This window comes from Pseudomonas sp. SST3 (assembly GCF_003325755.1).
Window position 1 is genome coordinate 1 of record NZ_QORI02000016.1, and the last position, 56,811, is coordinate 56,811.

Below are 56,811 nucleotides of genomic sequence, written 5' to 3' on the forward strand. Positions count from 1 at the left end.
AGAACTCCTCTGAACAGCATGCTTACGCAAATGGAAGTCGCCCTCCTGCGCGACCGCGAGAACGCCGACTATAAGGACATCATATATTCAGCCCTCGAAGAGCTCAGGCGCATGTCTAAGATGGTCGATGACATGCTGTTCCTTGCCAAGGCAGATAACGGAAAAATCATACCTAGCACCGAAGATGCCAGCATGGCTGAGATTACTGCCAGTGTTGTCGAATACTACGATCTCGCCGCCGAGGACAGGAATGTAAGGATCGAGCTAACAGGCGATGGCCAGGTGAAAGGCGACAAATCAATGCTAAGGCGGGCCATCTCTAATATCGTCTCAAACGCAGTGCGGTATGCAGATGAAGGCAGCACAATCAGCGTTGAGATATGGAAAAGCGGCACATCCATTTCTACGGCAATCTCCAATTGTGGAATAACCATTCCAGAGGAGCTCCAGACTCGAGTATTCGATCGATTCTACAGAGTAGATACTGCCAGACGTGAGGGTACTACCTTGAATGCTGGCCTCGGCATGGCCATTACCCGATCGATAGTTGAAGCCCACAAAGGTCGCATCGCTTGCGTGTCAGCTGATGGGTTTACGACCTTCACGTTAACGCTCCCGGTGCGTGACGAAAGCCGTGCGTGATGATGAGGCTAGCCGGCGATTCGCCGCCCTGCGCATATGAATGCTTGGCTGAACCGAAAGGGGTCACGGCTTTCGAACTCGTATGACTGGTTCGGAGTTTCCTGTGCAAGCATCCTTATCAAAAAAATGCGGTACGACAGCCACAGCGCTTAACGAAGCGTGCTTTTGCATAAGCCTGGATCAAGCGGCGCTCGCAAACGCATTGACCGACCAGCTTGGGAATCCCGAGCTGTTGGAGTTGCTGATGTCACGCTGCCCTCATGTGTTTGCAGCGCGGCCGGTCTTCGTATCATCACAGCGACTGCAGCAGGTGGCAGAGGTTGTCCGTGCCATTGAGCAGACCGTTAGCTTACCGGCTTGGCGCGCACATGCGTTGGATTCCGCTCCGCCTATCGCGCAACACAATCCCCGAGGGGCTCGCGGCGTCTTCCTTGGCTACGATTTCCACTTGGACGAGGAAACGCTGGGTCTCATAGAAATAAACACGAACGCTGGCGGAGCAATGCTTAACGTACTGCTCGCCCGTGCACAGCGCAGTTGCTGCAGCGGCGTGGTAGGTCTGTCGCCAGGCGATGAAGTCGCTGGCGGCTTCGAGCATGCGATTCTGGATATGTTCGCTCAGGAATGGTCAGCGAGTGGCGTGCAAAGGCCGCTAAAGCGCGTAGCTATCTTGGATGAAAGCCCACAGAGCCAGTACCTCTATCCCGAGTTTCTTCTCTTCCAACGGTTATTCGAATCGGCAGGAATCGACTGCATCATTGCCGACCCAACCGAACTGACGTTCGCTGCTGGTTCGCTCCTGGTTGGCGGCGAGCCAGTCGATCTGGTCTATAACCGTCTCACCGATTTCTACCTGGAAAGCGAAAATTGCAGCGCTCTGCGGACTGCGTTCTTAGCTAATGCCGTGACGCTAACCCCACACCCTCAGGCCTACGCCCTATATGCGGACAAGCGCAGGTTGGTCGATCTGACCAATGCAGGATTGCTTGAAGAAATGGGAGTGGATCCGCAAACCCGCGCCATATTGGCGGAGTACGTCCCGCTTACGAGCCTTGTCGGGCATCGAAATGCAGAGCAGCTTTGGCAAAACCGCCGAAGCCTCTTCTTCAAGCCGGTCAGTGGCTTTGGTAGCCGTGGTGCTTACCGTGGAGAAAAACTCACCAAGCGGGTGTGGGAGGAAATTCTTAGCGGAAACTACGTGGCTCAGACCCTCGTGGCGCCTGGCGAACGCCGAATAGCTGCAGACCATCAGGTGCGCGCGATGAAGTTTGACCTACGCGCCTACGCCTATGCAGGAAAGGTGCAGTGGAATGCTGCCAGGGTCTACCAAGGTCAGACGACCAACTTTCGAACGGAAGGGGGTGGCTTTGCTCCCGTGTTCACCTTAAGCCTGGACGAGGAGCGAACCGTGTCAACAGAACAACCTCAACACGCCTCGTATATATTTCTCCTCGACGAAACCGGTGCCCTAGAGGAGCTACCACACGCGCTGTACCTCGCATTGGTTCGAGCTGAAAGCTCTATCGCAAAGCTCGCCGGTAAGCGTTACAGGTTGGCAGACTGGTATGTCGCTATGGACGATGGGAAACCCACCAAGGTCGTCCGGGAATGGTACGGCTGGGTTGCGTTCGATGCACAAGGCAGTTTTCACCCAGAGGTCGGTTCGCCGAATGGCGAGTCGGGCGGTGCTGGAAACATAGATGCCTCCGCCCTTCCTACTCCCGAAGAACATGATGGACTTAGGGGGCTGCTGTTCGAGAGCCAGTGACACACATAGTCGCGCGCGGGGGCGCCTGAGCCGCTGAGCAAGCAGCCAGAGCTTGCTGAGCCAGCGCCGAGTGGTTCCTCTTATTCCTCCACGCTTTTTCTGATGTGCGAATACTTCAGTCCTGCAACGAAAAACACACCACCCAGCGCGTTGCCAAGGACCGACCACACAAGGAATGTCAGATAACCTGAGGCTGTGCCGCCCGCTCCAGCGAACAGGCCCATCAAGATCTCAACCGTCCCCGCGATCGAATGATGCATGCCACTCAGGCCAATGAGCATCGTTGTGAGCCACACGCATATCAATTGGCTGGTGGTATCGCGTGCCGCTGTTATGAGCCACGCCAAAAGCCCCATCAACCACCCGGCTGTGACACCGCTGAGCAGCATGACCCACCAAGGCTTGGCGACCATACGGTGGGCGATTTCTCCTAAAATTCGTGGCTCGACGACGTTGAGTGCAGGTCCCAATACCGCTGCGAAAGACGAGAAAAGAGCAGCTCCTAAGATGTTGGCCGTCAGCACAATCGCCCAGAGACGAAACAGCGAACCCACGCTTGCGCGCCTGGACAGTACTGGCTGAACCGCCGAGGCCGTTTGCTCCGTGAAAAGCGCTGAATAGCCGAGCACCACGAAGACGAAGCCTATCGAATATAGATTGGCGTTGAGGAGCGTGATGATAGGGTCAGGTAGGGTTCCTTTGAATAACGTCGTGTTAACCGCCATAGCAAAGGGTCCAAAACCTACGTCAAGCCCTGCGGTCAGCCCCGACAAGAACAACGCCAGTGCTGGGCGCCTGAGCTCTTCTTCAGCCCGTGCGGTCTGTTGCTCGAGGATGGTGTGATAATTCTTTTGAGCTTCCTCTAGCGGGAAGTCACGTCTCAATGATCTGTGGCCATCCTCACTGGGCTTGGCTGTTTCACGTTGCGTTCGACTCGAATCCAGGCCCATGTTTGATCTGCCTTATTACAACAAACTTAAACTATCAGTAGGTTCTAGATGGCGGGCAGCCAGGTTAGTTCGCGTAGTAAAACAGGCACGACTTGATGTCAACTGGCCAGCAAAATATTACAATCCTGTAAGCTTGTTAAAGAGTCGAAACCTCAGCGCCCCTCATCTTGTCCGTTTTTGAGTGACAACCAAGTTGTTAAAGCCCTCAAACGAGCCAACGGGCGAGGTCCCCATGAAATCCAATAAAGAACATCTCTCTAGCGGTATAGCAATTGGCGTAGTCGGAACCCTGATCGCGAGTGCGGTTGTCGGGGTTACCATCGTTTACACCGGCGCCTATAACGTTGCAGCAACCGAAGACCACCAGCCATTGGTTCGTTGGGCTTTAGAAACGACGATGAAGACATCGGTTGCAGACAGGGCATCTTCGATTGAACCCCCTGAGTTCAATGCTCAGATGACCTCATCAGGTGGTCGCGAATATCAGGCCATGTGCCAGCACTGTCACGGTGGCCCGGGCGTTGAGAAAAGCGAGTGGGCACGGGGAATGCTGCCTCAGCCGCCGCACCTGCCTGATGTAGTGACCGAGTGGCAGGCCAGAGAGGTGTTTTGGCTCATTAAACACGGCGTTCGGATGAGTGCCATGCCAGCGTTCGGTCCAACTCATGACGATGAGCAGATTTGGGCTTTAACAGCATTCGTAATGCAGCTGCCCGGTATGACCGCACAAAGATACGCAGAGTTTGGTCAAGGTAATTCAGCTGCAGGCCATCACTAAAGAGGAGCTTTCAATGCAAATGTCTTATTGGCGTTTCGCTGCAATGGTAGCCACGGCGACGATTATCATGTACGGCGTAATGTATTTGAATACTTACGCGTTTGAACATGTTTTATGGAGCGAGACCCGTGCTTGGATGGCATTAGTAATGGGAGCCGTCATGGCCGTAGTCATGCTGGCCTTCATGCTCAATATGTACAAGAAAAAGTCTGTGAACATAGCGATATTCGTTGGGGGCGCAGCAGCTTTTGCTGTAGCGCTTTGGCTCGTTCGCAGCCAGGCAACGGTAGGCGATACAAGCTACATGAAAGCTATGATCCCCCACCACTCTATCGCGATCATGACAAGTGAACGCGCTCAGATTTCAGACCCGCGCGTTCGCAAACTCGCAGATGAAATCATCGAGGCTCAGCGCCGTGAAATCGCTGAGATGAAGTTCCTGATCAATGATCTAGAGAGGGCTAACTGATGCAAACGTATCGAGCATTTCCGCCCCGGTCCGTTTTGCCCGGGAGCGCCATGACTTTAGCCTTGCTGCTTACTGCGTGCGGAGACCCCGCCCCAGGTGAAGGTCTAAAAGAGCCGCTTATGCGCTCCCCGCTGCCAGAAGTGGTAAGCGGTCGCGAAGCTATAGACAGCCCGGACATCCCGTCTATCGACCCGCAAACACTGGATCAAGCGGAAGTAGACAAGGTGCTAGGCTCGGGGCCTTACTGTAACTTTGCTTATACAGCCGAAAGCCCACCCGTGGTCGCTATCAAACATGACGGGGAAAGCGGGCTCGCTAGGGGCGTTGTGAAAATCCACGGCAAGTTAGTACAGCTGTCGAGTGAACCCATGGCGGGTTACTCAGCACTGGGGGCAGGGGCATCGCTTGCAGCCGACAACATCAACGTCGTTGTAGCGCTGGGCAAGGACGGTGATGTCGAGCCTAACGGCGAAAAAGCTATCGCCGATCTTCATTTTGAGCTGGCCCAGGGGTTAAAAGTTGGTTACCGCGGCTGGTACACCTGCGAGCAACCGACTCGGAGCTAGAGCTATAGGTATCAAGCACATCGAAGGGCCGCGCAAGGAGGCGCACCCGCCTCTACGTAAAGTCCGTTTCCTCACCATAAACCTGACGCCATGACCAACCTTCCCTGCGCAGCAATGTCGAAAATAACCGGCGCCGCTGTGCGAGCTGCGGCTGCTCGAAATACGTTGTTCCATCCTGTTCATGAATCGCCCTGGGTTTTGTGGAGGCCGCTTCGTTTAAGTCAGGCCGCCATGGCCTGACCTGCTTGTAGCTGGTGGAAGTTTGCCTCAGCCTCCGCAGGCGGGATATACCCGATTGAGCTCAACAGCCGCTGGTGGTTGTACCAGTGCACCCATTTCAAGGTCGCCATCTCAACAGCCTCGCGGCTCTTCCACGATTGCCGGTAAATCAGCTCGGCCTTGTACAGCCCGTTAATGGTTTCGGCCAAGGCGTTGTCGTAGCTATCGCCCTTGCTGCCAACCGAAGGCTCAATGCCTGCCTCTGACAGCCGCTCGGTATAGCGAATAGAGACATACTGGCTGCCACGGTCGCTGTGATGAATCAGTCCACCGGCACGATGTGGCTGTCGGGCATACAGCGCTTGCTCCAGGGCATCCAGCACGAAGTCAGTCTTCATGCAGGTACTGACTCGCCAACCGACGATTCGTCGCGCAAACACGTCAATCACAAACGCCACATACAGCCAGCCTTGCCAGGTCGACACGTACGTGAAGTCCGACACCCACAATTGGTTCGGGCGGGCGGCATGGAACTGGCGCTGCACACGATCCAGCGGACAGAGCGACTTGTCCCCGGCCACCGTTGTTCGCACGGCCTGGCCGCGCCTGATGCCTTGCAATCCCGCCCGACGCATCAACCGCTCCACCGTACATCTGGCAGCCTCAATGCCTTCTCGCCGGAGCTGCTTCCAGACCTTCACCGCGCCATAGCACTGCATGTTGGCGTCCCATACGCGCTGGACTTCCAAGATCAACGCCTCATCGCGTCGAGCACGGTAACAGCGCAGGTCTGGGTTACGCTGCTGCGCCGCGTGCCTGCGGTAACCGGACGGGGCGATCTGCAAGACACGGCAGATCGACTCGACCCCGAGACGGTTACGATGCTGGTCTACAAATGCCCTCAGGACTTGGTGCGGCGGTCGAGCTCCGCCTGGGCAAAATACGCGCTGGCCAGGCGCAGAATCTCGTTGGCTTTGCGCAATTCGCGGTTCTCACGCTCCAGAGCCTTGATGCGCTCACGCTCTTCAGTGGTCGGCCCGGGGCGCTGGCCTGCATCGGTCTGCTGGCGGCGGATCCAGCCATGCAGGGTTTGCGCGGCACAGCCAATCTTCGGGGCAATGGCCTCAATGGCCGCCCACTCGGACGGATAGTCGTTCAGGTGCTCCAGAACCATGCGCACGGCACGTTCACGGACTTCAGGGGAGTAGGTCGTAGTCTTTCTCATGGCCTCATCTTCTCAAGAGTTGAGGCCTCCACAAAACCCGGGGCGATTCACTTCAAGAGCAATACCACGTTCTCTCAGCATGGACAGGTTTGGCGTTGGCGGTTTTTCAGCTTTCGCTGGATTGTCCTCCAACCCCCCCTTCACCATGCCGACGTATGTGTCGAGGCTAGCGCGCAACATCTTCAGAGGCAGTTGTAAATTATTAGACTTAACGGAGCCGTGAGCCAATACCCCGCTGGCCTCATCTATTCTTACTACTGCCGGGATGACAGTCTGTCCAGGGTCGCTGGCATGAAAATAATGGATGACTGGAAACGATTGATGATTGATCGAATGCTCAAAGAGCATCTCGCTAAGTGTTAAAAATTGCGGCGCCAACTGTTCAAAGTCAGGTCCGTTGTGCCCGTTAACTATGATTTCCTGTGGTGTCTTGCCCATCGCATTTACATAGAGTCCAAGCTTGCTTTGAAGGCTTACTGCGGACAAGACCTGAACAAAATAGGTAATTGCTGAAGTAATGAATACAAGACCCGTGAACGAAGCAACAGAGGTCAAGATCCGCCAAAAGTCGTTTGTTGACTTGTAGTCACCCACGCCTAAAGTCGAAAGAGTAAAGCCTGCGTAATATAGCTTCTCTAGTGGTGTAGTCGCTATTTGCGTGGTACTCGAAACTATTGAGCTTTGATCGGCCATGAGCATTAGGAACAGGCCTAGCCAGAGACCTGCAATCCAGCATATGAGGACAACGATCAAGATGCTTGGTCCCGCATATTCCAGAAGCCTTGCGTCTCCCTTTTTCCGCGAGCCGAAGAAAAACAACGCCCAAATTGCCTTGGTCAGCTTCGTGGTGATTGCGCCTCCCCCTTGCGTTGAGAAGACGGTCTTGATGATCTCTGCGGCAGTAACCATGAAGATGAGAGAGCCGGCGACGAAATAAAGGTATGTCACGTGTAATGCTCCAAACTTCTGGCAGATGGAAACTCTCTTGACCAGAGCAGCGGGTCGGCGTTTCAAGCGTCCAGATGGCAATAACTGCCCATTCGGAACTGCCAGTTGATTCAGCAGCTCCGCCGCTGTTTTAAAGTGCTTGTGTCTCAAGCACCTTCCGCCACCAAGCTCGCGGCCCCGGTTGATCTTGCGTCGCCGGGTTATTTCGATTGCTTTCGTGCTGCCTCTTCCCGCTCCATACGTTCCCGCACGTCACCTTCAACAGTGGTGCCGGATTGCATCGGCTCGTAGAGCGAGCCCGTCGTTGGCGGCGCTGGCGGTGCTTTTTCGATCTGCCAGTGATGCGCAATGTTGGCCGCGATTCGCTCGGTTAGAGACGGGAAAAGTGAATGCGAAATCACCGCGCCTCGGGCTTTCCAGCCTACCGGCAGACGTTTACGCGGGTTAACCGAGACCCAGGCGGTTGCCTCAACGACCTGCTCGGGGCCGTCCATTGTGGCCATGCGCGGGGTGCCACCGGTGTAGTTGGCTGCATGTTTCCAGAACGGCGTATCCGCAGCCCAAGGCATGACGGTGGCCACGCTAATGGTCTCGCTGCCGCTCAGGCGAATCTCCTCGGCGATTGCAGCGCCGAGGTTCATGACCCCGCCTTTCGTCGCTGCGTAGGAGGCGTGATAGGCCAGCGGTATTTCACTCTCGACTGAACCGACATTGACCAGCGTGCCGAAGCCCTGAGTTCTGAACTGGCGCATGGCGGCGTGGCTGCCGTAGATCACGCCCTTGAGGTTGACGTCTATCACCCGCGCATGGTCCTCGACAGGAACATCTTCGAAGCGCCCGAGTGCCCCGACCGCTGCATTGTTAATCCAAACGTCAATTTTGCCGAAGCGTTCGATGGCGGCTCGTGCCAGGGCCTGTATATCATCCGGGCTGCTCACGTCGGTAGTCACCACCAATGCCGATCCGCCTGCCGCGCGCGCTTGCGTGGCGACTTCTTCGAGCACTTCTGTTCGGCGGGCGGCAAGAACCACGTTCCCTTGAAGAGCGGCAAGTCTGAGCGCCACGCCACGACCGAAACCGCTGGAGGCGCCAGTGATGACAAAGGTCTTGCCGGCCACGCTTGGCTGGTCGCTTGGCTTCAGGCGCGGGGAAACGGCGCAACCGCTGAGCTGCCACACGGCAAGCAGCAATAACAGCAAAGCCAATCCCTGCGATGGGGACAGTTGCAAAACCTTCATTGCTTTCTCCTGGCAAAGCCAAAACAACGAATAACGGTCCGCAACTTAAGTGCTATGCGACCATTTTCAGAGTTTCCGGCCCTCTCTTTACGATTCCGTAAGTTCTTTCTGTACTCGCTGGGCCACAAGCAGACAAGAGAGCCGACGACGAAAAAATGTAGCTCACGTGTAACGCGCTAACCGGCTTTAGCCGTGCCCCTTGGACGCCTTGTTGAGCCCAGCCACGAGCGCGGGCATTGCTTCTATCCCGAACGTAGGGCACGAGGCGATGGATGAGAAAACAGTGAGATTTCAAAAGTAGAAGCGCTACCCTGACAGAGGGCTTTTTATTCTGACCAGGGCAGCGGGTCGGCGTTTAGGCGGCCATACGCTCACATTCTTCAGCGCACTTCATGCATGCTTTAGCGCATTCTTGGCAATGATCCGCTTGGTGCTTGGCACATTCCTCTCCGCAGGCCCGGCAGACCTTGGCACAAAGGGCGCAGAACTCTTTAGCGAACTCACTTTCTCGGCTCATCAAGGTGGCAGCCAGGGTACAAATATCAGCACAGTCGCGGTCAAGCTCGATGCATCGAGCCATCATTTTCACATCGTCCTCACGCAGGCAAGCAGAGGCGCACATTTCGCACACCAGGGCACAGTTCGAACAAGCTTGGATGCAGGAAGCGAACATTGAATTGGTCATTACGTTCTCCAGGGTTCGATAGTTGTAGGTATCGTAGCCTGCTAGCTGAATAGCCTCATCAGCGTTTAACAGGCACAGAAATACGACACGACCCTGCCGGACCCGTTTCGATGAATTTCATTACAATTCTGTAAGGTATTCGACAGCACTTGGAGAATGCGTGCGGGAAGAGATTTATGTGGCGCAATAAAATGCCGACCAGCCTGACAGCTTGGCCGGCTTCGCTAGTCTGGGGGATTGGAACTGGGGCGCTGACAGTTATCTCGTCAAACCGTTTGCGCTTTCCGAATCGCTAGCCAGGATCCGCACGTTGCTTCGCCGCGGTACCAGTCCACAACCAAACAATACTTAAGCTTCTACACCTTAAGGTCGATTTTCTGCGGCGTCGAGTAGTACGCTGAACTTACGAATGAAAGTAAGGACTCCTGACGTTAAGTTACATTGCCGTAGATTATTTGGGAGCGCCCGTAGGGGTCGATTACGGCTAATGCCTCAACTTGCAATTATTGCGATGGCTACCCCAACAACTGCAGCCGTCATCACTGCTGTGACAGTTAACACCTTGCCCACCGTCTCGGCGCTGAGCGCCATTGCCTTGTCGACGGCGCGCTCGGAAAAGCGCCCGGAGGCGCGGGCCAAGCCCTCGACCGGGCCGTAGAGGTTATCTGGTCGATTGGGCTCCTCATCTTCGTCTGTAAGCTGCCCCTCCCAGGCGCGCTTGGCCATCATCCGGTCGAGCACGCCGGGCAAAACCATGTTGCCGAGAATTGCCTGGAACGCTGCCTTGCCCAGCCAGAGTTCGCGCGGCTTATCGACAGCTGCGCGCAGGATGGCCCGCGCGGCTACGTCCGGCGTGTGGATAGGCGGCACCGGCTGTGGGCGCTTGCCAAAGGTATTGCGGGCCCAGTCGAACTGTGGCGTGTTGTGGCCCGGCAACTGCACCATGGTCACTCGGATGTGGCTCTTATCATGGATAAGCTCACTGCGCAGCGAGTCGGTGAACCCACGGATGGCGAACTTGGCACCGCAATAGGCCGCCTGTAACGGAATCGAGCGATAGGAAAGCGCCGAGCCGACCTGGACAATGGTGCCGCGGTCGCGCTCTCGCATGTGCCGCAGTGCGGCGAGCGTGCCGTGGACGAAGCCCATGTAGGTGACGTTGGTGACCTGACCGATATCGGCAGCCTTAAGTGTTGATATTGGCCCGAACAACGTGACCATGGCGCAATTGACCCATACCTCGATCGGCCCGAGTTCCCGCTCGATGTGCTCGGCGGCGCGATCCACGGCGGCGGCATCGGCCATGTCGCACTGGATCGCCAGCACCTTAGCGCCCAGGCCCATCAGCTCGTCGCGGGTGTCGGCCAGGCCCTGTTCGCCGCGCGCTAGTATTGCCACCCGATAGCCGGCGCGGGCAAACGCTACGGCAGTAGCGCGGCCGACGCCGGCGGTCCCGCCGGTAATCACCGCTGTCGGCTCACTCATGCATCCACTCCTGCTCAATAAATCTGACTAAGGGTTCAGCGAATCAGCCGGTTCCAGCCGCCATAGCGGTGGCGGATCGACCCGCGCGGCAGGCTGAGGCCGATCACCAGCACGCCTGCGATAAGGCTTCCGACCGTCGAGGCCGTCGAGCCGCCGTCGAGAAACCAGGGGGCGGCGAGCAACCAGAGACCGATCGGCAGGTTGAGAAAGCGCAGCGGGCGAGCTACTTCTGCTAGCGCCAGCACGGTGACGGTGAGCAGCAGCGAGCCCATCAGGTGATCGCTGTTGGCCATGGCACTTTCGGTGCCGAATATCAGCCTGGTAAACATCAGCCAGACGCCAAGTACACAAAGCAGCAGCAGGCCCCACGGCAAATTGACCCCACGCAGTCCCTGCTGCGCCATACCGGAAAGGCTGCCGGAAAACTCAGGCGAGTCGTCCTGCCGGCAACCCTCCATCGCGTCGCCCTTGAAGAAGGTGCGCCACATCGGTTTGCCACGGCGCTTGGCATCCTTGAGGAACTGACCCATGGCGACCAGCTCGTCGAGCGCATAAGGCATCATCACAAGCATCGCCAGCGCCTGGATCAGGCACAGGGTGCACCAGGTGCCGATGACGATTGGCTGGGCGATGATGAAGAAGATGCTCACCACGCCTAGCGGCACCACCACCACGCCAAAAGCAGCGACCATCCATGGCATCGTGCGCCAACGCCGCGCGTCGCCCATTACCGCCATGGTCAGCTCGATCATGTAGGCCAGCACACCGACCCCAGCATCGGAGACCGGCCAGGCGCGCGACATGTCAGAGGTAATGATGGTCTCGGTGCCGTTCTCCGCCGGGCCGGTGCCGGGCGCCGAGAAGAATGGGTCCCAGGCATTGGCAGTATGACCAAGCTGGTAGGCGGTCAGGTAGCGCGCCAGAAGTACTCCGATCAAAGCTAGTACGGCGATTGGCAGGCGCTGCAACCAAGTCGAAGGGTTGTAATCCCAGCCTGGCGGCACGGCGGCCTTTTGCATCATGCCGCTCATGCTCATGCCCGGCATCATCGGCACAAGGACCGAGAAAGTAATGACAAGCCCACCTACAAGCAAAGCATTGCCATAACCGGCCGGCGATGGTGTCCAGAACAGCAATGGTGCACTCATCAGCCAGAGCCCCATAACCGTATTGGCCCAACTGGCCCAGCCAATACGCTTGAGCGAGAGTATTGCGAAAAGCACGATCAGTGCGCCGCTGACAGCATCATTCCAGGTCATCAGCCAGGCGCGGGTAGCGACGTCGGGCAGTTCGCGCTCCGCGGCCAGACGCGCCAGGTCGAGGTCGTCAGGGGCAATGTTCAGGTAGCCGAAGACGAAGGGCGCGCTCATTACCCAGAAGCCCAGCAACGCGTTGAGAAAATGACACCACAGCGTGGCGAGGTGGCGATGCTCCATCGCCTGCATGTGATCGTCCATGCTTTGATCGGACTTCATCGCGCCCTGACGCAGATACTCACCCTGGTGCTCCATCGATCGGCTCCGGTTTGAATGACGGGCCGGGCGACGAGCGTTCGGCCTACCTAAAACCGACCGGTCGCACCCGACCGAGTTCAGATCAGCTCGTAATCACAGAGAAGTCAAAGAGCTATATCTCTTGCTGGCATGCTCGATCTTGTTTGCAACGAAGCCATGTGGGCCAGCGAGTCTCAGTTTCTATCTGCAAAGGCTGATCGCCGCATTAACCAACCCGACATGCGAGAACGCCTGAGGTAGGTTGCCGCGCTGGGCGCCGCTCGCCGGGTCGACTTCCTCGGCAAACAGGCCGAACTCGCCCTGCAAATCGCGCAGTCGCTCGAACACGGCCTCGGCCTGGGCGGGCGCCCCTGCCGCCACCAGTGCCTCGACCAGCCAGAAGCTACAGATCAAAAAGGCTCCCTCGCGGCCGCTAAGCCCATCTGAGTCGTGCGGGTGGTAGCGACGCAGCAGCCACGGCTGGCCTTCGATCCTCAAGGCGTCGCACACAGCATCGACGGTACTACGGAATAGCGCTTTGTCGCCGCCGCCGTCGATGAAGCCGCTGCGCGCCAGCAACAGCAGTGCCGCATCCACCCCCTCTTCGCCGTAAGCGCGAACGAAGTGCCGGCCGTCCGCGCTGAGGCCTTCGCGTAGCACCTGCTCACGAATTGCCTCGGCTTCGCGCCGCCAGGTCGCCACCTCTGCCTTTAGGTCGTGCCGCTCCTGCAGCCACAGCGCGCGCTGTAGCCCGGCCCAGGCCATGACCTTCGAATGCACAAACTGGCGTGGCTCGCTGCGCACCTCCCAGATGCCCTGGTCCGGTTCGCGCCAGTGCGAGGCGATGAAATCGGCCGCTGCGCGCATGTGCGGCCAGTGTGCCCGCATTGCAGGCACTTTCATGCTGTCGCAGATGTAAACACATTCAAGCAGCTCGCCGTAGATATCGAGTTGATGCTGCGTATCGGCGGCATTACCGACCCGCACCGGCGCCGAGCCGCAATAACCGTCAACGTTTTCAATCTCGCGCTCGCTCGGCGCAGGCAGACCGTCCACCGTATAGAGAATCTGCAGCGGCGTTCCCTGTTGCTCAACGGTGTCCTGCATCCATTGCGCCCAGCGATGGGCTTCGTCGTGGCAGCCGAGGCTGAACAGCGCGGCGAGCGTCATCCCGGCATCGCGGAACCAGGTATAGCGATAGTCCCAGTTGCGAGTGCCGCCAAGTGCCTCGGGCAGCGAGGTAGTGCCTGCAGCGACTACCGCCCCGGTCGGCTGATGAATGAGTAGTTTGAGAGTAATGGCGCTGCGTACGATGAGGTCGCGGTACTTCTCGGTGCAGCGCAGCCTGCCGCTCCAGGCGCGCCAGGCGTCAATCGTGTCTTCCAGGCGCGACCAGGACTGCGCTGGCGACAGAGGCGCAGGTCGCGAAGAATCCAGCCCAACCTCCAACGCCACGGTGAAGCGTTCACCGGCCTTGACCGAGCGCCACCCGCGCCAGCCTTCACCGATGCGTTCGAAGCGGCACTCGGCATCCAATCGCAGCGCCGGCTCGTCGGCTTGCAGTTGTCCGGCCTCGTTCAACGCCCAGGCTACCGGGGCCTCGCCGAAGCCGTGCGCCGGCTCGACCTCCAGCTCAAACATTAGCTCGCCAGAGACACCCTCGACGCACCACAACAGAGTCTGCCGCTGCTTGTCCGCCGGCCAGACCATCCCCAACGTAACGCGTGCCTCCCCTGCGGAAGTTGTCCACTGCTGGTTGAGCACGGCGGTGCCGTCTAGATAGTGCATTTCGAGCTTGGCGCCGTCGGTGACGGAGAGGCGCAGTCGACCGCCCCGGGCTCGGTCGAGCAGCGGCCAGATCAGCGGCGAAGCATCGAAACGGCACGGGCAGAACCATTCGAGCCCGCCGTCAGGGCCAATTAGCGCAAGAGAGTGGCCGTCACCCAGCGCCGCCAGCGAACCGATGGCGGGATATATGGAATTTGCTTCCGGTATCGCGGAGCGGGTCATCATAGGGTCCTCGTTCTCGCTTGATTCAATGCCAAACCGGGCCGGCAGACCACATTTCGAGCCCATTCGACAGCAGGCGTTCGGCTCACCTGTCGTCCGTCCCGCTGCCACGAACTTCTTCACGGGCCGGGCAGTCGGTTGTAACGTCACCAGAAGACCCAACAACCAGCGCCTGCCCGTGCTTTGCCAAGGAGTACCCGATGGCCCTTGCTATTCGCTTCCACGACCAGCTTTCGCAAACCAACACGACTTCCCTTCGTGATGAAACGCTGAGAGGCTTCGCCGCCACGCCGAAATGGGCCTCGCCGAAATTCTTCTATGATCGCCGCGGCTCGGAGCTGTTTGAGCAGATCACTGAGCAGCCCGAGTACTATCCCACGCGGACCGAAATAGCGATCCTGGCCCAGGCTGCCTCCGAGATCGCGGAGATTGCCGGACCGGACGCAGACCTGATCGAGTTCGGCAGTGGCGCCAGCCGTAAGGTTCGTTTGCTGCTCGAAGCCATGCGTCCGACGAGCTATCTAGGGATCGACATTTCAGATGACTTCCTGCGCAGCAGCACCCAGCGCCTAGCGGCCGACTATCCCTGGCTGGATGTCCATGCGCTGTGCGCTGACTTCTGCGATCAACTGTACCTGCCTAAGGGGCTCGACAGTCGCTGTCCGTTAGCCTTTTTCCCTGGCTCCAGCATCGGCAACTTCACCCCGGCCCAGGCGCAGCAGTTTTTACGCCGCCTGCACAGCCTGCTGCCGGTCGGTGGCGGCCTGCTGGTCGGCGTCGACCTGGTCAAGGACAAGGCGGTGTTGGAAGCGGCGTACAACGATGCGGCTGGCGTCACCGCGGCGTTCAACCTAAACCTGCTCGAACGCATCCGCTACGAGCTGGACAGCGACATCGACCCGGCGCATTTCACCCATAAGGTGATCTTCAACGCCGCGCAGTCTCGCATCGAGATGCACCTGGTCAGCCGCGAGGCGCAGACCGTGACCATCGAAGGCCGGCGTTTCCAGTTCAAGGCCGGCGAGACCCTGCACACCGAGAATTCTTACAAGTACAGCCTCGAATCCTTCGCCGCGCTGGCACGCTCGGCGCGCTTCGACAGTGTCCGGCAGTGGACTGACCCGCAGCGGCTGTTCAGCGTGCACTACCTCAAGCGCACGGCCTGAGGTCCGTCCGCTACGCTGATTACCCACCGGCGCGGACCAATGAGCACACACATCCGACGCAGCGGCCGGTGGACTCGCCCCGTTTGCTCAGGGCAAGAAGAGCGGTTATGCGGATACGGCACCTGCTAGGGCATAAGCCATCTCGACAGAACGCAGCTGCCTGGCTCCAACCTTTAACAGTTATCTCAGAACTCGTCTCTCCGCATTAAGCTGAAGACAGCCGCAGTCAATACGGAGTCAATCCTCATGCACATGTTGTTTGCCATCTGCGTGAGTGTGGCTCGTCGGCGTAACCGCCGGAGCGTGATGGTCACTCTCACTTCCGGAGGCGTGGTGATCGGTTCCGCTTTGCTCCGTTGAATTTCCTTCGGCATGTGTACCACTATCGGTATGGTCCATAGGGCTGGCAGAACCGTGGTGGTCGGCGCCAGAACTACCATGATGATCCCCGCCATCTTCTGCCTGGCTGTCACCATGATGGTTTCCGACATCGGTCTCGCCACCGCCATGCTGGTGGCCACCACTGGCTGCAACCATATCGCGGTACTGCCCGGCATTTAGGTTTGGAAGCTGCTTAAGAAAAGCTACCATTCCCCAGATGTACTGATCGTCCATACTTTTGCCCCAGGCAGGCATGCCCGTCGCCTTGATTCCGTGCTTAATGATCCAGAATGTCTTAGCGGGGTTATCGTAAATTCCAGCTTTAGCCAGGTTCGGCGGTGCCGGATAGAGGCCCTCGCTCAGCTCGGTTTGGGCTGATCCTGGCGACAGATGGCATCCAACGCACATCGAGTCGTAGTTACCAGCCCCGGCTCGAATCTGAGCTTCGTTATTGAGGTCTGGCACCTCAATATCTTTAGCACGGACTTCAACTGAACGATTTCGGGCAGTATCTAAAAACGCATGTACCGGACCTGTATGCGGGTCATCTGCACCGACATTTATTAAGCCAAAATAGACAACTCCCGCTACGCCAAACACAGCGACAACGCACGCTAAAGCCAAGGTGGCAACGATTGTTTTCATCTTATTCCTTTAGAACCACATCCGAATGCCGGCGACAAGGCGCGCCTCTTCTCGATCTTCGCCTTCGTCACGAGCCATATCTGCTGTGTTACCGAATGAGCGATTCCATGTGACGCCGATGTATGGCGCAAACTCACGCACGATTTCGTAGCGCAGACGTAAGCCGACCTCCGCATTAGCAAGGCCGGAGCCAACGCCGCGCTGCGGATCGTTCTTGCCGTAGAAGTTCAGCTCAGCGGTCGGCTGGAGAATTAGCCGATTGGTGAGAAGGATGTCGTAGTCACCCTCCAGGCGCGCTGCCGTCTGCCCACCTTCGCCAATAAACGCGGTAGCCTCAGCTTCGAAGGCATATAGCGCCATTCCTTGTACGCCCAAGGCTGCCCAGGTTTGCGGTGACTCGGGCTTGAAATCCTGACGGACGCCTGCGACCACGTCCCACCAGGGGCCGATCGCATGCCCATATAACAGCTGCAGCTCGGCATCCTCGGTTACGCCGTTGGTACGCTCCCCCTCGGAGCGAAACCAGAAACGATCGATATCCCCACCGATCCAGCCAGACGCATCCCAACTTAGCGTGCTGCCTTCATCGGCGTCCTGGTATTCAAATTGATCAAGCAGGAAAAACGAGGCGAGATACTTGTCATGGACGGTGTGCCCCTGGAGAGGCTGAAAAGCGGCTTCCCGATCCGCATCGGTCAATATCGGAATGAACGAAGGGTGCATCATGCCAGGCATTTCGAGGGTTTCGTCATGCTTCCTTGCAGCGTGATCCGTAGCGTCCATTTGGCCATGGTTCATTTTGCTGTGGTCCATCGCACCATGACCCATTGCCGAGTGATCCATCTGCCCCCCGGCATCACGAGCGCTAGATGAAGATGTGTCTTGGGACGCAGGGGGCTGAGATGATGAATTAGACGGCGTCTGGTGCATCGAGTGATCCATCATCTCGGCTGCATTGACGCCTCCCGTAGCCATAGCGCTCAGCGAAAGCCCAAATGCCGTCAGAGCAAAGCGTGAAAGTCTAGTGCGCATGGTTTGAATCCACCTCAGCGTCGGCTGCTTTTGGGTCCGGACTCATCTTGTCGTGGTTCATCCCGCTATGGTCCATGGATTCATGATCCATCGAGCCGTGATCCATATCGCCGTGGTTCATTTGCGAGCGAGAAGAATTGTGTGGTTTCGGTGCCGACTTGCTGTCTAAGCCCTGTGACGAGGTTGAAGGTTGCTTGTGCTCATCATGGCTGCCCGCTGCGAATGCAACAGACGTTTGCATTGCGCCCAGCAGACCAAGCACCAAGGCACCGCCGATAAGGGTTTTGCGCTTCATAAATGTACTCATAATATTTCCTTTTACTCATCCACTCGAACTTCGCGGAACATACCCATTTCCATGTGCAGCAGTAGGTGGCAGTGGTAGGCCCAGCGGCCAAGCGCATCAGCGGTTACGCGATAGCTGCGCTTCGTACCTGGTGGCATGTCGATGGTGTGTTTGCGGACCATGAACTTTCCATCTTCGTCCTCTAGATCACTCCACATGCCGTGGAGATGAATGGGATGGGTCATCATGGTGTCGTTGACCAACGTGATGCGAACCCGCTCGCCATACTTGAGACGTAGCGGCTCAGCATCAGAGAATTCGATGCCGTCGAATGACCAGGAGAATTTCTCCATGTGTCCGGTGAGATGTAATTCGATTGTTCGGCTGGGCTCTCGCCCATCCGGATCGGGGAATGTGCTTTTGAGGTCTGCATAGGTCAACACGCGACGACCGTTGTCACGCAAACCAATACCTGGATCGTTCAGCTTGGGTGCAGGAGTCATGGTCTGCATGTCGACCAGCGGGTTACCTGTCTCTGACGCCGGGTGTGATTGCATGCCTCCGCTCATGCCGGACATCCCTGAGTGATCCATTCCAGCCATATCGCCCGAGTTGCCCATGGCATGGTCCATCCCCTGCATGCCGCTATCCATGCCGGACATGTTGCTGTGGTCCATGCCGGACATGCTGCTATGGTCCATCGCGGCCATACCGCCCTGCGTGCCGCCGCCGTGATCCATACCAGCCATACCGCTATGGTCCATCGCGACCATACTGCCCTGCGTGCCGCCTCCGTGGTCCATGCCACCCATGCCACCCATGCTGCCGTGATCCATCCCCATGTCAGCCATGCTAATCAGCGGGCGGGGATCGGTTTCTGGAACAGGAGCGCTTAACCCTGCGGCGACGGCTAACGTGCCACGGGCATAGCCAGTGCGGTCCATGGATTGAGCGAAGATCGTGTACGCCTCCTCGGTGGCAGGCTCGACGATCACATCGTAGGTTTCGGCGACGGCAATGCGGAATTCATCGACGCTGACTGGTTTAACGTACTGCCCGTCCGCTGCGACCACTGTCATCTTCAGCCCCGGAATGCGGACATCGAAATAACTCATGGCCGAACCGTTGATGAAGCGCAGTCGAAGCTTTTCGCCTGGCTTGAATAGGCCGGTCCAGTTCCCGTTGGGCGCCTGACCGTTCATTAGGTAGGTGTACGTATAGCCGCTGACGTCCGCGAGGTCGGTCGGACTCATCTTCATCTGCGCCCACATTTTCCGGTTCGCGATGGTGGCCGCCCAGCCGTCCTCGCTTACGTCGTTAATGAAGTCGCCGACTGTGCGCTTGTTGAAGTTGTAGTAATCCGACTGTTTCTTGAGCTTGGATAGAACACGACCGGGATCCTCGTCGGTCCAATCGGTCAGCATCACGACATAGTCGCGGTCATAGCTAAACGGCTCCGGCTCCTTGGCATCGATGACCAATGGGCCGTAGACGCCAACCTGCTCCTGCAGTCCCGAATGACTGTGGTACCAATAAGTACCGTTCTGTTTAACCTTGAACTTGTATTCGTACATGCCGTCGGGCGCAATGCCCTGGAAGCTCAGCCCCGGTACGCCGTCCATGTTGGCTGGCAATATCAGGCCATGCCAGTGAATCGACGTATCTTCGCTCAGCCTGTTTCTCACGCGTAGCGTGACGGTATCGCCTTCACGCCAACGTAGAATCGGGCCTGGGATGGTCCCGTTGATGGTCATCGCCGTCCGGGCCGCCCCGGTGATGTTGACCGGCGTCTCGCCAATGAGCAGATCGAACTCTGTGCCGGTTAAGACGCTGGGCTGGCCGGGGCTGCTCACTGCCCAAACTGGAGCCCTCCACAAGCCAAGACCACCAATGATGCCAGCGGCTGTCAGGCCTTTAACGAAGGTTCGCCTTGAGGTTTTATGTTGCATGCGTGCATCCAATCAAGCTAAGGAGCCAAACTGACAACGATCGTGCAAACGATTGTGGACAGCGTTTGTTGGGCTTACTCGTTTACGGTCTGTCGAAGAAAACGACCCACCTAGTAAACAGAAAGATGGCATATCTCTGGCAAAGCGACGATTACATTTCTGTAAGCTTAGACGCTGTTAGCGACACCTGGTTTACCTATGTGACAAGGGGATTCCGGTCCTCGAAACCGAGCTGAGCAATGCCCATTGCGAAAGAGGAACTTAATTTCTGAAAAGCAATCGATTGCATCAATGCTCGTTGCGTCTGTTTTGCGAAAAAATGAGCAGAGGATCACTTCGGCGTTACATCCCTACAGGAATTAATACCATGGCTAGTTACTCATTGCGCCGTGTTGGCTTTTTAGGAGCTACCGCATTGCTCACCGGTGCTCTTATCTCGGCTCCCACACAAGCGGCTGGACCGGGAAACGGAAGGACGGCACCTTTCGAACAGTCCTATTTGAAATTCATTATCGACCATCATTTTTCTGCACTGAGAATGACCGAACTAGCTGCCGGAACAGATGTACAGCGGGATCCGCAGGTCAATAATCCAAGGGAAGGAACCGCCCCCACCCCTAGTACCGCAGCTACACCGGCTAAAGCGAGCGCTGAAGAAATAAAATCAATGGCTCGTATGGCAAACCGTTCGCAGCGTGAGGAAATAGCGAAGGCTCAACGATTCCTGCTCGAGTGGTACGGTGTGGCTCATGTACCGCAAGTAACACCTGCAGGGCAGCGGGCGATCCAAGCGCTTACGTACGAAAGCCCCGGAGCGCAATTCGATAGGGCTTTTCTGGCAAACTTCAGCAATCATCATTATTTGGCTCTAGGCCCGAGCCAGGAGTGCCGGGTCAAGTTCGATCTGAAACATGAAGAGCTCAAGCATTATTGCGAGGGCATCGTTCAAACTCAGACGAGGCAAATCAATGATATGCGCGCGCAGTTGTGCGAGCGATTCAACGTTTGTGACTACCAACCATATAATCCGATCACCAGAAGATGATCAGGATGTCCTGACTGCTTAGCGCCGTAATTCAATTGAGCGAGCCGGCATAGTCTGCGTTAAAAAGACTATCGCTAGTCGGCTGGCTCATTAAATAGACTCTGAAGAAGCGTTTCTGATTTGGTGAGTACCCCGACTACACCCGCCTAGTTTTTCGATAGAGCAGACGGGCTTCGTCGGCACCAAATAGGCCGGCTAGCGCAAACAAAGCCGCAAAGGAATTGTTCATGACTGAAAGGGATACGCCCGACGAAACCGATTGTTCCCACTCGCTCCTACCCAGTCCCACATTGTTGGATCGATTCCGCTTCTTAAAAATCAGCGAGGGCGAAAGTAGCCAGAAATGCCTGGCTACTTCAGATTAACCTGAGTCGTTTGCTATGCATTCCTATGAGCGAGGCGAACAAGACAAGTTTTAACGTAACTGAATACCGGTACTGTACGTTCTTACATAACCTTGCGATTACCAGCACCGTGGCGGCTACAACAACCTCGAATTGCCACCATTCAACGCGCTGCCTCTTCAGCACTTATGGTGCTTTTCTTGTAAAACAGCCTTGGACGCAACCGCTTGAGCCTTGCCCTTCTGGTCAGCCTGATAACTCGCGAGCGCCTCTTGGCGAGCCTGCTCCATGCGAGCAAAGGTACGGTCGCCACCACCCTCTGCCATTGCATAGGACGAGCTTGCTGCGATAACGAGCAGTACAGATAGGGATCTTAAAAGTTTCATTGCTTGCAACCTCATAGAAAGACATCGAATACCCAACGCAGCTTTATTAGCAGAGCCATCGGCTGGGCTTGTGTCTAAGCTAACCGAACGTTCCTGTCAGATTGCTGATGGCGAAATTACAGTTTTGTCAGCGATGAAGTCCAAGTAGTAACGATTTAAAAGCGCACTTACCCAAGTGAGACGTTTATCGTGTCAGGCAGCAGAACTGCTTCTGCCAACCTCCGGCCAAAAAAAATGGCGCCGTGAAGGCGCCGATAGGCCAAAGGAGCATGGTCAGCCAGAAATACCAGGTAATGAACCTGAACGGAAACTTCATAACTTTCTTGATGCTAACGTAGCTCGCTGTCAGATCGCTGACGCGAACGTTACGTTTTTGTAAGGTGCTAGCCGCCCCCTTTGGCAGCCGGCAAACTGCTCCCTGTTTCAGACAGAGGATTATTGATGAAGCTTCTTGTCGCCGAAGACGAGCCAAAAACTGGCATTTACCTACAACAGGGACTCACCGAAGCGGGCTTTACTGTCGACCGGGTTATGAACGGGACGGATGCTGCTCAGCATGCGCTTAGTGAAGCCTACGACTTGCTGATCCTGGATGTAATGATGCCTGGACTAGATGGCTGGCAGGTTCTACAGAAAGTCCGCGCTGCTGGCAGTGACGTCCCCGTGCTCTTTCTGACGGCCAGAGACGGAGTTCAGGATCGAGTTAAGGGGTTGGAGCTGGGTGCCGATGATTATCTGATCAAGCCGTTTGCGTTCTCCGAATTGCTAGCCAGGATTCGCACGTTGCTTCGTCGTGGCAACCATGCCCCCAACCAAACAGTTCTCAAACTCCTCGACTTAGAGGTGGACCTTTTGAAGCGTCGGGTTGTGCGTTCAGGGAAACGCATAGACCTAACCGCCAAAGAGTTCGCCCTTCTTGAGCTATTGTTGAGGCGCCGCGGGGAGGTCCTCTCCAAATCACTCATCGCATCCCAGGTATGGGACATGAATTTCGACAGCGATACCAATGTGATTGAGGTCGCCGTCCGGCGGCTGAGGGCAAAAATTGACGACGAGTTCGAGCCCAAGCTGATACAGACCGCTCGCGGAATGGGCTATCTGATTGACGCGCCGGAGCCATGAAGACAGGCGCGGCGAGCTGGACGGAACGCATCGCTTCGCCAGGTGCAGATCCGCTAGAGCTACCTGGCCGGGCGATGACTTTACTACGAGAGCGCTATGCACTTGACCATGTCATTGTGCAGTTGACCCACCTTGCATGCTCCGGGATCACCTCTGATGTCAGGGTGCCAGCTCTGGATAATACTCCGCCCCTAAGTCGTTACATGATTCTTTTTGTGCAACCTGTGACGACGGAGGTCCAGAGCGGCCATGTGTTCTGGCAGCTTGGCCGCTAACGAGGCCTCGCCATCAGTTGAGAGACTGAGCATCCACGTTGGCCTGTTCGGTCTCGGCACTGAGCCAATGTTCGAAAAGCCTGCTTTGCGCCTGCTCTTGCCTGGCGGCGTAGTAGACCAGGCGCAGGTCTCGATCGACATCAATTGTCAGCGAGGTGTGATCAAACACAACGGGACCGACGTCGGCCACGTTGAAGTGCCGTATGCCCTGGCAGGGTCCATGGATGTCCTGCTGCCGCCACCATGTTCTGAAGTCGGTATCCACCTTTTCCAACTCCTTGACCAGCGCCCCGATCTCAGGATCCAGCGGCGCCCTGACGAAATCCCGTCGGAAGCTCGACAGGATCTGTAACGCCTGGCCCTCCCAAGGGTCGAGCAATGCGCGCATCGACGGTGCGGTGAATAACAGCCAGAGCAGGTTGCGGCGCTCGACCGGAAAGCTCGAGAAGCCGAACACCTTGTCGGCCGCCGCGTTCCAGGCCAACACGTCCCAGCGCAGATTCAGGACATAAGCCGGACGTAACGGCAAGTCCGCCATCAGGCGGTGCACTAGCGGCGGCACGGCACACCAAGTCTTGCCCGGCTCCGGTGGGAGTCGCTGGTGAGCCAGAAGGAACAGATAGCGCCGCTCGGTCGCATCCAGCTTTAACGTTTTGGACAGCTTTTCAAGGAATGAGGCCGAAACACCGATCTCCCGCCCCTGCTCCAACCATGTGTACCAAGACAAACCGACTCCAGCCAGCGCCGCCACTTCCTCTCGCCGTAGGCCCGGAGTGCGTCGGCGCGCGCCCGCCGGTAGTCCGACTTCCTGCGGGGTGATCCGCTCGCGACGACTGCGCAGAAAATCGGCCAGCTCTGCTCGGTTTCGCTCGAAGCTGCGAGGTGCACTCATCCGGTTACCTCCAGTAATAGCATAAACAGTCAAATTGTATCCCCATCGAAGCGGTACTAAGAATACCTCCTCCTCGTCCCAAAGGTCCGCGCCGAGCCCTAGCTCGGACCGAGGCGACTCGATCGTTCAGGAGTTATACGGATGTACCAATCATTACTTAGCGAACAGCTGGAGTTGCTGAAGTCCTCCAACCAATACCGCACATTCACCACCGTGAGTCGGATCTGTGGCCAGTATCCGCTGGCGAAACTCGATGGACGACAGCAGGGACCTGTCGTCGTCTGGTGCAGCAATGACTATCTCGGCATGTCCCAGCACCCGGCGGTGCGCGAACAGATGCACCTGGCTTTGGAAACGTACGGTGCCGGGTCGGGAGGCTCGCGCAACATAGGTGGCTCCCACGAGCTGTATGGGCAATTGGAGACCAGCCTGGCTGACTGGCATGGCAAGGAAGCCGCGCTGGTGTTTCCGACCGGATTCGGCTCAAACGACGCAACCCTTCAATGCCTGTTGCGACAGATCCCCGATTGCGTCGTCATCAGCGACGCGCTGAACCACGCCTCGATCGTCAACGGTATCCGTGCAACGTCCAACGAGCGCAAAGTGTTCCGCCATAACGACGTCGGGCACCTTGAGGAAATTCTGTCGAGCTACCCGCTCGGCCAACCGAAGCTCGTCGTGTTCGAGTCCATTTACTCAATGGACGGCGATATCGCACCCATCGCGGAAATCGTCGAGGTCGCCAAGCGGTTCAACGCCCTGACCTATATCGATGAAGTGCATGCCGTTGGCATGTATGGGCCACGGGGCGCCGGCATCGCTGCCGAGCTGGGGCTTGCCCAGCAGATTGATATCATCCAGGGCACGATGGCCAAGGCGATCGGCGTTATCGGGGGCTACATCGCATCGACCCGAGTCATCATCGACGCAGTTCGTTCTTTCGCAACCGGTTTCATCTTCACCACTTCACTGCCCCCTGCCATCACGGCCGGCTGCTTGGCGAGCGTCGAACACCTCAAAGCAAGCAACGACGAGCGTGATCGACTGCAAAGCAATACGGCTTTGCTGCGCGGTCGGCTGAAGCAGCATGACATCCCTGTCATGTCCTGCTCGCAGACCCATGTGCTACCCGTTCTCGTAGGCGAAGCCGAGCGCTGCAAGGCCGCTGCGCAGCGCCTGCTGCACGTCCATGGCGTGTACCTGCAGCCGATCAACTATCCATCGGTTCCTATTGGCACTGAGCGCTTCCGGGTCAACGCCACGCCGAATCATAGCCATGAACAGATCGAGCACCTCGTCGCCTCGCTGCGCGAGACCTTCGAGCATTTCGCCATACCGCTGGCCCCGTGCGCGTTTGCAACGGAGGTGGCGTAATGAGCGAGCCGTTATTTGTCATTCGAAGTGCCACGGACACGGACATAGCGGTCTTGACCGAATTGCGCGCCTATCTGCTCGACCACACCTCTGCCAGCTACTCGAGCCGGACACCGGAGGACTCAGCAAGATGGCGTGCCGCCTACCGTAGTTGGCTAACCACCACGCTTCAATCAAATGACAATCTAAAGGTACTTGCCGCCGAGCACCGCGAATCGGGGCAAGTGATCGGTTGTGCGACCGGCATCATCGATCTGAGGGCTCCCACCGCTGCTAATCCGAACGGCCGTTCGGGCTGGGTTCAGTCGGTCGTCATCGCGCCTCAATGGCGAGCGATGGGTGTCGCCGGACAACTCATGCAGAGCCTGTTGCGTTGGTTTGCCAATCGCGAAGTTTCCACAGTGGCACTGCAAACCACGGATAGCGCAACCCGCCTCTACGAATCTCTGGGCTTCCAGCCAAGCGCCGAACGCCTGCTGATCCATCAGGAGGTGCTGTGATGAAGATCCTGATCATTGGGCTCGGCTATGCAGGCCGACGCTTCCAGCGTGCTTTCGAGCACGTTGGGACTACCTGCGCAATTCCGGTTTCGCTCGCTTACGTCGGTCGTCGACCAAAGCAGACGACGTTGCGATATTTCGACCGTATCGACGGCGCCCTACAAGACTTCATGCCTGACATCGTTATTGTCAGTGTGAACGACATCAATCACGCCGCCGTTCTAGAAGAGTTGGCTGGGTTTCGAGGCTTTGTCATTTGTGAGAAACCCCTGACGACGCCCACTGATGATCTGGCGAATGTGCACGCCTCCCTCGCCAATGTCAGCGGGTTCGCCCTTAATTTGGTCGAGCGGTACTCGGACGCGAGCCGCGCGCTGCGTGAGTGGGTCGCGCGACATGATTGGCAACTGGTACGGGCCAGCTTTCATTGGGGCAAAGACCGCATCAACGACTATCGCCCCACCTGCGGTGTGACCAGTGAGGCCATCCATGCATTGGATCTGTTGAGCTGGATCTGCCCGGCGGCAGGTCCGTTGTGCCTGGGTGGCGTGCTGGGTATTCGGTCCGACTTCTCCATTTCGGGCAATGCCGTACTCGACACGCTACAGCTGACCGCAACGCTAGGTGATGCGCCTGTCAGCGGCTACAGCAGCTTCGTCAACATTGTTCGGCAGCGCACGCTGGACTTTTCCTTCGTCGATCGAGACGACCTGTTGATACACGCTCGACTGGTCTTCGACACCCCGCAATGGGATCACGATCACCTGCGAATCTGGATGCGAGACACGGATGGGACGGAGCTCATCCTGCACGAATTGGCGATTTCGCCCAGCCGCCCCGGCCTGGAGACGCTGCACAAGCTTTCTCAACTATGCCTCGACGTATTGCAGTGGGCCATGCACCAGCGACCGCCCAGCCAAGCGTTCGCCAGCCTCGAGACGGCCTTCACGCTCCAAGGGTTGCTCAACGAGCTCGAACATCAAGCGCTCACTCCGCCGTCGGCTCACTACAACCATGGCGAGACCCGCGCCTTGCTGGCCGAGGACAGCGACCTGGAAGCCCTCGGCTGACAGAAATCATCAGGAGAAAGATTATGTGTGGAATCGCAGGATGGCTGTCCTACAGCCTCAACATGCAGACGCAACGAGACACGCTGCAGCGCATGACGGACACCATGAGGTTGCGGGGCCCGGATGCCGCTGGTGTCTGGGTGGATGGACCGGTCGGCCTCGGACACAGGCGGCTGTCGATCATCGATATCGACGGAGGCAAGCAGCCGATGCTGGCCCGGCTGGACGATGGCCGAGAGGCCGCTGCCATTACCTATAGTGGAGAGGTGTACAACTTTCGGGAGCTTCGAGCGGAGCTAAAGATAAGGGGGCATCGGTTCGAAAGTCGCAGCGATACCGAAGTCGTCCTGCGCGCGTATCTCGAGTGGGGCGAAAGCTTCGTCGAGCACCTGAACGGCATGTTCGCATTCGCAGTGTGGGATATGCGCAGCCAGCGCCTGCTGCTCGTGCGCGACCGCATGGGCGTCAAGCCACTGTATTACTACCGGACGGCGGACGGTGTGATCTTCGGCTCCGAGCCCAAGGCGCTGCTGGCTAACCGACTCGTCCCCCGCAAGGTACGAGCGGACGGGCTACGTGAAATTCTCGAGATGGTGAAGACGCCTGGTCATGCCATCTTCGACGGGATGAACGAGGTGCTGCCGGGTGAAGTGGTAAGGATTGATCGTCAGGGTCTGACCCGCCGACGTTACTGGCAGCTCGAAGCACGAGAGCATCCACACTCCCTGGAGCAGACCGTCAGCCATACCCGCGATCTGCTGGAGGATATTGTCGAGCGCCAAATTGTCTCCGACGTTCCATTATGCAGCCTGCTGTCGGGTGGCCTCGACTCGTCGATCATTACCGCCTTGGCCTCCAAGAAGCTGCTCGATTCCGGCAAGGACAACATTCGATCCTTCTCGGTCGACTTCCTCGATCACGGGAGCGGCTTCACCAGCGATGCCGTGCGCGGCACACCCGACGCCCCCTTCGTTCGCAACCTGGTTGAACGGATACATTCCAGCCATAACGAGATCGTTCTCGACAGCCGCGAACTGGTTGATCCAACGCTGCGCAGCCAGGTCATACACGCGCTTGATCTGCCGCCTGCCTATTGGGGTGACATGTGGCCTTCGCTTTATCGACTGTTCCAGGAGGTCCGCAAACACTCGACGGTCGCCCTGTCTGGCGAAAGCGCCGACGAGGTTTTCGGCGGCTACCGCTGGTTCCACGACCCGGCAGCAATAAACGCCGATACCTTCCCATGGCTGACATCGGTTACGGGCAAATACTTCGACGGCAAGACACTATTCGACTCCGGCCTGCTTCGCCAACTGGATATGCCTGGCTTTCTGCGCGACAGCTACAGCGAGGCGATCGCCGAGACACCCATCCTCTCCACGGAAAACCAGGTGGAGCGGCGAATGCGCCAGATGAGCTACCTGAACCTCACCCGCTTCGTCCAGACGCTGCTGGATCGCAAGGACCGGATGAGCATGGCCGTTGGCCTGGAGGTCCGCGTTCCGTTCTGTGATCACCGCCTGGTCGAGTACGCCTTCAATATCCCCTGGGCAATGAAGGCGTTCGACGGACGTGAGAAGAGCGTGCTGCGGGCAGCGACCCGCGATCTTCTGCCGGAGTCGATCTCGGATCGCATCAAGAGCCCCTATCCGTCCACGCAGGATCCGGCTTACGAGCAAGGACTGCGCACGTCACTGGCCGAAATCATGACCAGCGCCGACGCCCCGGTCCGCCAACTGCTCGACACCGCTCGCGTGAAGCACGCCCTCGACAGACCCATCGGCCAGACATCGGCGATGTACGACCGCATGGGCATGGAGCTGGCCGTGGGTCTCAATACCTGGCTCGTTGAGCAAGACGTCCACCTCGACCTCTAGCCCATCCGACGCGGCTCCCCAGGGGCCGCGTTGCATCTAACATCTAGTGGAGCGCCACTGATATGAGCACCACCACCCCGAACCAACTTCCCATCTATCTCATAGCCCTGGGCGCGTTCGCGCTCGGTATGGCCTCCTATGTCACCGCCGGCCTGATTCCCATGATCGAAGCGTCGTTCTCGGTTTCGGTAGCTGTGGCCGCACAGCTCGTAACAGCCTTTACGCTAGCCTACGGTCTTGGATCGCCAATTTTCGTGGCGCTGACGCCACCCGATCGGCAGCGCACAGGGCTTTTGATTGCGCTGGGCCTGTTCGTGATCGCCAATGCGGCAAGCGCCATGGCAACCGAGTTCAACGCATTGATGATCTGGCGTGCCATAGCCGGAATCGGTGCAGGTGTGTATCTCGCCATGGGCATAGGTGCGTCTGCGGCGCTTTCGACCGTAGAGCGACGCGGTAAATCGATCGCGATCATCATGGGGGGCATGGCGAGCGGCGTCGTGTTGGGCGTCCCGCTCAGCCTGATGATCGCCGACCAGACGGGTTGGCAGGCTGCACTCTGGTTGGTCACGCTGCTGGGTCTGCTGGCCTTTGCAGGCCTATCGCTCATGCTACCCGCCTTACCGGCAGCCCCTGCGAGTTCGTTGCGCCAAAAGCTCGCAATTCTCACCGACGGACATGTCGTGACGATCCTGCTCGTTTCTCTTCTGGCGGCAATTGCGAGCCTTGGGATGTACACCTTTATCGCGCCTCTGCTCGCTGATCCGACCTATGGCGCAGTCCGTTCGGTGACCCCCTATCTCTGGGTCTGGGGCATCGGCGGTGTACTAGGTAGCTTTTTCATAGGCCCGGTCGTGGATCGTGTAAGGGGGCCGGTTCTCGTTTTTGCGATCATGACGATCCTAGCGACGTCTCTGTTCTTGCTGCCCTTTACCGCCGCGCTCAATGTTTGGTTGGTCGTGCTGCCCATCGCCTTATGGGGAGCTGTCGGCTGGGCCTTGCAGGTTCCGCAGAACAACGAATTGATCCTGGCTAGACACTCGCAGGGCGATGGTAATCTCGCGATCGCCCTAAACGAATCAGCGCTTTATCTGGGCAGCGCCATCGGTGCGGCGGCAGGAGGTTTCGTCCTGCTGTTGCAGATGCCCACTTGGACCCTTGCCGCTAGTGCCGGTGCGGTGGCGTTGGTCGGTGCCCTGCTTCAGATCATCAATTTGCGGCGCCAACCGAGCTGGCACGACAACACCCAACCTGAACCCAACCATTGAGCGATAAGGAGCACGGCCTTGGAGCTTCGCCATCTTCGCTGTTTCGTAGCGGTTGCAGAAGAATTGCATTTCGCGCGGGCGGCAGCACGCTTGCATATCGAGCAGTCACCCCTGTCAAGAATCATCAAGGACTTGGAATACAGGCTGGGCGTGCAGCTGTTCGAGCGCACGACACGTCGCACGCGCCTCACCTGGGCAGGCACGGTTCTGCTGGAGGAGGCGCAGCGCATCTTCGCAGTAGTCGATCAGGCCAGGGCCAGCGTTCAGGGGGCAGCGGCCGGCTATCGGGGACGGTTGCGCGTCGCCCTCTCGGATGGCGTGCCCCAGTCGAGGCTGGCCGCCCTACTCGCCCAGTGCAGGGAGGAGGATCCGGATGTGGAAATATGCCTTTCCGAGGTGTCCTCATCAGCGCAGGCGAAAGGCCTTCAGGAGGACCTGTTCGACGTCGGCTTTGCCCAAACCATGAGTCAGACCGAAGGCCTATTAGCGGTACCGGTGTGGTTCGACTCACTAGTCGTTACGCTCCCTGCACGCCATCAACTCCTGGCACACCGCAAGATCCCGCTCGAAGAAGTGACACGCCATCCGCTAGTCCTCTGCGATCCACGGGTGTGCGAAGGGTTCTGGCAACAGCTCCAAGCCGTGCTCAAACCTATCGAAACGAGGCTGATCATCGCAGAGCGCGTGCCAACGCTTGACCTGATGATGGCGCTGGTGGCGGCCGGATACGGCCTGGGTTTTTCCAGCTTGGCGCGAATCACCGAGCTCAGTAACCCCGACGTGGTCACCCGGCCGCTTGCCGGAAACCCCACCTTGCTAACCACCTTCCTAGTGCGGCGTGATGTCGAGCCGTCGGAGCAACTCGCGCGCTTCATCAGTCGCGTCACCCGTCCTGACAATCTCGAAAACCACGATCCGCTTGAGGTGCCGTTGATACATAGCCGGGAGAACCGACCATGACGTGGATGGAATCGAATCGGAAGGAAGCAAGATGAACGAGCGATACAGGCAGACAACGCGTCCACCAGTTGCCCTTGATGCAAGGCAGTATGCAACAAGCCTATTTTTGTCTACAGATACAGAACGTGCTAGATTTGCATCCATAGACACAAATCAGGTTATGTCAGCCATGACAGCGATTCTCCAAGCACAGGCGTTTACAAAGGACCAATGCGCGACCGGACTGCGGGCGGCGGTCAACGTCCTCGAGAAATGGCAAGCGACCACCGATCAAGCCTGCCGCATCCTGCGGATCTCTCGCAGCACGCACGCCAGGGCCAAGTTGCGTGACAACACGTGGTCGGTGAGCCTGGATGCGGACCAGATGCAACGTGTCAGCTTCATTCTCAACATGCACGCTGCGCTGCGACTGGTTTTCGATAATCCGGAAAACGTGTATGGCTTCCCCTCGATGGCCAACCACAACGAATTCTTCAATGGACGTGCTCCGCTGGAGGTCATGTCGCAAGGAGACATGATCTCGTTGTACGAGTCGTTTCGGCGTATCGATAGCCTACGAGGCGCACAGTGGTAGTGCCGGGCCAGCTACCGGAGCGGTCAACTATCCAGCTGCAAGCCTACCGGCTAGTAAACTCGAAGTTTCCGCCTATTGCCCTCTTCGATGATGTGGCGGACGCCAACGAATTCGAAACGCTATACCAGTTGCAGGCATTAACGAACCCGAGGCTGCAGAATGAGACCGGACGCCTGGAGTTGATACCACGCGCTGAGATTCCCTTTGGTATCCCAGGCTGCTCCTACGCTACAGCCCCGTTTACCCACGTGAACCCAGCAGGGTCGCGCTTCAGCGATGGTCGTTATGGGGTGCTGTACTTGGCAGGCACAATGGACACGGCGCTTGCCGAAGTGCGGCATCACCAGGACCGGTACTGGTCGAACGTGGATGGGCTGAGCTACGAGCGATTCGTCTTCCGCGGACTGTCGTGCCTGTTCGACGAGGTCGGGATATTGGATGCGACCACAGTTCCAATGAGCGATCCAATCTACGATCCGGACGATTATGCGCACGGCCATCGATTAGGCAGAATGGTGAAAGAAGCCGGCAATCCAGGCTTGCGTTATCGCTCCGTCCGCAAGTCGGGCGACGATTGTTGGGCGCTCATGACCCCAAAACCTGTGGTCTCGATTATCCAAACTGCTCATTACGAGATGATCTGGAACGGTCGCATCTCCAGTGTTAGCGCCGTTAGCGCGGTCTAGCTTCACCTGCACGCAAAGGTCGATGAGCTGGCGCACCGGTAATTCCAAGCCAGCTTCAGGCCCGTCCTTCCCTCCGGTAGCTACGGCATGTCTGTCTGGCCAGCACCATACACACGCCACTTGCCGAGTTTAAGCATCGTTAGGGCGGTACTGGTCGAACGTCGACGGCCTGAACTGCGAGCGATTCGTCTTGGGCGCTTTCGCGCCATTCCACAAAACGATCTGCTCGGCAGCACCGCGCAAACAACCCGCCATCTAAGCCCCGGAAAGGCCATGGCGACCAGGGCGGTTCTCTGCTCGTTTTTTAAATGCGCGATCTCCCGCCATGAATACTTCCAGCATGTGCGGAATCAACGTTACGGCATCTACCGTCTCGCCATAAGTCTGCGCATGCATCGAGGCGTAGCGATCAAGATCGGCCTTGAGGCCCGCTGGGCAGAGAAAGGTCAGCTTGGTGCTTTCAGTTTTGGGCAGCGGGCCCAGCCTTAGTTTGCGCGTCGCACTCATCGTGATTCTCCGCTATTAAAGAACAAGGGTTGGTAAGGTCGCAGTACCAGATCCCGGTTAACGATGATGCGCACCGGCAAGCCTGGCCGCTCGGTCAATGTCGGTTGGATGTTCATATTGCGCCGGGTCATCTCCTGCCCAACTTGATTCACGCTGTCCTGCAGGCCATCACGACCGGCAATGATGACGCGATTGCCGTCCTGGCGGTTTTCGGGTGCGGCCAGCTCGGCGCCAATACCCAGCAGCGTTGTCAACGCAGCGCCGGCGAAGACGCGATGCCAGTGCCAATCCACCCCGTCCTCCAGACCGGCATAGCCGGCCGGGTCACTGCCGATCAGGTTATCCAGCGTCAGCGAACTCATGTCCGGCAGGATGATGCGATTCCACACCACCTGCACGCGGCTCTGCCCGTAGCTGACCTGGCTGTTGTAGCGACCGAGGATGCGCGAACCCTGGGGGATCAGCAGGTGATTACCGGTTGCCGTGTCGTAGACCGGCTCTGTCACGGTACCGATAACATCGCCCGGAAGGTCGGACTTGATTCCGGTCACCAGCGCGCCGGCGATCACCGTGCCAGCCATGACCTGATATGGCGACGCAGCTAGCTGCAGGTGTCCCGTTTTGCGGGTGGCCACGGCGGCAGATTGCTGGAACTGCTCTTTCTGCTCTTGCCGGTTCTGCACGGCGGTCGGATCGGCCGGTTGCGCCGTTACCGAGTCAGAAGCGGGCACCTGTGGATCAAAGTCCGCTAGCGTTGACGAATCCACGGTCCGTTCAGCCGAGACGGTTGCAGTTGCGGCAGGGCGCTGGCTACCAGTGTGAAAAAACAGCGACGAGCCAGCCGCCTCCTCCGCCTCTTTCAGCAGCGCCAGTCGTTCGGCCTCGGCGGGATCCTGTCCTGGTGGCATGTAGTTGGATGCCGCCGGCCGCTGCGACCTCACGATGGCTGGGCCAAGATCGCCCGGAAGCGGAGGTCCCAGCTCGGGAGGCTGCGGCAGTGTTGTCGGCGGCAGTTGGGAGTAGTCTGCTGGCAGCCGCTCGAGCCCCTCGGAGCGAGAAACACGGTCGACATTGTAAAGCTCGGCCGAACCGTTCCCTCCACGTGGCCCCGGTGGCTGCAGCGACCAGATCGTGGCGCCCAGCACAGCGACAGCGAGCCCACCGGCAAGCGCTGCCAGGGTTCGTCGGCTCAATCGCTTAACTGGACGTGGCCGAGCGCGCAACGCCACTGCTTCCGGCGGGACCTTGTTGACCTGTGGCGCCAAGGAATCGGGACTATCTTCCTGGCTCATGCTCAGTGCCCTCGCGTCAGGCCGTCTGTACGCTCGATACGCACTACGTCGCCCTTATCCGCACCCAGGCGCAGCTCAGCCGCACCAAAGAGTCGGTCGACGATGTAGTACGGCGAGCGGAAGCGGTAGTTGACCAGTTGCCCATCGCCCTGCGCGCCAATCACGAACATGGGCGGTAGCTCACCCTGAGCGATGCCGGCAGGAAACTGGATGTACACTTTTTCGCCGTCATCAAAGGCACGCAGCGGCTGCCAAGGTGGATTGCTCCCGCTGATCGCATAGCGGAAGCGGATTCGTTCCAACGAAAGGCCGGTATCGACCGGCGCGCTCGCCTGTGCGGCCCGTGCCTGACGCTGCAGGGCCAGCATCCGGCCTTTCGGGTAATCCCAGGAGACCGACGCCATCCAGGCTTTCTCGGTGGAGGTCAGTTCGATCAGGTAGGTCCGGCGGCTGGTCGTGATAACCAGGTTGGTTTTCAGATCCGAGCGTATCGGCTTGACCAGCACACTGACGCGCAACGCGTCGCCGGCACCGCTGGAAGTATCGCCGACGATCCAGCGCACCGTGTCGCCGGCGGCTACCGTCACCAGTTCCTCACCAGCCTGCAGCCCAATGGCGGTCACCCGCCCCGGCGCGGCATATATCTGATACAGCGCGCCTTCGCTGTAGGGCCAGACCTGGATGGCATTGATGTACCCCTCACGGATAGGCGCCATTCGTGCCTCGCGATTCGCGCGCGATACGCGTTCCTTTTCGTCGACCGGCTCCGGCGAGGCCTCGGAGTCATCGGCAACTGGTAGAGGTTTCATCTGCGCGGGCAGCGGCAGCAGTTTCGGGACTTCAACTACCTCTACTGGTTTCGGTGGCTCAGGCAGCGGTTGTGCCTGCACAGGCTCGTCGAGCGAGATGCGCGGCGCCGGCTTGTCTTGGGTCGCACACCCGGCGATAGCAAACAAGACGAGGGACAGGGCACTTATGCGGCAGGACAGGCTCATGGCTTGGCTCCTTCAGATGCATCCAGTTCGCGACTCCAAGACAGTCCGTTGACGTAGATGCCCAACGGATTCTTGCGCAGACGCTGTTCGGTGCGCGGTGTTTGCTGGACAGTGGAAATCACCGCATTCCAGCGTTCGGTGCCGGCGGGCGCGCCATTGACGAAGCGCTGCTCCGTCCAGCGCACGTTGAAGGACGCGTCGCTTGCGCGCACCACGCTGATCACCTGAACCGTCACCGACTCCTTGCCGACGCGGGCAAACGGATCGTTGGTGCGTGCGTAATCGTTGAGCACGGCTGCACCGCGGTCAGTGGTGAAGTTGTAGGCGTCGAGCCAGTTCTGCCGAACGACAATCGGATCGATCGACAGCGAGCGCACCAGGGTGACGAAGCGCGCCAGGTGATAGGCCACCTGTGCATCGGCTGGCCGGTAGGGTGTGGCGGCCTCGCCGACCGCCCGCACCTGGCCACTGCTGTCTACCTCCACCACATAGGGCGTGACGATCGATTGGGCCGAACGCCAGACCAAACCGCACGCCATCAGCAGTGCAAGCAACAGGCAACCAAAGGCCATGAGCCGCCAGTTCTTCGCCTGCACACGAGCCGAGCCAATGCGCTCATCCCAAGCCTGCCCAGCGGCCTGATACGGGGTCGCGGGTTGTGGCGTCTCGGCGTAGCGCACGCGTGGTCGTTTGAAGCGCATGACTCCCTCCTTATCAATCCGAATCGCGCAGGTTAGGCCCACTGCCTGAACTGCCGCTGTCGCCACCGCGTAGCGTGTGCGCAACGGTGGTAGCGGCATGGCTGAGTTGCTGACGCTGCTGCAGGCGCCTGGCCCATGCGGGTTGCGCCTTCGCATCGGTGGCGACGTTTGCTGCGTTGTTCAGCGGGGCCGCGCGGCCGGCAGCTGCACCTCCGCCTGCTGTTGCAAACAGCCCCCCAAGCGAGCGCGCGCCCGCAGCGAGTTTTGCGCTCGACGCCATACGCGCACCGGCCGCAACTGCAGCGCCAGCACCGGTCGCTGCAGCCCCAACGCCTGCGGCCAACCCGGCCGTGCCGAGCGCAGCGCCAGCCATGGCCCCAGCCCCGAGCTGCGGGCCGCCGGAGATCAACCCGGTGGCAATGCCCGGCCCGAAAATGCCCAGCGCGAGCAAAGCCAGCGACGCCAGCACGACGACCAGCGCGTGATCGATGGAAGGCTCATCAGGGTGCACCTGGAATTCGGCGAAGAGCCCTGTACCGATGCCGACGATGACCGCCAGTACCAGGACCTTGACGCCCGAGGACACAACATTGCCGAGTACCTTTTCGGCGAGGAAGGCGGTCTTGTTCCATAGTGCGAACGGCACCAGCACGAAACCGGCGAGCGTGGTCAGCTTGAACTCGATCAATGTGATGAACAGCTGCACGGCCAAGGTGAAGAAGCAGACGATGACAACCAGATAGGCCAGAAACAGGATGACGATGGGCTCAAGATTGACGAACACCTCGGGGAAACCGGTCAGGTCGCCAATCTGCTTGAGGATCGGCGCACCGGCGTCGATACCCACCTTAGCCAAGCGCCCTGGCTGGAGGAAGCTCTCCATGCTCAGCGAGCCGGTTGCTGTCACGCCCAGTCCGGCAAAGGACCGGAAGACGATGCCAGCCAGCCAGTTGAAATTGCCAATGATGTAGGCGAAGGCGCCGACATAGAGCACCTTGCGGATCAGCTTCGCCATAACGTCTTCGCCCCCGCCGGTGGCATGACCGAGCGCCCAGTACAACCCAGCGATCGTCATGTCGATGGCCACTAGCGTGGCGGTCAGGTAGGCGACTTCTCCTTGCAACAGTCCGAAGCCCGAGTCGATGTAGCGGGAAAACGTGTCGAGGAAACGGTCGATGACCGTGACGTCATTCATGGGCAGCCCTCTGCCGCGAAAGCATCCCGTGGCTCCGATCCGGGTCGGCATCAAGGGGCGCATCGAAGGTCGGCGGAATCGGCGGCAACAGCTCCAGGGCCCCGAACTCGTCCGGGCCACCCTTCCCTTCTAAGAAACGGTGCCGATACGCCTCGGCAGGCGCGCACGCCGTCATGGTGCTAGAGACACACCGCGCGCGCTGCGCCTCGGGCCAAAGCGACTCCTGCGGCAAACGTTCGCTGCGGGGTTGATCACAACCAACCAAAAACCCAGCCCACAACAGCAACACACATCGCATGGCGATCTCCGTCAGTTGCCGTAAAAGCGAACGGGGTATGGCGTGTACGGCGTGCCCTTGCCCAGGAAGCGTTGGCGAACCTCGCGGGCACGCTCGGTTGCTGCCGCCTGGCGGGCTAGTTCCAGTGAGGCCGCACGGTCCTGAGTGAGCTGAAGTAGCTGAGTCTGGATCGACTGCTTGGCCTGCAGGGCCAGCAGTTGGTTGGTGGCCTGCATGGCCTGCAGCGCGCCGGTGGCCGACTGGCTCTGCCCCACCAGGTCAGCTAGCGCACCCTCATCGTCGTTGAGGTTGCGGGAAACCTGCGCCTGTATACGCATAGCCGTATGCAGGCCACCGAGCGTGTGGGCCCAACGTTCCTGAGCGTCCCGGTACATCTGATCGCCGCTAACGGTGGCTGCGTATTTTTCCGGATACAGCCGCGCAAACTCACGATCGAGGTTCTGTACGTCGAAGGCCAGCCCCTGCGCCTCGGCGATCAGCTGCTCGCTTTTCACCAGCGAGGCGCGTAGCCGATTGACGACGTCGTAATCGAGGCTGGCGAGGTTCCGCGCCTGATTAACGAGCATCTGCGATTCGTTCTGCAGCTGCTCGACCTGGTTATTGATCTGCTCCAGCGTGCGAACCGCTGTCAGTGTGTTCTGCACGAGGTTGGTTGGGTCAATTACCGTCATCGCCGATACCGGCAGAAAGGTCAGCAACCACCACGCAGCAGCGAGGGACGAGAAACAAACGCCTTTGCTCATGGGGCGTTCTCCTGTGCTCCAGCGGAATCGACAACCGCTGCGGGTGGCGCGGACGACAGCAACTCAGCCGCCCAGTCGAGGCCACGATGACGCAGCCAGGCCGCGGCGAAGCCCGGCACACCGGCCTCGTGGAGCGCGCTATCGATGGCGCGCTGGTCCTGGGGGGTCGAAGCGCCGGCGAACGCAAGCGCGACCGGCCCCAGATCGAGGTCGAACAGGCGATTGCCCGCGCGGGATTGGTAGTAGTAGTCGCGTTTGGGCTGGGCAGTGGCGACGATCTCGAGCTGCCGCGCATTGAGGCCGAAGCTATCGTAGATGGCGCGGATCTGCGGCTCGGCGGCCTGCGGGTTGGGTAGGAAGATACGGCTCGCGCAGCTCTCGATGATCGCCGGGGCGATGGTCGAATCCTTGATGTCAGCCAGAGATTGCGTGGCGAAAATCACGCTGACGTTCTTCTTGCGAAGGGTCTTGAGCCACTGGCGAATGCGCGCTGCGAACAACGGGTCGTCGAGGAACAGCCAGGACTCGTCGAGGATCAACAGCGTCGGCGCGCCATCGAAGCGCTCCTCCAGCCTCGCAAACAGATAACCCAGCACAGCCAGCACCGCCGCCTTGCTGTGCATCAGATCTTCCATCTCGAAGCACTGCACATCGGCCATGCTCAGGTAGTCGAGATCGGCATCGAGCAGCTTGCCGTGCGCACCACCGAGCACGTAGGGCGCCAACGCCTGACGCAGCGCGTTCGACTGCAGCAGCACCGACAGGCCGGTAAGCGTACGCTGCTCAACGGGCGCACCCGCAAGGCTGCCGAGCGCCGACCAGATCGCAGCCTTTTCCTCAGGACCGGCAACCACACCTTCCTGAAGCAGACGCCCCTCGATCCACTCGGCCGCCCAGCTGCGACAGCACTCCTCGTCATGCGCGCGAGCGGCTGGAAGGCAATCGCGCCATCGGCGCCCAGGTCATAATATTCGCCGCCCAGCCCCAACACAGTCGCTCGCATCGAGCGCCCCATGTCGAAAGCGAAGATGCGCGATCCCGGGTAACGACGAAACTGCATCGCCAGCGTCGCAAGCAGGACCGATTTGCCCATGCCGGTCGGACCGACCACCAGCGTGTGTCCCACATCGCCGATATGGGTCACCAACCTGAACGGCGTGGACCCCTCGGTGCGCGTCACGATCAACGGCGGGCCGTCGAGGTGGGCGTTGCGCTCCGGCCCGGCCCAGACGGCGGACAGAGGCATCAGGTGTGCCAGGTTCAACGTCGAAACGATGGGCTGGCGCACGTTGGCGTAGGCGTTGCCCGGGATGGACGACAGCCACGCCTCGACCGCGTTGAGGCTTTCCGCAATGGTAACGAAGCCTCGGCCCTGGATGACGCGCTCCACGCTGCGAAGCTTCTCGTCGGCCAGGTCGGCGTCCGCATCGAGCACCGTCACGGTCGCAGTCAGGTAGCCAAAGGCAACCTGGTCACTGCCCAGCGCCTGAAGGGCGGCATCTGCGTCGGTCGCCTTATTGCCGGCGTCGGTGTCAACCAGCGGGCTTTCCTGTTGGAATAACGTCTCGCGCAGCAGCGCCAGCACGCTTTTGCGCTTGGCGAACCACTGGCGGCGCACGCGACCCAGCTCGCTCTCCGCTTCGTCCTTGTCAAGACAGAGGAAACGAGAGCTCCAACGATAGGCAAAGCCCAGCCGGTTGAGGTCATCCAGAATTCCCGGCCAGGTCGAGTTCGGGAATCCGCGCAGCGTAACTACCCGAAGATGCTCACCGCCCAACATGGGCGCCAGTCCCCCGTGCAGCGGCACGTCGGCCAACAGCACGTCGAGGTGAAACGGGACTTGCGGGACGCCGACGCGATGACGTCGGGTCGAGACGGTCCCGTGCAGGTAGCTCAGCGTGTCGCCATCATCCAGCCAGTCGATCTCCGGCATGACGCCCGCCAGCAGGTCGAGGATCCGCTCGGTCTCGGCAATGAACGCCGTGAGGCGCTCGCGCCAGTCCACGCCGGCCGACGAGCTGTTTTCATAGATCAACTTGGCAGCGCGGGCATGCGACTCCTCTGGTGGCAGGAACTGCAACGTGAGGTGGTAGCGGCTCTCAAAGTGGTTGCCGGTTTGCTCGAAGGTCGCCCGTCGCTCCTCATCAACCAGCCAGGACAGCGGCTCGGGGAAGTTCGACCTCGGATACGCGGCCACCGGCCAGCGGTCGGCTTCCACGAAGAGCGCCCAGCCAGTGCCAAGCCGGCGCAACGCATTGTTCAGCCGCGCCGTCGTCGCGACCAGCTCGCCCTGCGTCGCGCTGTCGAGGTCGGGCCCGCGAAAGCGCGCCGTGCGCTGAAACGAACCGTCCTTGTTCAGTACGACGCCAGGTGCGACCAGTCCGGCCCAGGGCAGCCAGTCGGCGAGCAGCGCTGGGCGCTGGCGGTATTCAGTGAGATTCAGCATTGCGACGGCCTCCCCCTCACACGTCCAGCAGCGGCTTGTGTTTGAGGTGTCGGGCAAACACCTGCATGAACTGCGGATCGACGCGCGCGCCCCAGACGGCCAACGCGTGGCCCATCAGCCACAGCACCAATCCGGGCAGCCAGAGTTGCAGGCCCAGTCCGACGGCCGCCCCCAACGTGCCGTTGACAATGGCCACGGTGCGGGGCGCCCCGCCCAGCAGGATCGGCTCGGTCAGTGATCGGTGCAGCGGAACCTCGAAGCCCGGCAGGTCGACGTCGGCGCTCATACGACTGCCCGCCGGCGAAGCTGAAGAACGTCAGGAAGAATGAGGACGCGGCAAAGGCAATGCTCAGGCCGAAGACAATCTGAATCAGTTTTCGGAAACCGCCCGAGGTATCACCAAACGCCAGCGCCAGGCCCGTCGCGATGATGATGATCACCGCCACGATGCGCGCCACCGGTCCCTGGATCGATTCAAGGATGGATTCGAGCGGCCCTTCCCATGGCATTGACGAGCCGGCCGCCCTCGCCGTGCCGGCGGTCGCCAGCATAACGGCGGCCAGCAACAGGCCGCTCTGGACAGGCGCGGCCAAGCGGCGAAGGCGCCCCAGGCCCAACAAGGAGCATGAGGACAAGCGGGAAACAGAGGCATGTGCAGATTTCATGGCAGTTCTCCAAGCGAGGTTGAGGGCAACGAAGAAGATGCGTTTGAGAAGGCGGGCAATGCGTCCTGTGCATCCGTTAGGCGGTAGCCCGTAGCGTCGTGACCGACGACGCAGGCGACACTCTCGATTCGGCGAAGGCGGCCGCGGCCAGCGATGACGATCACCACGTTGACCGCCTCGGCAATCAACGCTCGAGGCGGATTCACGGCGACTTCCAGCACCAACTGCTCCAGCCGCAACAGCGCGCCCAGAGCAGAGCTGGCATGGATGGTGGCGATCCCACCGGGATGGCCGGTCCCCCAGACCTTGACGAGATCCAGCGCCTCCCCGCCGCGCACCTCACCCACCACCACGCGGTCGGGACGTAGCCGCATCGTGGTACGCACCAACTCGCGCATGGACACCACGCCCGCACGAGTGCGAAGCGGTACGTGATCGCGGGCGGCGCATTGCAGTTCAATGGTGTCCTCAAGCACCAGGACCCGATCACCAGTGGTGGCAATCTCGGCGAGCAGCGCATTGGCCAGCGTGGTTTTACCGGTACTGGTGCCACCTGCAATCAGGATGTTCCTGCGCTCCCGGACCATCTCGCGTAGGAAGGAGGCTTGGGCGTCGGTCATCATTCCGTCTGTCACGTAGCGCTCCAGCGGAATGACGCCCACGGCCCGCTTGCGCAAGGCGAAGGCGGGACCCGGCGCCGCGGGCGGCAGAATGCCCTCGAAGCGCTCGCCGGTTTCCGGCAGCTCGGCACTCAGCAGCGGCTTGCCGCGGTGCACCTCCACGCCGACATGCGCAGCCACCAGGCGGATGATGCGCTCGCCATCCGCTTCGGATAGCTCAGCGCCGAGCGGCGCGCGCCCCGACGACAGTCGATCCACCCACAGCGTCCGGTCAGGGTTGAGCATGACCTCGACGACGTCGGGGTCTTCGAGCGCAGCAGCGATCAACGGCCCCATGGCAGTGCGGAGCATGGCGATACGCCGGTCGAGCGAGACTGCCTGGGTGGCCTGGGTCGCAGCAGTCATTGGCCTTGCTCCCGTGTTCCGTCCGCCGCCCCATCCAGGAGCTCACTCACCGAAGAGCGGTCCTCTACCAGGTCACGCACGAGGCTGCGGCCCCGCAAGAGGTGGCGACCGAGCTGCTCGACGAACTGCTCGAAGCGCGCCTTGCCCTGAGCCTTGGCTGCCTCCTGATGGGCTTCGGGCACTGGTGTGCTGACGGTCAGGAAGTAGCGGATAAACAAGGCCAGCGTCTCGATCTCGATGGCCTGGTCGCGCTCAAGGCGCTCGAACTGCCGCGACAGGCGATCCAGCCGCTTTGCAATGGCGGCTTCGCGTTGGTCGCCGGCTTCGGGCGACAACCAGGACGCCAGCGCCGCGGCGACGATGGAGGACTTGGAAACACCCTTCTTGGCGGCCAGCTCGTCCAGGCGGCGGGCATGCTCGGGTTGAATGAACAGGTTGAGGCGGTACTGGCTCATAGCTGGACTCCGTCGTCGGGATCGAGCGCGGCCTGCCGAGCAACACGCTGCATGCCAGGATCGAGCTGGCGAGGCAGAACGGGCGGCAAGTCGCCGTCATCGAGCAGAGCCAAGTCGTTGCCGGAAGGCGCCTGCTCGGGGTCGTAGGTGACGGTCTCGGAAAGTTCGGGCTGCCGCCGCGGCCCGCCCTCGTCGGCAACGCCGGACACGAGGCAGTCGCTGCACTCCGACGGCGCTGGAGCTACCGGCAGTCTCAGATCGGTCCAGTCGTCTTCGCGCCCTGGCGGCGCATCGGCGTAACGCCCCGCCGCGAGGATCGGTGGCGGCAGCACGCGCCGCTTGAAGTTGGCGTCGCTGTAGTAACGCAGCTTTCGGGCCTTGATCGGTGCGACGCTGGCGACCATCACCACAGCCTCGTCCGGCGGCAGTTGCATCACCTCGCCCGGCGTCAGCAGCGGCCGCGCCGTTTCCTGACGCGAGACCATGAGGTGGCCCAGCCACGGAGCCAGTCGATGGCCCGCATAGTTGCGCTGCGCACGAAGCTCCGTTGCGGTACCCAGCGTTTCAGAAATGCGCTTGGCGGTGCGCTCGTCATTGGTGGCGAAGGTCACGCGCACATGGCAGTTGTCGAGGATGGAGTGGTTCTGCCCGTAGGCCTTGTCGATCTGATTGAGTGACTGCGAGATCAGGAATGCGCGCAAGCCGTAGCCGGCCATGAAGGCCAGTGCCGACTCGAAGAAATCCAGCCGGCCCAGCGCGGGGAATTCATCGAGCATCAGCAGCAGCGTGTGACGCCGCTGCACGCCATCGCTGCCGTCGAGTGATTCGGTGAGGCGTCGCCCGATCTGGTTGAGGATCAGGCGGATCAGCGGCTTGGTGCGGCTGATGTCCGAAGGCGGCACTACCAGGTACAGCGACACCGGGTGCTCGGCAGCAATCAGGTCGGCGATGCGCCAGTCGCAGCGTGAGGTCACTTGGGCCACCGTTGGATCGCGGTACAGCCCGAGGAACGACATGGCGGTGCTCAACACACCCGAGCGCTCGTTCTCACTTTTGTTAAGCACTTCGCGGGCGGCGGACGCCACCACCGGGTGGGTCTCGTCGCCCAGGTGCCGCGTCGTCATCATCCGGTGCAGCGTCACCTCGAAAGGGCATTGCGGGTCGCTCAGAAAATTGGCGACGCCGCGTAACGTCTTGTCCTCAGACGCGTACAACACGTGCAGGATGGCGCCGACCAGCAACGCATGCGAAGTCTTTTCCCAGTGGTTGCGCCGCTCAAGCGCGCCTTCCGGGTCCACAAGAATGTCGGCGATGTTCTGCACATCCCGTAACGCACCTCCAGTAACGGGTTGTAGGCAGCCGAAAGCGAATCGGTGGGATTGAACAGCAGGCAGTGCGAAAACCGGGAACGCCAACCGGCGGTCAGGTTCCAGTTCTCGCCCTTGATGTCATGGATGACGGCCGATGCCGGCCAGCTCAGCAAGGTAGGAACCACCAGGCCGACCCCCTTTCCCGAGCGAGTCGGTGCAAACGCCAGGACATGCTCGGGTCCCTCGTGGCGCAGGTAGTGGTCGCCATACAGGCCCAGGAACACGCCGGCCGGACGATCCAGCCCCGCCTTGCGGATGTCTTCAGACTCGGCCCAACGCGCCGAGCCGTAGGTCGTGACCTGACGCGACTGACGTGCGCGCCAAACCGACATGGCGATGGCGACACCCACAGCGACCATGCCGCTTGCTCCGGCAATGGCACCGCCGATGTCAAACACCTCTGGCGCATAGGCGCCGTAGAAAAACCACCAGCCAAACAGGCGCCAGGGGTGGTAGATCGGCATCGCAAAGAGTTCGAACCAGGGCAAGCCCAGGCGCGGGTGATAGCCCAGCGCTGCGGCGGTCCACTGCGTCGCGCCCCACACGCCGGTGATGACGACACCGAACACAACGGCGATCTGTCCGAACAGTACGTTCGTCCCAATCATCACTGCGTCCCCCCTTGGCATAAAGCAGCCCATCACCGGGCTGCTTGGGGGGAGATTCGGTGCCGTTCCGGTGCCGGTCAAAGACCGTTATCGGGACAACACTGGACGAAAATGCATCAATGGAAGCGTGGGAAAGTGGCAACAAAACGCCGCAAGCGTGAACGCGTTGCGGCGTATTGGTCGGACCGTAGGCGTTTTCCGAGGGCGGGTAACGCTTAAAACTTGGGCCGCTCTTCTGGCGGTGTGTACGGCACTTTTCCGTCCCCCAAGAACCGCCTGCGCGTGGCTTCGGCAACACGATTGCACAGGGCATCACCGAGCTTCGCGCGGTCCAGCTTGCATTGCGGGCGCAGCTCCTTCAGCCGCGCGGGGTCAGCCGCCAGCTCGTCAACCGTCGGCAGCTGCGCCTGTGGCTTTTCAGCCTCGCCGCAGGCCGTCAGTGCCAATGCACAGAGTATCGGTGTCAGGGTTCTCATGGCTCGTTTCCTCTGGGTTGCAGTTACAAATCGAAGGCGTTTGGCATACGTCCGATGGTCGCGCACCGGGAGCAGCTGACAGACAGAACAGCGCGTGGAGGCCGTCAGATTCCAACACCACGAGACCTCCCAACGTCCCAGGAAACCGCGTTGCCCCGTACCGTCGCGGCAAGCTGCTGACCCAACCGCTGCTCGATGACAGGCTTCCACGGCACCAGGCTGAACGCCTTGCTATCCTCCAACACGGCGTAACGTCCGCTGGCGAGCATGACGCTGCGGCGATAGAGGCCCGCCACGCGTTGCCCTTCCTCCAAAGGCCGGTGCTCCAAACCGGTTTCGGTAGCGACCTGCTCAGCGACCTGGCTCAGCTCCCGGCCCCGTAGCGTTGCCAGGAGATTGCGCGACAGAACCACGCGTTGTTGCTGCCGCTCGGCCAGCCCCTGCTCCGCCAGAAAATCGGCGCGTTGGCGCAGGGCCTGCTTCACCTCGCCAGCGAATCCGAGGTCACCCAGCCCTCGCCCACCGCCGATCAGTTGCTGGTCAAGCCAGGTGGCACCAATGACCAGGGCCTGCCGTTCGATCGGTAGATGGGATTTCAGCTGGACGGCTGCTTCGCCCAAGCGCTTCGCGTCGTATTGGCGGCCCCGCTCGGGTAGATCGGCCGGTACCTTCCACAGTCCGTCCGCCACGCGCTCGACGATGCCGGCTCGGCGCAGCGCCTCGAGGCGCCGCACGTGGGCCGCGACCTGTTCCTGCGGGTCACGGTTGCCTTTCGCCTGGCCCCGGATGATCGCCAGGTGATGGTCTGACCGGTACAGACCATCCGCTGCCAGCCCGGCGATGGTGCGATCCGTCTCCCGGATCTCGGCCGAGCCACGCACATCCACCACCGACCCAATGGGGTAGCCGGCCAACTCGTCGCGAGCGCTGAGGGAGACGTAGTGCGCCTTGCCATCCAGGCCATCGACGACGAGATAGCCCCGGTCACTCAGCTCATCGGACAGGCCTTTGGCAACCACCCGGCCTGTTACTGCAACCCCGTCCTCCCCTGGCTCGAATACGGCCAACTGGCGCGCCCGCCCGCTCATGGCACGCTGCAAGGTGCGAATGATGTCGCCTCGTTCACCCAGCGTGCGCAAGGTGGTCTGCGCATCGGCCTCAATCGACCATGTGCCGGGCCGGATCTCTTCAGCCAGTCCCATTTGCTGTAGCTGCTGGAGACGGCCGATCAGCAACAGACGCTGGCGTTGCAGCGACGGCTGGTTGAAGCGTTCGATTTGCAGCATCCGCTCGGGCCCCGCTTCGCGGGACAACGTGCGATCCAGGCTCGTCCAGCGCTCCTGGTCCACCTCGCGCTGCAAGGTCTGCTGTATCTCCAACTCGGTGCGCGGCCCTAGCCATTCGCTGGCCAGTTCGGCGGCCCGATGGCGAAAGCCGTGGGCGATGTAATCGCTGGCGATGATAAGGTCCTTGCCGGTGTCGTCGCGCCCACGCAGGACAAGGTGCGTGTGCGGGTTATCGGTGTTCCAGTGGTCCACCGCGACCCACTCCAGCCGCGTCCCCAGGTCAGCCTCCATACGGCCCATGAGCTGCCGGGTGTAGGTGCGCAAATCGGCCAGTTCGGCCCCGTCCTCCGGCGCGACGATGAAGCGAAAATGGTGGCGATCGTCAGCACAGCGCTCCCTGAACCCGCCCAGATCCGCCTCGTCCCTGTCGGGTCCGTAGGCCCGGCCTGCTTCGCCGTCGCGGCCCGCCCCGTCGCGCTCGATATAACGCAGATGCTTGGCCAGCGATCGCGGGCTGGCCTGGCGCTGGTTGACCAGCAGGGTCTTGATGGTCACACGGCGCGAGAAAGGTGTGAGCGAGGCGCCTGCAAAGCGCGCCGCCGTGTGGCCTCGCCCCAACCGCGAGCCGGGCCGCTGACCGGTGTACAGGCCCTTGCCACTGGTCAAGGCCGGACGACGTACCGCCGACTTCCCACCCGCTTTGCCGACCTGTTTGAGCACGTTGGAAACGAAGCCCTTGTCGCGGCTCTTTGGCGCACTCGGTCGCAGGCGGAAGTCGTCGTCGCGGCGGTCGGTCATGCCTTTGCCCTCGGCAAGTCAGGGCGCAGTCTGGCGCACGAGGCACGCCAACATGCCAGCGTTGGCGCGCGTTGCACGCTATCTACGGCACGGCAAGAACGCAGTCGCGTGCCGCGCCTCCCCCACGTGCAGACTGGCGTTGCGACCGACCGGGTGCCGCCCCCTTTTGTCTTGCCTTCCGCATTTTCCAGTCGCACGTGCTCAAGGTGTCCACGGCTCGACGCAGCTGTGCCACTCGCCGCCAGGCCACCGGCGAACACGGTGGCGGCCGCCAACTGTTCACGCGCAAGGCAAGACAGCTGCATGCAGGACGGCTGCGCCGGATGCACTTGGTAGCGCGATCCGGCGCGCTTCATTTGTCCATCTCCAGCAGGAGCGGATGTCCGATACCGAGCACGGCGGACGCCTCAACCGGCCCGAAATATCGGCTATCGAACGACGCCGGGTTGGTCGTGCTCAGCAGGAGCAGCTCACCGTGACGGAGCCGTCGGCACCCCGACCAGGCCCGCAACGGCCGACCCGCTCTGTCTGCGACACGCGCTGCAGCCACGGTCACGCCGTCGATGCGCACGATCCGGTCAGCGATGCACACATGCTGCCCAGCCACCGCGGCCACGCGTTTGAGCAAGGGAATGCCGATCGGCAGGTAGCCGCGCTGTGCTGCCAGCGAGGCGCTGGCATCCGGGAGGTGGATGAGCACGATGCTGCCAACAGGCGACGAGCCAGCCTTCCGTCCTGCCGGATCGATCCGATACCAGCCAACCGGCACGCTGTCCGAAGCGTTGTAGACGAACCGGGCATCGGGCCGCATGAAGACCGACCAGGCCAGTGCCGCAAGGCCACAGGCGGATAGCGCTGCGACTACAAGGCGAGCGCGGCCTCGTGAACATTGATGCGCGATGGCATTGCTCATCACAGCAGTGCCCTCCTCGCCAGCCAGGCGGTGTGACGCTCGGCGGTGTAGACGGGCATCGCCAGCCGTGCGGCGAGCCGGTTGTTCAGCATTCGCCAGTACGCAGGTGATACCGCTGCAGGATCGATACCCTGCGCCTCAATGGCATCCATCAGCGGTAGCAGGGCATGCACGGCATGCTTGCCAGTGGCGTGCAACAGCAACCTCGCCCCAGGCAACACACCGGCAATGCGTTGCGCCGCGTCACGTTGCGAGCACGCCTGCATCACCATCAGCTGCCAGCTAACCGTGCCGTAGTCGTTGGCCTGCCAGCGAACGCGGCAGAAGATCGCGCCCGGCAGGAATACCGCAATGCGCCGCATGGGGTCCAGGCGGGTAATACGCGCCGGATCACCGAAACGCAGGTAGACCTGGATGCGCTGCGGTGCGTGGACCAGAGATACGCGCGTCAGCGGCGTGGCGTCCGCCTGGCCGCAACATGCGGAGATTGATGGCGGCGGAGCCGGTGTGGCAGAGACTGTCGGTGTGATCATGATGTCTTCTCCGGAAACTCACGCTCCAACAGCCCGCGCAGCAAATCGGCCACCGTCATGCCCTGGGTGAACGCCGACACCTTGATCCGGGCGCGCAAGGCGGGGGTGATGTCGAGGGTCAGGCGCGCGCTGTAGAGATCGCGTTTATGCAGGACGCTGACGTCTCCCTGGCGAACCCAGGCTTCGGCATGCGGGTTCGCGGGAGGCCGCGCACCGAAGGCCGTGCGCTTGTCGCCTACACGGGTCATGCCGTCCACCCCAGTAACTCGTCCACCAGGGCGGTGATCTCGCGCGCGGCAGCGCTATCGGGGGCTGTCTCGCGAGCAAGCCGACCGGACGCCACGCTGTCAGCGAAGACTATGCGCTGGCGAACCTCAGCACGCAGGGCCGGTAGCGGTTGCTCGGCCAGCGCCTGGCGCGCTTCGCGGCCGATGATGGTGGTGCTGATGCGACGGTTGATGACAAACGCTGCCGCAAGCTCGGGGCGAAACACCTGCGCTTCGAGAATCAGCGCAACCATCTCATCGCTGGCCCAGAGGTCGTACGGGCTGGGTTGAACCGGGATGAGGACTTGGTCGGCAGCCAACAGCGCAGAGCGTGCAAGCGCGGCGATGCGGGGTGGACCGTCAATGACGATGTGATCTGCGCGGCGGGCCAGTTCGGGCGCCTCCTGGTGCAGCGTTTCGCGAGCAAGGCCCAATGCGCTGAACAGCCTGGGCAGGCCCTGTTGCGTGCGCCGTTGCGTCCAGTCCAGCGCCGAACCCTGCGGGTCGGCGTCCAGCAGGACAACATGCTGGCCGCGTAGCGCTAGTTCACCGGCAATGTGCGTGGCAAGCGTGGTCTTGCCGACGCCGCCTTTCTGATTGAGCAGCGCAATGATCATGACCTGCCCCTCCTCTCCCTGGAGCGGGCCAGCGCGTGCCGTTTTTCGGTTATCCACGAGAACGGGGCGCTCTTACAAAAAGTTAGAGCTTTTAAGTTAGATAAGTTAAAGGACGCTCGGTACCGCGCGGGCTCTGGTCTGTAGCCGGTTCGGCACGCCTGATAGCACGATAGGGACACGCCCGATAGCACGATACCCGACACGCCTGATAGCACGAGTCCATCCACAGCTTTTACCGCGACTATCCCCGTGCCGTGGACGACACGGGCCGGAACGTAAGCAGTTCCGTTCTGCTCTCCGGAATGCGCTCGATGCCCAGTACGTAGCCCGGCAACGACTGCCGCGCCACCAGAGTGCGCAGATCGCAGGCGAAGTCGTAGGGCCTCGCAGTGCTGCCCGACTTGCGGTGTAGATGGCGAAAATCGAACTGCCAGCCCTCGGCCTGCTTGCCGCCGTGTTTGCGAACCAGGCGGTATAGCCAGCGTTCGATGCCTCCGGTGAGTCGGAAATACGCCGGGTCGATGGTCAGGACCAGCGCTGCGTCCAGCACGCCCGCGAAGAACCAGTCCGGCAGGATTAGCTCGATGCCCAGTGGCGTACCGCGGGCGTCGGCCAGTTCTTTCCACTCGTTGATCCAGGAAAAGCGATGCAGACGCCGCCCGGTCGTCTCGCGAATCGATGTCGCGACTGTGGTGGACTGCAGGCGATCCAGGGCGGCTTTGAGGCGCTGGTAGTCGCGTAGCGATACACCGCGGCCGATGAAGCGCAGGATCTCGTAGGGTGTTGCTCGCATCAGGCGTGACGGAGCGATGCCGGCATCGCGCGCTGCAACGATCTGACTGGCGGCCCAGATCAGAATATCGGCATCCCAGATCGTGGCGATGCCGTGCTCCTGGGTTCCCTCTACGCGCACCGTTACGCCAGTGGTGCGAAAGTCTATCGGTGTTGTGCGCCGTGACTTCGATAGCGAGAAAAACGGATACGCCATGAGGTCCTGGCTGTCGCGCGGCGCCATGTCGCCCGGCAAGGCGCGAAACAAGTCGAGCTGGGCACGCTCGGGCACGGAGCTGGCCATCAGGCCGCCAATCAACGCGCACGGCTGTCAGCCGAGTGCTGCTCGGCATACTCGGGGTCGGAGGTGGCCTCGAAACTGTGAAGGTCGGCCCAGGCGTCAAGGTCGGCGATGGCATACATGACGCGGCGACCAAATTTGCGAAAGCGCGGGCCACCGCCGATTACGCGCTGCTTCTCCAATGTGCGCGGTGACAGACGAAGGTAGGAAGCCGCCTCGTCATTGGTGAGGTAACGCTGCTGCTGGACAGCAGCAACGGGTTGCATCGATGTGCCAACGGCAACAGCAGGCCGTACGGGAGCAGGTCGCATAGGGTAAGCCTCCATCGTTCAGGACAGCCGGCCACACCACTACAGCCGGATGGAGCCAGTCTCAGAGAAGCTGGGCACCCTGCTCAGGGTCGTCTTGGGGAGTGGTCGGAACGGCCCTCCCCGCACCCGTCGAGCTGTGCCAGACGCCGGTAGCCCACGAGCATCAGCATCCGGCCCCGCCGGACCAGGCGGCGCACCTTCGAGCGCAGGCCCGCGTCGGCGTGCCAGCCGTGTGTTACCGCCGCTGCACCGAAGAGCCCGGCGGCACCTCCCGCAAAGAGGCGCCCGCCAGACTGGCGTCAAGCGCCTGCAACGTATGCAGTTCAAGCAAGGCGGTGGCGCTCGGCCGAGCGAAGGTCTGGCCGGGTAGCGCGGCTTCAGAGGCACCGGCCAGGTTGTTCAGCGCGTCAGAGATGGCGCGCGAACGAAAGCCCGGTTGGGCCCCGGGGCGCATCGCTATGACGAACGCGTCGCCGTCATCCAGGCCAGGCGCCATCGCCAACGTGACCCGGCAGCCTGGAGTACTGGCCGTCAAGCGCAGACAGCGACCGTCATGCATCAGGCCCTTGCGGCCTGGAATGCGCCAGAAATCAAACGCTGCGGCATCAGGGATGGGATCAAGGTCGGGATGGAGCTGAACCAGCCCTGGATGGTCGACGAGCCAGACCGGATCCGCGTCGCGCGCGTCCAGGCCAGGCCAGGATCTTCCAGCATGCGCAGCTCCCAGCGCCGCGCAGCCACCGGCCGGCGCTGCGGATCATGCCAGTCGCGCCGGTACTCAGGGTTTCTGCGCAGATACTCCCAGGCCAGAGCAGGCTGATCGAGGTGCAGCACGTAGAGGTAGGCAGCAGTGGGAGACCCTTGCCCGGCGTTGCGGTGAGCCATCGGCCAACCTCCGTGCTTCGAGATGGTCGCCCTCGACTCGCAACACAAACGGAGGGTCTTCACACAATGCAAAGACCGATGACGCCGGGCGCCGGCCGGATCATCTGCTCGTAATTTCGCTTCAAGGACGTGCAGTGCTGAGCCATCCTGCAGTTTTGAGGCGTGGAAAGATGACCCGATAGGTCGGGTTTCAGTCCGGAGATGACGTAAATGGCGATTCAGACCGCGCCGGTCTGAACGCTTACGGTTTCACGTGAGTACGCCGTTGCTGAAATGTGAAACCGCACAAAACCGCCGACCTGCAGTTGCGATTGTGTGCCCTGCCGCGAAAGCACGGATCCGTATTCGGGTGAAGCCGTAATAGCGCCAAAGCGTAAATCTGGCTTTGCGTGTTTCCGTAAAACCGCAGAACCGCTTCCGAGCTTCTGATCAAAACCGGCATGGATACTTTGCGCAAAAGCATCAAAGAGGCGAGTTATAACCGAATCGGTTTGCGTATAGCGGCGACTGAGGAATAGCCGAACGCCTCTGTCCATTCAGGTCGACGGGATCGGCCGAGCGAAGCTGATAGGAACGTGCAGCGAAGCGGAAAGAAACGACCAGCAAAGGCGAGCGCGTGTGCAACGCCCAAGTGAAGCCTACACAAGTGCCCCGCCGCAACGGGCGGGGCTAGTTGAGTTGAGTTGGTCAGGCCACTGACTTGCTGCGCGACCAGATCAGGTTGTGCGTACCGTCCTCCTCCTCGATCAGGCGGGCGTAGATCGGCGCCGGAAAAGAAGGGTCGTCAAGGGTCACGGATAGGTATGGCCGCTCTGCCTGGCTGACTTTCTTCCAGGCTGCGCCGATGTCGAAGCCGCTGGCCGCCTGGATGCGGTAGTCGGGTTCGTTCTCGCCGCCCCTGTCGTTGGGAATGAACCTGGCCTTGACGTCCAGCGTCAGGGTGCGAACAGTGCCGGTGAAGCCATCGTTCTGAGCGGTAAAGGTGCCGATGTTGGCCATGATGATTGCTCCTTTCGGGGTAACCAAGGTCGCGCCCATCGCGTCCTTGTTGTGATCCGGCAGGCGGAGGACGGGCTGGGCGCACCGCAACGCGGCCGCAACAGCGTGAAGGACCGGCAGGCGCACGGAATTTGCGGGCGAGGAATCCGCGTAGCGGAGGGGAAATTGTTTGCACCGAACGGTTGCTGCCCTGACGCCCGAGGCGCAGCCGCGCCACCGCCAGGATTCACGACGTGCCAAGGACGCAATGGGACGAACGTTCCCAAAGGAGCCGTGGCCGGCTCGGTCTCCCAGCGTGACGCTTCACCGGCTCGCGCCCTGACGGTGACAAGGGTCGGCAGGCCAGCGAAAAGCGAGAACGCGCCCCGCGCACCTGAGGCAGCGCCGGTGAGGCCGGGTAGGCAAAGACAATAGCGAGGCGGTGCGGTAGATCAGTGACCCTACTCGAGCTCGGAGCGCGCTTCCGCGAGCTTCGGGTACGGTACGCGCGATGACAACCTACCGCAGCGAGCCGGGTCGTAATACTGAAGACTCCTCCGGATGCAGCGCTCCATCATCGCCAATTGCTTTGGCAGTCAGATCGCTCCTGATGAATCGCGGCCGTGTGCCAAACAGATTGGCCGCTTTAATCAGGTCAGGAGCGGCGGCTGCGTCCATTCGCATGAGGGTCAACGAGCCGCTTCTGTTCAGCTCGAGACCCGGCCCGAGAGGACGGGTCGTTCAGTGCGGTTCAGGCGGAAATTTTGGTACAGCTCAAAAACACTTCCAAACGATAGCGCCGATAGGCAAAGCCGCGTCAGGCAGTAAACTGCGCGCCCATTTTGACTAGCACTCCAGCTCTCATGAAACGCTTTTGTTCCGCACTGCTTGCCTCCCTCCTTCTTATCTCACACGCCTACGCCGATGCTCCGGCCACGTTTACCGCAGCCAAGGTCATAGCCAAAACGAAGGTCTTCTTCGACCAGGCGGACGGCGATCAGGGCGAGCTCTATTGCGGATGTAAATGGGAATGGACCGGAAAGTCGGGCGGCAGGATCGATGCAGCATCCTGCGGCTACGAAACTCGCGCGCAGCAAAACCGGGCCGGTCGCATTGAGTGGGAGCACATCGTGCCGGCCTGGGTCTTCGGCCACCAGCGCCAGTGCTGGCAGAACGGCGGCCGGAAAAATTGCATCGCCGATGATCCGGTATTCCGGGTAATGGAAGCGGACCTCTTCAACCTTTACCCGTCAGTTGGCGAGGTGAATGGCGACCGCAGCAACTACCAGTACGGCATGGTGACCGGCGTTTCTGCCCAGTACGGCGCGTGCACGACCCGCGTGGACTTCAAGGGGCGCACAGCCGAGCCGCGAGCTGACGTCAAAGGGCTGGTGGCGCGTTCCACCTTCTACATGTACGACCGGTACGGGCTCTCCATGTCCAGGCAGCAACAGCAGCTGCTTATGAGCTGGGATCGGCAATACCCGGTGTCAGCCTGGGAGAAAGAGTGGAACAGACGCACCGCCAAGGTGATGGGGCACCAGAACCCATTCGTGACCGGCGACCGGTCATGGAGCTTGGGCCACAAACCTTCCCGCGAAGGAATCGTGAGCGCTATTCCTGTTCGAGCTGCGGCAGCTCCGGCATCGCAGTCTTCCACCAACGACGCCATCATCGGCAATCGGAACAGCAAGATCTATCACCTCGCCGAGCGATGCCCCAGCTATGACAGGGTATCTCCAAAGAACCAGGTGCTGTTCCGTTCAGAAGCCGAAGCTGCCGCCGCGGGCTATCGTAAGGCTGGAAATTGCCGATAAGTGAACGCTCGGCGTCCGGACGGTGGGCACCGGATTCTGGCGGCCGCTGGCGTATGTTCGGGCCAAGTAGCAGCGCTGTGTCGCTTCGGCCCGCAACTGCTTGGCCCATCAGAGGGGCCGGCTGCAGGGAGTCTACTGCACGATCATCAGCTCATCCCAACGAGACGTATACCGCTTGCTCATCATCTCGCGCTTCATGGCCCATACAGGCGAGGCAGGAATGCGCCCAAGCCGCACAGCCCCCCTACCCTCGCGCGCATTGATGCGATCGACCACGTCCATCAGCCGATCGGCCCCTGGCCGAGGTGCTTGAGCGAACAGGTCAGCCGTGAGCTCACCGCGCTGGCGCAAATCCTGGAGCAGAACCTCCGCCTTGCTATAGGCATAGCCTGGACGAAAGATCGCCTCCAGGCCGCGAACTGCGGCAGCAGCCAGTATGCGGGTGTCATCGGTCGGGTATGGCAGCGGGCAGTCGATGGCATTGGCGTAGCGCGGCTGCTCGGGGTTGTGCATGCCGGTGCGAATGGCAACCTGCAACTCACCGGCCAGGCTCTGCTGAGCCCTGAGCTTTTCAGCGGCCTTGGTCACGTAGGCGACCACTGCTTCGCGAATCGGGGCGATCTCGCGCAGACGCGAACCAAACATCTTGCTGCTGCAGATCACCTGCCGAGGCGGGGTCGCCTCCTCCAGCTCCAGGCAGGCAACCCCCCCGAGTTCGCGTGCGGTCTTCTCCAGCACGACCGAGAACTGTCTGCGCAGCGACGCCGGGTCATACTGCGCAAGGTCCCAGGCTGTCCTGATACCGAGGAGCTCTAGCCGGGCCGTCAGCCGCCGGCCTACGCCCCATACCTCGCCGACCTCGGTGATCCTGAGCAGCTTGTCCCGTCGTGCCGGGTCGCGCAGGTCGATGACGCCGCCGGATTTACCCCAGGTTTTCGCCGCCCAGTTGGCAAGTTTGGCCAGGGTCTTGGTCGGCCCAATGCCCACGCCGACGGGTATGCCCGTCCAACGCAGGACACGTTCGCGCGCCTTGTGACCGAGCGCGACCATGTCACCCGGAAGCCCCGTCAGGTCGGCGAAGGCTTCGTCGATGCTGTAAACCTCGATCCGGGGATACAGCCCTTCCAGGGTGGTCATGACCCGGGCGCTCATTTGGCCGTAAAGCTCGTAGTTGCTTGAAAAACAGACCACACCCCACTCCTGCAGCCGATCGCGCCACTGGAAATACGGCGCGCCCATAGGAATGCCCAGGCGCTTGGCCTCCCGAGTCCGTGCGATCACGCAGCCGTCGTTATTGCTCAAAACCACCACCGGAAAACCTTCGAGCTCCGGACGGTACACCCGCTCGCAGCTGCAGTAGAAAGCGTTGCAGTCGATCAGCGCGAACATAGGCGGTGCAGGCTGTGGGTGGCCACGCCCCAGACGTGCAGCGACTCGGTTACCGCGATGGGTCGATAATCGGGATGCTCTGGCTGCAGCCAGACCCCAGTTGGGGTGACCTCTAGTCGCTTGACCGTCATTCCGCCATCCACATAAGCGACGACGACGTCACCCGAACGCGCTTCAAGGGCCCGATTGACCACAAGCACGTCACCATCATAGATGCCGGCGCCAGTCATGCTGGGGCCATCCACCCGAGCGAGGTAGACATGAGGCGTGCGTAGGTCTACCAGGTCGTCGATGGAGAGCGTCAGCTCTTCATAATCGGCCGCCGGCGAGGGAAAACCGGCCGGCAAGCGTGTGTCGATGTATTGGCAAAAACTACCGGAGGGGCCGAGCTGGCCAAGAATGAGGGCGCGCATCGTACTGCTCTGCAATAACTGTATGTACATACAGTTAACAGTTCGCCGCGATTGCGGTCAATGTGTAGAGGCATTTAGCCGATAGCAAGCCGAGGGATTCATGTGCGGACGATTCACCCAGTACCGAACCGCAGTCGAGTATCTCGATGCCTTGAGGTATGACAAGCCCATCGAGGGCGGGATCGACCCAGAGCCGATCAACCGCTACAACGTTGCACCGCGCTCGCGGGTGATGATGTTTTTCGAGACGGACGCCGGCATGCGCCAGGCACGCCTGCCCTGGGGTTATCAGCCGTTCTGGTGCAAGGGCAAGCGGCAACCGGCGATCAACGCGCGCGTCGAGACAGCGGCGACGAGCCGATTCTTTCGCGATATCTGGGCGACGGGACGCACACTCGTGGTCGCCGATGGCTGGTACGAATGGGTCAAGGATCCGGTCGACCCGAAGA

At 60.4% G+C, this 56,811-nt stretch carries 52 protein-coding genes, 5 pseudogenes and 1 other annotated feature (1 of these 58 only partly in view); of the genes and pseudogenes, 19 read left to right on the plus strand and 38 right to left on the minus strand.

Annotation, left to right across the window (positions count from 1 at the left end):
- Positions 1–642, plus strand: a 642-nt coding sequence (locus DQ405_RS16260) for an ATP-binding protein (protein ID WP_241730043.1), incomplete at its 5' end; no start/stop codon positions are given.
- Between the two features lie 103 nt (positions 643–745).
- On the plus strand, positions 746–2,410 hold the full coding sequence (locus DQ405_RS16265; RefSeq protein ID WP_128118954.1) for a hypothetical protein: 1,665 nt from the start codon (positions 746–748) through the stop codon (positions 2,408–2,410).
- An 80-nt stretch (positions 2,411–2,490) separates the two neighbouring features.
- Here DQ405_RS16265 and DQ405_RS16270 read toward each other — a convergent pair whose 3' ends face one another.
- Entirely contained in the window at positions 2,491–3,360 is an 870-nt protein-coding gene (locus tag DQ405_RS16270) for a formate/nitrite transporter family protein (protein WP_128118953.1), read from the minus strand.
- 232 nt (positions 3,361–3,592) lie between these two features.
- Between DQ405_RS16270 and DQ405_RS16275 the strand changes: the two genes are divergently transcribed.
- From DQ405_RS16275 to DQ405_RS16285, 3 genes are all read left to right on the plus strand, one after another.
- A complete protein-coding gene (locus DQ405_RS16275) occupies positions 3,593–4,138 on the plus strand; it encodes a c-type cytochrome (RefSeq protein ID WP_128118952.1) in 546 nt (181 codons plus the stop codon).
- A gap of 13 nt (positions 4,139–4,151) precedes the next feature.
- On the plus strand, positions 4,152–4,607 hold the full coding sequence (locus DQ405_RS16280) for a DUF305 domain-containing protein (RefSeq protein ID WP_128118951.1): 456 nt from the start codon (positions 4,152–4,154) through the stop codon (positions 4,605–4,607).
- Positions 4,608–4,726: 119 nt separating this feature from the next.
- Complete coding sequence (locus tag DQ405_RS16285; protein ID WP_128118950.1) at positions 4,727–5,173, plus strand: hypothetical protein; 447 nt, start codon at positions 4,727–4,729, stop codon at positions 5,171–5,173.
- A 221-nt stretch (positions 5,174–5,394) separates the two neighbouring features.
- Here the strand turns inward: DQ405_RS16285 and DQ405_RS16290 are convergent.
- The 4 genes from DQ405_RS16290 to DQ405_RS16305 form a co-directional block, all read right to left on the minus strand.
- A protein-coding gene (locus tag DQ405_RS16290) for an IS3 family transposase (RefSeq protein WP_168425185.1) occupies positions 5,395–6,617 on the minus strand; the annotation gives its coding sequence in 2 pieces (ribosomal slippage) (positions 5,395–6,332 and positions 6,332–6,617; 1,224 coding nt in all).
- Positions 6,223–6,339: a sequence feature (AL1L pseudoknot), on the minus strand. It overlaps the preceding gene by 117 nt.
- A gap of 12 nt (positions 6,618–6,629) precedes the next feature.
- Positions 6,630–7,715 carry a potassium channel family protein gene (locus DQ405_RS16295; RefSeq protein WP_128118949.1) on the minus strand — a complete coding sequence of 362 codons (1,086 nt, stop codon included), beginning with the start codon at positions 7,713–7,715 and terminating at the stop codon, positions 6,630–6,632.
- A gap of 50 nt (positions 7,716–7,765) precedes the next feature.
- Entirely contained in the window at positions 7,766–8,803 is a 1,038-nt protein-coding gene (locus tag DQ405_RS16300) for an SDR family NAD(P)-dependent oxidoreductase (RefSeq protein ID WP_128118948.1), read from the minus strand.
- A gap of 355 nt (positions 8,804–9,158) precedes the next feature.
- On the minus strand, positions 9,159–9,488 hold the full coding sequence (locus DQ405_RS16305; protein WP_128118947.1) for a four-helix bundle copper-binding protein: 330 nt from the start codon (positions 9,486–9,488) through the stop codon (positions 9,159–9,161).
- A 247-nt stretch (positions 9,489–9,735) separates the two neighbouring features.
- Between DQ405_RS16305 and DQ405_RS28105 the strand changes: the two are divergent.
- Positions 9,736–9,886: pseudogene (locus DQ405_RS28105) on the plus strand (DNA-binding response regulator); the annotation flags it as partial.
- Positions 9,887–9,980: 94 nt separating this feature from the next.
- Here the strand turns inward: DQ405_RS28105 and DQ405_RS16315 are convergent.
- The 3 genes from DQ405_RS16315 to DQ405_RS16325 all read right to left on the minus strand — a co-directional run bounded on the left by DQ405_RS16315 (position 9,981) and on the right by DQ405_RS16325 (position 14,479).
- Complete coding sequence (locus DQ405_RS16315; protein WP_128118946.1) at positions 9,981–10,973, minus strand: SDR family oxidoreductase; 993 nt, start codon at positions 10,971–10,973, stop codon at positions 9,981–9,983.
- A 35-nt stretch (positions 10,974–11,008) separates the two neighbouring features.
- Positions 11,009–12,484, minus strand: coding sequence for a vitamin K epoxide reductase family protein (locus DQ405_RS16320; RefSeq protein WP_241508959.1), 1,476 nt, complete (start codon positions 12,482–12,484; stop codon positions 11,009–11,011).
- A 183-nt stretch (positions 12,485–12,667) separates the two neighbouring features.
- The gene (locus DQ405_RS16325) at positions 12,668–14,479 is read right to left on the minus strand and encodes a glycoside hydrolase family 15 protein (protein WP_168425186.1); all 1,812 of its coding nucleotides are present in this window, start codon (positions 14,477–14,479) and stop codon (positions 12,668–12,670) included.
- Positions 14,480–14,676: 197 nt separating this feature from the next.
- On the opposite strand from DQ405_RS16325, the gene egtD reads away from it, so the two are divergent.
- On the plus strand, positions 14,677–15,642 hold the full coding sequence (egtD, locus tag DQ405_RS16330) for an L-histidine N(alpha)-methyltransferase (RefSeq protein ID WP_128118944.1): 966 nt from the start codon (positions 14,677–14,679) through the stop codon (positions 15,640–15,642).
- 237 nt (positions 15,643–15,879) lie between these two features.
- Here egtD and DQ405_RS16335 read toward each other — a convergent pair whose 3' ends face one another.
- Genes DQ405_RS16335 through DQ405_RS16350 form a run of 4 tightly spaced genes read right to left on the minus strand, consistent with a single transcriptional unit; the run spans position 15,880 to position 19,935 of the window.
- Positions 15,880–16,668 carry a c-type cytochrome gene (locus tag DQ405_RS16335; RefSeq protein WP_128118943.1) on the minus strand — a complete coding sequence of 263 codons (789 nt, stop codon included), beginning with the start codon at positions 16,666–16,668 and terminating at the stop codon, positions 15,880–15,882.
- Between the two features lie 9 nt (positions 16,669–16,677).
- A complete protein-coding gene (locus tag DQ405_RS16340; protein ID WP_128118942.1) occupies positions 16,678–17,700 on the minus strand; it encodes a copper resistance protein B in 1,023 nt (340 codons plus the stop codon).
- Entirely contained in the window at positions 17,690–18,007 is a 318-nt protein-coding gene (locus tag DQ405_RS16345) for a hypothetical protein (protein WP_128118941.1), read from the minus strand. The genes DQ405_RS16340 and DQ405_RS16345 overlap by 11 nt, the downstream gene beginning before the upstream one ends.
- A gap of 11 nt (positions 18,008–18,018) precedes the next feature.
- The gene (locus tag DQ405_RS16350) at positions 18,019–19,935 is read right to left on the minus strand and encodes a copper resistance system multicopper oxidase (protein WP_128118940.1); all 1,917 of its coding nucleotides are present in this window, start codon (positions 19,933–19,935) and stop codon (positions 18,019–18,021) included.
- A gap of 367 nt (positions 19,936–20,302) precedes the next feature.
- Here DQ405_RS16350 and DQ405_RS16355 point away from each other — a divergent pair, with 367 nt between their 5' ends.
- Complete coding sequence (locus DQ405_RS16355; RefSeq protein ID WP_168425187.1) at positions 20,303–20,980, plus strand: DUF305 domain-containing protein; 678 nt, start codon at positions 20,303–20,305, stop codon at positions 20,978–20,980.
- A 523-nt stretch (positions 20,981–21,503) separates the two neighbouring features.
- On the opposite strand, the gene DQ405_RS16360 is transcribed toward DQ405_RS16355, so the two are convergent.
- A complete protein-coding gene (locus DQ405_RS16360; RefSeq protein ID WP_128118938.1) occupies positions 21,504–21,710 on the minus strand; it encodes a co-regulatory protein PtrA N-terminal domain-containing protein in 207 nt (68 codons plus the stop codon).
- Positions 21,711–22,151: 441 nt separating this feature from the next.
- Between DQ405_RS16360 and DQ405_RS16365 the strand changes: the two genes are divergently transcribed.
- A complete protein-coding gene (locus tag DQ405_RS16365; protein ID WP_128118937.1) occupies positions 22,152–22,832 on the plus strand; it encodes a heavy metal response regulator transcription factor in 681 nt (226 codons plus the stop codon).
- 288 nt (positions 22,833–23,120) lie between these two features.
- Here DQ405_RS16365 and DQ405_RS16370 read toward each other — a convergent pair whose 3' ends face one another.
- Positions 23,121–23,999, minus strand: coding sequence for a helix-turn-helix transcriptional regulator (locus DQ405_RS16370; RefSeq protein ID WP_128118936.1), 879 nt, complete (start codon positions 23,997–23,999; stop codon positions 23,121–23,123).
- A gap of 141 nt (positions 24,000–24,140) precedes the next feature.
- Here DQ405_RS16370 and hemA point away from each other — a divergent pair, with 141 nt between their 5' ends.
- The 8 genes from hemA to DQ405_RS16410 all read left to right on the plus strand — a co-directional run bounded on the left by hemA (position 24,141) and on the right by DQ405_RS16410 (position 32,308).
- On the plus strand, positions 24,141–25,373 hold the full coding sequence (gene hemA, locus DQ405_RS16375; RefSeq protein ID WP_128118935.1) for a 5-aminolevulinate synthase: 1,233 nt from the start codon (positions 24,141–24,143) through the stop codon (positions 25,371–25,373).
- On the plus strand, positions 25,373–25,873 hold the full coding sequence (locus DQ405_RS16380) for a GNAT family N-acetyltransferase (RefSeq protein ID WP_128118934.1): 501 nt from the start codon (positions 25,373–25,375) through the stop codon (positions 25,871–25,873). Before hemA ends, DQ405_RS16380 begins: the two co-directional genes overlap by 1 nt.
- Positions 25,873–26,943 (plus strand): Gfo/Idh/MocA family oxidoreductase, encoded by a 1,071-nt coding sequence (locus DQ405_RS16385; protein ID WP_128118933.1) that lies wholly within the window; start codon positions 25,873–25,875, stop codon positions 26,941–26,943. Before DQ405_RS16380 ends, DQ405_RS16385 begins: the two co-directional genes overlap by 1 nt.
- Before the next feature lie 23 nt (positions 26,944–26,966).
- Positions 26,967–28,820 carry an asparagine synthase (glutamine-hydrolyzing) gene (gene asnB, locus DQ405_RS16390; protein ID WP_128118932.1) on the plus strand — a complete coding sequence of 618 codons (1,854 nt, stop codon included), beginning with the start codon at positions 26,967–26,969 and terminating at the stop codon, positions 28,818–28,820.
- A gap of 62 nt (positions 28,821–28,882) precedes the next feature.
- On the plus strand, positions 28,883–30,088 hold the full coding sequence (locus DQ405_RS16395) for an MFS transporter (protein WP_128118931.1): 1,206 nt from the start codon (positions 28,883–28,885) through the stop codon (positions 30,086–30,088).
- An 18-nt stretch (positions 30,089–30,106) separates the two neighbouring features.
- On the plus strand, positions 30,107–31,048 hold the full coding sequence (locus DQ405_RS16400; RefSeq protein ID WP_168425188.1) for a LysR family transcriptional regulator: 942 nt from the start codon (positions 30,107–30,109) through the stop codon (positions 31,046–31,048).
- 169 nt (positions 31,049–31,217) lie between these two features.
- On the plus strand, positions 31,218–31,622 hold the full coding sequence (locus tag DQ405_RS16405) for a hypothetical protein (protein ID WP_128118930.1): 405 nt from the start codon (positions 31,218–31,220) through the stop codon (positions 31,620–31,622).
- Positions 31,622–32,308 carry an RES family NAD+ phosphorylase gene (locus DQ405_RS16410; RefSeq protein WP_128118929.1) on the plus strand — a complete coding sequence of 229 codons (687 nt, stop codon included), beginning with the start codon at positions 31,622–31,624 and terminating at the stop codon, positions 32,306–32,308. Before DQ405_RS16405 ends, DQ405_RS16410 begins: the two co-directional genes overlap by 1 nt.
- 255 nt (positions 32,309–32,563) lie before the next feature.
- On the opposite strand, the gene DQ405_RS16415 is transcribed toward DQ405_RS16410, so the two are convergent.
- The 22 genes and pseudogenes from DQ405_RS16415 to DQ405_RS16525 all read right to left on the minus strand — a co-directional run bounded on the left by DQ405_RS16415 (position 32,564) and on the right by DQ405_RS16525 (position 52,764).
- Positions 32,564–32,815: a DUF2274 domain-containing protein gene (locus tag DQ405_RS16415; protein ID WP_128118928.1), complete on the minus strand. Its 252-nt coding sequence runs from the start codon at positions 32,813–32,815 to the stop codon at positions 32,564–32,566.
- The gene (locus DQ405_RS16420; protein WP_128118927.1) at positions 32,812–34,107 is read right to left on the minus strand and encodes a TrbI/VirB10 family protein; all 1,296 of its coding nucleotides are present in this window, start codon (positions 34,105–34,107) and stop codon (positions 32,812–32,814) included. The genes DQ405_RS16415 and DQ405_RS16420 overlap by 4 nt, the downstream gene beginning before the upstream one ends.
- Before the next feature lie 2 nt (positions 34,108–34,109).
- Positions 34,110–35,102, minus strand: coding sequence for a P-type conjugative transfer protein TrbG (gene trbG, locus DQ405_RS16425; RefSeq protein ID WP_128118926.1), 993 nt, complete (start codon positions 35,100–35,102; stop codon positions 34,110–34,112).
- Positions 35,099–35,803 carry a conjugal transfer protein TrbF gene (trbF, locus tag DQ405_RS16430; RefSeq protein WP_128118925.1) on the minus strand — a complete coding sequence of 235 codons (705 nt, stop codon included), beginning with the start codon at positions 35,801–35,803 and terminating at the stop codon, positions 35,099–35,101. Before trbF ends, trbG begins: the two co-directional genes overlap by 4 nt.
- A gap of 13 nt (positions 35,804–35,816) precedes the next feature.
- On the minus strand, positions 35,817–36,998 hold the full coding sequence (gene trbL, locus DQ405_RS16435) for a P-type conjugative transfer protein TrbL (RefSeq protein ID WP_168425189.1): 1,182 nt from the start codon (positions 36,996–36,998) through the stop codon (positions 35,817–35,819).
- Between the two features lie 309 nt (positions 36,999–37,307).
- Complete coding sequence (gene trbJ, locus DQ405_RS16440) at positions 37,308–38,039, minus strand: P-type conjugative transfer protein TrbJ (RefSeq protein WP_128118924.1); 732 nt, start codon at positions 38,037–38,039, stop codon at positions 37,308–37,310.
- Positions 38,036–40,485 (minus strand): annotated as a pseudogene (gene trbE / locus DQ405_RS16445) (conjugal transfer protein TrbE). Before trbE ends, trbJ begins: the two are co-directional and overlap by 4 nt.
- A gap of 16 nt (positions 40,486–40,501) precedes the next feature.
- Positions 40,502–40,771, minus strand: a complete 270-nt coding sequence (locus DQ405_RS16450) for a VirB3 family type IV secretion system protein (RefSeq protein ID WP_128118922.1) — start codon at positions 40,769–40,771, stop codon at positions 40,502–40,504.
- A gap of 7 nt (positions 40,772–40,778) precedes the next feature.
- Positions 40,779–41,150 (minus strand): annotated as a pseudogene (locus DQ405_RS16455) (TrbC/VirB2 family protein); the annotation flags it as partial.
- Entirely contained in the window at positions 41,147–42,175 is a 1,029-nt protein-coding gene (trbB, locus tag DQ405_RS16460) for a P-type conjugative transfer ATPase TrbB (RefSeq protein WP_128118921.1), read from the minus strand. The pseudogene DQ405_RS16455 and the gene trbB, both read right to left, overlap by 4 nt.
- Positions 42,172–42,630, minus strand: coding sequence for a CopG family transcriptional regulator (locus DQ405_RS16465; RefSeq protein WP_241508957.1), 459 nt, complete (start codon positions 42,628–42,630; stop codon positions 42,172–42,174). Before DQ405_RS16465 ends, trbB begins: the two co-directional genes overlap by 4 nt.
- Positions 42,627–44,608 (minus strand): annotated as a pseudogene (locus DQ405_RS16470) (conjugal transfer protein TraG). The gene DQ405_RS16465 and the pseudogene DQ405_RS16470 overlap by 4 nt, the downstream one beginning before the upstream one ends.
- Positions 44,609–44,823: 215 nt before the next feature.
- Positions 44,824–45,084, minus strand: a complete 261-nt coding sequence (locus DQ405_RS16475; RefSeq protein ID WP_128118920.1) for an EexN family lipoprotein — start codon at positions 45,082–45,084, stop codon at positions 44,824–44,826.
- 104 nt (positions 45,085–45,188) lie between these two features.
- Complete coding sequence (locus DQ405_RS16480; RefSeq protein WP_128118919.1) at positions 45,189–47,168, minus strand: relaxase/mobilization nuclease and DUF3363 domain-containing protein; 1,980 nt, start codon at positions 47,166–47,168, stop codon at positions 45,189–45,191.
- Positions 47,169–47,520: 352 nt separating this feature from the next.
- Complete coding sequence (locus tag DQ405_RS16485) at positions 47,521–48,081, minus strand: S26 family signal peptidase (RefSeq protein WP_128118918.1); 561 nt, start codon at positions 48,079–48,081, stop codon at positions 47,521–47,523.
- Complete coding sequence (locus DQ405_RS16490; RefSeq protein ID WP_128118917.1) at positions 48,081–48,614, minus strand: DUF2840 domain-containing protein; 534 nt, start codon at positions 48,612–48,614, stop codon at positions 48,081–48,083. Before DQ405_RS16490 ends, DQ405_RS16485 begins: the two co-directional genes overlap by 1 nt.
- A complete protein-coding gene (locus DQ405_RS16495; protein WP_128118916.1) occupies positions 48,611–48,862 on the minus strand; it encodes a chromosome partitioning protein ParB in 252 nt (83 codons plus the stop codon). The genes DQ405_RS16490 and DQ405_RS16495 overlap by 4 nt, the downstream gene beginning before the upstream one ends.
- Complete coding sequence (parA, locus tag DQ405_RS16500) at positions 48,859–49,497, minus strand: ParA family partition ATPase (protein ID WP_128118915.1); 639 nt, start codon at positions 49,495–49,497, stop codon at positions 48,859–48,861. The genes DQ405_RS16495 and parA overlap by 4 nt, the downstream gene beginning before the upstream one ends.
- Before the next feature lie 241 nt (positions 49,498–49,738).
- Positions 49,739–50,572 (minus strand): replication initiator protein A, encoded by an 834-nt coding sequence (locus DQ405_RS16510; protein WP_128118913.1) that lies wholly within the window; start codon positions 50,570–50,572, stop codon positions 49,739–49,741.
- An 11-nt stretch (positions 50,573–50,583) separates the two neighbouring features.
- On the minus strand, positions 50,584–50,880 hold the full coding sequence (locus tag DQ405_RS16515) for a helix-turn-helix transcriptional regulator (RefSeq protein WP_128118912.1): 297 nt from the start codon (positions 50,878–50,880) through the stop codon (positions 50,584–50,586).
- Positions 50,881–50,963: 83 nt separating this feature from the next.
- A pseudogene (locus tag DQ405_RS16520) lies at positions 50,964–51,765 on the minus strand (DUF7011 domain-containing protein).
- Positions 51,766–52,452: 687 nt separating this feature from the next.
- On the minus strand, positions 52,453–52,764 hold the full coding sequence (locus DQ405_RS16525) for a DUF736 domain-containing protein (RefSeq protein WP_128118910.1): 312 nt from the start codon (positions 52,762–52,764) through the stop codon (positions 52,453–52,455).
- A gap of 842 nt (positions 52,765–53,606) precedes the next feature.
- On the opposite strand from DQ405_RS16525, the gene DQ405_RS16530 reads away from it, so the two are divergent.
- Entirely contained in the window at positions 53,607–54,560 is a 954-nt protein-coding gene (locus tag DQ405_RS16530) for an endonuclease (protein ID WP_128118909.1), read from the plus strand.
- 132 nt (positions 54,561–54,692) lie between these two features.
- Here the strand turns inward: DQ405_RS16530 and DQ405_RS16535 are convergent, their stop codons facing one another.
- Entirely contained in the window at positions 54,693–55,949 is a 1,257-nt protein-coding gene (locus DQ405_RS16535) for a Y-family DNA polymerase (RefSeq protein WP_128118908.1), read from the minus strand.
- Positions 55,937–56,362, minus strand: a complete 426-nt coding sequence (locus DQ405_RS16540) for a LexA family protein (RefSeq protein WP_128118907.1) — start codon at positions 56,360–56,362, stop codon at positions 55,937–55,939. The genes DQ405_RS16535 and DQ405_RS16540 overlap by 13 nt, the downstream gene beginning before the upstream one ends.
- 100 nt (positions 56,363–56,462) lie before the next feature.
- Here DQ405_RS16540 and DQ405_RS16545 point away from each other — a divergent pair, with 100 nt between their 5' ends.
- A protein-coding gene (locus DQ405_RS16545; RefSeq protein ID WP_128118906.1) for an SOS response-associated peptidase family protein crosses the window boundary here: on the plus strand, positions 56,463–56,811 show its 5' portion. The gene runs 347 nt beyond the window's last position; 349 of the gene's 696 nt are visible here — the first part of the coding sequence; the start codon lies at positions 56,463–56,465; its stop codon lies beyond the right edge, outside the window.

Excerpts from the sequence above, each read along its gene's own strand:
- DQ405_RS16395 (WP_128118931.1), top strand. The coding sequence starts at position 28,883 with ATGAGCACCACCACCCCGAACCAACTTCCCATCTATCTCATAGCCCTG.
- DQ405_RS16380 (WP_128118934.1), top strand. The coding sequence starts at position 25,373 with ATGAGCGAGCCGTTATTTGTCATTCGAAGTGCCACGGACACGGACATA.
- DQ405_RS16420 (WP_128118927.1), bottom strand. The coding sequence starts at position 34,107 with ATGAGCCAGGAAGATAGTCCCGATTCCTTGGCGCCACAGGTCAACAAG.
- hemA (WP_128118935.1), top strand. The coding sequence starts at position 24,141 with ATGTACCAATCATTACTTAGCGAACAGCTGGAGTTGCTGAAGTCCTCC.
- DQ405_RS16345 (WP_128118941.1), bottom strand. The coding sequence starts at position 18,007 with ATGAGTACATTTATGAAGCGCAAAACCCTTATCGGCGGTGCCTTGGTG.
- DQ405_RS16280 (WP_128118951.1), top strand. The coding sequence starts at position 4,152 with ATGCAAATGTCTTATTGGCGTTTCGCTGCAATGGTAGCCACGGCGACG.
- DQ405_RS16405 (WP_128118930.1), top strand. The coding sequence starts at position 31,218 with ATGACAGCGATTCTCCAAGCACAGGCGTTTACAAAGGACCAATGCGCG.
- DQ405_RS16385 (WP_128118933.1), top strand. The coding sequence starts at position 25,873 with ATGAAGATCCTGATCATTGGGCTCGGCTATGCAGGCCGACGCTTCCAG.
- DQ405_RS16350 (WP_128118940.1), bottom strand. The coding sequence starts at position 19,935 with ATGCAACATAAAACCTCAAGGCGAACCTTCGTTAAAGGCCTGACAGCC.
- DQ405_RS16495 (WP_128118916.1), bottom strand. The coding sequence starts at position 48,862 with ATGACCCGTGTAGGCGACAAGCGCACGGCCTTCGGTGCGCGGCCTCCC.
- trbB (WP_128118921.1), bottom strand. The coding sequence starts at position 42,175 with ATGACTGCTGCGACCCAGGCCACCCAGGCAGTCTCGCTCGACCGGCGT.
- egtD (WP_128118944.1), top strand. The coding sequence starts at position 14,677 with ATGGCCCTTGCTATTCGCTTCCACGACCAGCTTTCGCAAACCAACACG.
- DQ405_RS16360 (WP_128118938.1), bottom strand. The coding sequence starts at position 21,710 with ATGAAACTTTTAAGATCCCTATCTGTACTGCTCGTTATCGCAGCAAGC.
- DQ405_RS16370 (WP_128118936.1), bottom strand. The coding sequence starts at position 23,999 with ATGAGTGCACCTCGCAGCTTCGAGCGAAACCGAGCAGAGCTGGCCGAT.
- DQ405_RS16485 (WP_128118918.1), bottom strand. The coding sequence starts at position 48,081 with ATGAGCAATGCCATCGCGCATCAATGTTCACGAGGCCGCGCTCGCCTT.
- DQ405_RS16335 (WP_128118943.1), bottom strand. The coding sequence starts at position 16,668 with ATGAAAACAATCGTTGCCACCTTGGCTTTAGCGTGCGTTGTCGCTGTG.
- DQ405_RS16270 (WP_128118953.1), bottom strand. The coding sequence starts at position 3,360 with ATGGGCCTGGATTCGAGTCGAACGCAACGTGAAACAGCCAAGCCCAGT.
- DQ405_RS16285 (WP_128118950.1), top strand. The coding sequence starts at position 4,727 with ATGCGCTCCCCGCTGCCAGAAGTGGTAAGCGGTCGCGAAGCTATAGAC.
- DQ405_RS16320 (WP_241508959.1), bottom strand. The coding sequence starts at position 12,484 with ATGGAGCACCAGGGTGAGTATCTGCGTCAGGGCGCGATGAAGTCCGAT.
- DQ405_RS16490 (WP_128118917.1), bottom strand. The coding sequence starts at position 48,614 with ATGATCACACCGACAGTCTCTGCCACACCGGCTCCGCCGCCATCAATC.
- DQ405_RS16315 (WP_128118946.1), bottom strand. The coding sequence starts at position 10,973 with ATGAGTGAGCCGACAGCGGTGATTACCGGCGGGACCGCCGGCGTCGGC.
- DQ405_RS16305 (WP_128118947.1), bottom strand. The coding sequence starts at position 9,488 with ATGACCAATTCAATGTTCGCTTCCTGCATCCAAGCTTGTTCGAACTGT.
- DQ405_RS16340 (WP_128118942.1), bottom strand. The coding sequence starts at position 17,700 with ATGCGCACTAGACTTTCACGCTTTGCTCTGACGGCATTTGGGCTTTCG.
- DQ405_RS16365 (WP_128118937.1), top strand. The coding sequence starts at position 22,152 with ATGAAGCTTCTTGTCGCCGAAGACGAGCCAAAAACTGGCATTTACCTA.
- DQ405_RS16325 (WP_168425186.1), bottom strand. The coding sequence starts at position 14,479 with ATGATGACCCGCTCCGCGATACCGGAAGCAAATTCCATATATCCCGCC.
- DQ405_RS16540 (WP_128118907.1), bottom strand. The coding sequence starts at position 56,362 with ATGCGCGCCCTCATTCTTGGCCAGCTCGGCCCCTCCGGTAGTTTTTGC.
- DQ405_RS16515 (WP_128118912.1), bottom strand. The coding sequence starts at position 50,880 with ATGCGACCTGCTCCCGTACGGCCTGCTGTTGCCGTTGGCACATCGATG.
- trbG (WP_128118926.1), bottom strand. The coding sequence starts at position 35,102 with ATGAGCCTGTCCTGCCGCATAAGTGCCCTGTCCCTCGTCTTGTTTGCT.
- trbF (WP_128118925.1), bottom strand. The coding sequence starts at position 35,803 with ATGCGCTTCAAACGACCACGCGTGCGCTACGCCGAGACGCCACAACCC.
- trbJ (WP_128118924.1), bottom strand. The coding sequence starts at position 38,039 with ATGAGCAAAGGCGTTTGTTTCTCGTCCCTCGCTGCTGCGTGGTGGTTG.
- DQ405_RS16300 (WP_128118948.1), bottom strand. The coding sequence starts at position 8,803 with ATGAAGGTTTTGCAACTGTCCCCATCGCAGGGATTGGCTTTGCTGTTA.
- DQ405_RS16275 (WP_128118952.1), top strand. The coding sequence starts at position 3,593 with ATGAAATCCAATAAAGAACATCTCTCTAGCGGTATAGCAATTGGCGTA.
- DQ405_RS16415 (WP_128118928.1), bottom strand. The coding sequence starts at position 32,815 with ATGAGTGCGACGCGCAAACTAAGGCTGGGCCCGCTGCCCAAAACTGAA.
- DQ405_RS16525 (WP_128118910.1), bottom strand. The coding sequence starts at position 52,764 with ATGGCCAACATCGGCACCTTTACCGCTCAGAACGATGGCTTCACCGGC.
- DQ405_RS16535 (WP_128118908.1), bottom strand. The coding sequence starts at position 55,949 with ATGTTCGCGCTGATCGACTGCAACGCTTTCTACTGCAGCTGCGAGCGG.
- parA (WP_128118915.1), bottom strand. The coding sequence starts at position 49,497 with ATGATCATTGCGCTGCTCAATCAGAAAGGCGGCGTCGGCAAGACCACG.
- DQ405_RS16510 (WP_128118913.1), bottom strand. The coding sequence starts at position 50,572 with ATGGCCAGCTCCGTGCCCGAGCGTGCCCAGCTCGACTTGTTTCGCGCC.
- DQ405_RS16450 (WP_128118922.1), bottom strand. The coding sequence starts at position 40,771 with ATGAGCGCCGACGTCGACCTGCCGGGCTTCGAGGTTCCGCTGCACCGA.
- DQ405_RS16355 (WP_168425187.1), top strand. The coding sequence starts at position 20,303 with ATGGCTAGTTACTCATTGCGCCGTGTTGGCTTTTTAGGAGCTACCGCA.
- DQ405_RS16465 (WP_241508957.1), bottom strand. The coding sequence starts at position 42,630 with ATGAGCCAGTACCGCCTCAACCTGTTCATTCAACCCGAGCATGCCCGC.
- DQ405_RS16480 (WP_128118919.1), bottom strand. The coding sequence starts at position 47,168 with ATGACCGACCGCCGCGACGACGACTTCCGCCTGCGACCGAGTGCGCCA.
- DQ405_RS16530 (WP_128118909.1), top strand. The coding sequence starts at position 53,607 with ATGAAACGCTTTTGTTCCGCACTGCTTGCCTCCCTCCTTCTTATCTCA.
- trbL (WP_168425189.1), bottom strand. The coding sequence starts at position 36,998 with ATGAATGACGTCACGGTCATCGACCGTTTCCTCGACACGTTTTCCCGC.
- DQ405_RS16475 (WP_128118920.1), bottom strand. The coding sequence starts at position 45,084 with ATGAGAACCCTGACACCGATACTCTGTGCATTGGCACTGACGGCCTGC.
- asnB (WP_128118932.1), top strand. The coding sequence starts at position 26,967 with ATGTGTGGAATCGCAGGATGGCTGTCCTACAGCCTCAACATGCAGACG.